General features: G+C 61.1%; 41 protein-coding genes (1 of these 41 running past the window's edge). 31 read left to right on the forward strand and 10 right to left on the reverse strand.

What is annotated here, in order from left to right; genetic code table 11:
* Window positions 1-79 precede the first annotated feature (79 nt).
* Window positions 80-1,186, reverse strand: a complete 1,107-nt coding sequence (locus AC3WRD_RS25965) for an alkene reductase (RefSeq protein ID WP_102622171.1) — start codon at window positions 1,184-1,186, stop codon at window positions 80-82.
* Between the two features lie 721 nt (window positions 1,187-1,907).
* Here AC3WRD_RS25965 and AC3WRD_RS25970 point away from each other — a divergent pair.
* The 18 genes from AC3WRD_RS25970 to AC3WRD_RS26055 all read left to right on the forward strand — a co-directional run bounded on the left by AC3WRD_RS25970 (window position 1,908) and on the right by AC3WRD_RS26055 (window position 23,366).
* Window positions 1,908-2,591: an SDR family NAD(P)-dependent oxidoreductase gene (locus AC3WRD_RS25970; protein ID WP_158243869.1), complete on the forward strand. Its 684-nt coding sequence runs from the start codon at window positions 1,908-1,910 to the stop codon at window positions 2,589-2,591.
* Between the two features lie 62 nt (window positions 2,592-2,653).
* Window positions 2,654-3,421, forward strand: a complete 768-nt coding sequence (locus AC3WRD_RS25975; RefSeq protein WP_141401781.1) for a diiron oxygenase — start codon at window positions 2,654-2,656, stop codon at window positions 3,419-3,421.
* 52 nt (window positions 3,422-3,473) lie between these two features.
* The gene (locus AC3WRD_RS25980) at window positions 3,474-3,707 is read left to right on the forward strand and encodes an acyl carrier protein (RefSeq protein ID WP_096820644.1); all 234 of its coding nucleotides are present in this window, start codon (window positions 3,474-3,476) and stop codon (window positions 3,705-3,707) included.
* A 139-nt stretch (window positions 3,708-3,846) separates the two neighbouring features.
* The gene (locus tag AC3WRD_RS25985) at window positions 3,847-4,710 is read left to right on the forward strand and encodes a hypothetical protein (protein ID WP_102622169.1); all 864 of its coding nucleotides are present in this window, start codon (window positions 3,847-3,849) and stop codon (window positions 4,708-4,710) included.
* Between the two features lie 34 nt (window positions 4,711-4,744).
* Window positions 4,745-5,437 carry a hypothetical protein gene (locus tag AC3WRD_RS25990; protein ID WP_146013101.1) on the forward strand — a complete coding sequence of 231 codons (693 nt, stop codon included), beginning with the start codon at window positions 4,745-4,747 and terminating at the stop codon, window positions 5,435-5,437.
* On the forward strand, window positions 5,434-6,612 hold the full coding sequence (locus AC3WRD_RS25995; protein ID WP_102622167.1) for a beta-ketoacyl synthase N-terminal-like domain-containing protein: 1,179 nt from the start codon (window positions 5,434-5,436) through the stop codon (window positions 6,610-6,612). Before AC3WRD_RS25990 ends, AC3WRD_RS25995 begins: the two co-directional genes overlap by 4 nt.
* A complete protein-coding gene (locus AC3WRD_RS26000) occupies window positions 6,609-8,360 on the forward strand; it encodes a carbamoyltransferase family protein (RefSeq protein WP_102622166.1) in 1,752 nt (583 codons plus the stop codon). The genes AC3WRD_RS25995 and AC3WRD_RS26000 overlap by 4 nt, the downstream gene beginning before the upstream one ends.
* Complete coding sequence (locus tag AC3WRD_RS26005) at window positions 8,348-8,605, forward strand: phosphopantetheine-binding protein (protein ID WP_096820639.1); 258 nt, start codon at window positions 8,348-8,350, stop codon at window positions 8,603-8,605. The genes AC3WRD_RS26000 and AC3WRD_RS26005 overlap by 13 nt, the downstream gene beginning before the upstream one ends.
* Window positions 8,606-8,610: 5 nt before the next feature.
* Complete coding sequence (locus tag AC3WRD_RS26010) at window positions 8,611-9,516, forward strand: class-II aminoacyl-tRNA synthetase family protein (protein ID WP_173861391.1); 906 nt, start codon at window positions 8,611-8,613, stop codon at window positions 9,514-9,516.
* Window positions 9,500-10,900: an MATE family efflux transporter gene (locus AC3WRD_RS26015; protein ID WP_102622165.1), complete on the forward strand. Its 1,401-nt coding sequence runs from the start codon at window positions 9,500-9,502 to the stop codon at window positions 10,898-10,900. The genes AC3WRD_RS26010 and AC3WRD_RS26015 overlap by 17 nt, the downstream gene beginning before the upstream one ends.
* Entirely contained in the window at window positions 10,897-11,880 is a 984-nt protein-coding gene (locus AC3WRD_RS26020; RefSeq protein WP_102622164.1) for a cysteine peptidase family C39 domain-containing protein, read from the forward strand. The genes AC3WRD_RS26015 and AC3WRD_RS26020 overlap by 4 nt, the downstream gene beginning before the upstream one ends.
* Before the next feature lie 89 nt (window positions 11,881-11,969).
* Window positions 11,970-13,169, forward strand: coding sequence for an ATP-grasp domain-containing protein (locus AC3WRD_RS26025; RefSeq protein WP_158243868.1), 1,200 nt, complete (start codon window positions 11,970-11,972; stop codon window positions 13,167-13,169).
* Window positions 13,166-19,312, forward strand: a complete 6,147-nt coding sequence (locus AC3WRD_RS26030; RefSeq protein WP_102622162.1) for a non-ribosomal peptide synthetase — start codon at window positions 13,166-13,168, stop codon at window positions 19,310-19,312. The genes AC3WRD_RS26025 and AC3WRD_RS26030 overlap by 4 nt, the downstream gene beginning before the upstream one ends.
* Window positions 19,309-19,959: a 4'-phosphopantetheinyl transferase family protein gene (locus AC3WRD_RS26035; protein WP_102622161.1), complete on the forward strand. Its 651-nt coding sequence runs from the start codon at window positions 19,309-19,311 to the stop codon at window positions 19,957-19,959. Before AC3WRD_RS26030 ends, AC3WRD_RS26035 begins: the two co-directional genes overlap by 4 nt.
* 100 nt (window positions 19,960-20,059) lie before the next feature.
* On the forward strand, window positions 20,060-20,824 hold the full coding sequence (locus tag AC3WRD_RS26040; protein ID WP_096820633.1) for a COG4705 family protein: 765 nt from the start codon (window positions 20,060-20,062) through the stop codon (window positions 20,822-20,824).
* A 28-nt stretch (window positions 20,825-20,852) separates the two neighbouring features.
* Window positions 20,853-21,290 (forward strand): hypothetical protein, encoded by a 438-nt coding sequence (locus AC3WRD_RS26045; RefSeq protein WP_102622160.1) that lies wholly within the window; start codon window positions 20,853-20,855, stop codon window positions 21,288-21,290.
* A gap of 85 nt (window positions 21,291-21,375) precedes the next feature.
* A complete protein-coding gene (locus tag AC3WRD_RS26050; RefSeq protein WP_096820631.1) occupies window positions 21,376-22,041 on the forward strand; it encodes a response regulator in 666 nt (221 codons plus the stop codon).
* Window positions 22,017-23,366 (forward strand): ATP-binding protein, encoded by a 1,350-nt coding sequence (locus tag AC3WRD_RS26055; protein ID WP_102622159.1) that lies wholly within the window; start codon window positions 22,017-22,019, stop codon window positions 23,364-23,366. Before AC3WRD_RS26050 ends, AC3WRD_RS26055 begins: the two co-directional genes overlap by 25 nt.
* A gap of 14 nt (window positions 23,367-23,380) precedes the next feature.
* Here the strand turns inward: AC3WRD_RS26055 and AC3WRD_RS26060 are convergent, their stop codons facing one another.
* Window positions 23,381-25,306: a potassium transporter Kup gene (locus AC3WRD_RS26060; RefSeq protein ID WP_371858328.1), complete on the reverse strand. Its 1,926-nt coding sequence runs from the start codon at window positions 25,304-25,306 to the stop codon at window positions 23,381-23,383.
* 216 nt (window positions 25,307-25,522) lie between these two features.
* On the opposite strand from AC3WRD_RS26060, the gene AC3WRD_RS26065 reads away from it, so the two are divergent.
* Window positions 25,523-26,416: a LysR family transcriptional regulator gene (locus AC3WRD_RS26065; protein WP_102622157.1), complete on the forward strand. Its 894-nt coding sequence runs from the start codon at window positions 25,523-25,525 to the stop codon at window positions 26,414-26,416.
* 6 nt (window positions 26,417-26,422) lie between these two features.
* Here the strand turns inward: AC3WRD_RS26065 and AC3WRD_RS26070 are convergent, their stop codons facing one another.
* Window positions 26,423-27,574, reverse strand: a complete 1,152-nt coding sequence (locus AC3WRD_RS26070) for a (R)-mandelonitrile lyase (RefSeq protein ID WP_102622156.1) — start codon at window positions 27,572-27,574, stop codon at window positions 26,423-26,425.
* A gap of 17 nt (window positions 27,575-27,591) precedes the next feature.
* Window positions 27,592-28,647: an alpha/beta hydrolase gene (locus AC3WRD_RS26075; protein ID WP_102622155.1), complete on the reverse strand. Its 1,056-nt coding sequence runs from the start codon at window positions 28,645-28,647 to the stop codon at window positions 27,592-27,594.
* Between the two features lie 242 nt (window positions 28,648-28,889).
* On the opposite strand from AC3WRD_RS26075, the gene AC3WRD_RS26080 reads away from it, so the two are divergent.
* From AC3WRD_RS26080 to AC3WRD_RS26120, 9 genes are all read left to right on the forward strand, one after another.
* Complete coding sequence (locus AC3WRD_RS26080; protein WP_255261917.1) at window positions 28,890-29,846, forward strand: fimbrial protein; 957 nt, start codon at window positions 28,890-28,892, stop codon at window positions 29,844-29,846.
* Window positions 29,847-29,900: 54 nt separating this feature from the next.
* Window positions 29,901-32,720, forward strand: coding sequence for an ATP-binding protein (locus tag AC3WRD_RS26085; RefSeq protein WP_102622175.1), 2,820 nt, complete (start codon window positions 29,901-29,903; stop codon window positions 32,718-32,720).
* Complete coding sequence (pvrR, locus tag AC3WRD_RS26090; protein ID WP_096820625.1) at window positions 32,707-33,894, forward strand: response regulator cyclic di-GMP phosphodiesterase PvrR; 1,188 nt, start codon at window positions 32,707-32,709, stop codon at window positions 33,892-33,894. Before AC3WRD_RS26085 ends, pvrR begins: the two co-directional genes overlap by 14 nt.
* Window positions 33,895-33,979: 85 nt before the next feature.
* A complete protein-coding gene (locus AC3WRD_RS26095) occupies window positions 33,980-37,198 on the forward strand; it encodes a hybrid sensor histidine kinase/response regulator (protein WP_102622154.1) in 3,219 nt (1,072 codons plus the stop codon).
* A 43-nt stretch (window positions 37,199-37,241) separates the two neighbouring features.
* On the forward strand, window positions 37,242-37,889 hold the full coding sequence (locus AC3WRD_RS26100; RefSeq protein WP_102622153.1) for a response regulator: 648 nt from the start codon (window positions 37,242-37,244) through the stop codon (window positions 37,887-37,889).
* Between the two features lie 134 nt (window positions 37,890-38,023).
* Window positions 38,024-38,614: a fimbrial protein gene (locus AC3WRD_RS26105; protein ID WP_096820622.1), complete on the forward strand. Its 591-nt coding sequence runs from the start codon at window positions 38,024-38,026 to the stop codon at window positions 38,612-38,614.
* A gap of 72 nt (window positions 38,615-38,686) precedes the next feature.
* Window positions 38,687-39,433, forward strand: a complete 747-nt coding sequence (locus AC3WRD_RS26110; RefSeq protein WP_102622174.1) for a fimbrial biogenesis chaperone — start codon at window positions 38,687-38,689, stop codon at window positions 39,431-39,433.
* A gap of 89 nt (window positions 39,434-39,522) precedes the next feature.
* On the forward strand, window positions 39,523-42,078 hold the full coding sequence (locus AC3WRD_RS26115) for a fimbria/pilus outer membrane usher protein (RefSeq protein WP_096820621.1): 2,556 nt from the start codon (window positions 39,523-39,525) through the stop codon (window positions 42,076-42,078).
* A gap of 127 nt (window positions 42,079-42,205) precedes the next feature.
* Entirely contained in the window at window positions 42,206-43,255 is a 1,050-nt protein-coding gene (locus AC3WRD_RS26120) for an NAD(P)-dependent alcohol dehydrogenase (protein ID WP_096820620.1), read from the forward strand.
* A gap of 113 nt (window positions 43,256-43,368) precedes the next feature.
* On the opposite strand, the gene AC3WRD_RS26125 is transcribed toward AC3WRD_RS26120, so the two are convergent.
* Window positions 43,369-43,632 carry a hypothetical protein gene (locus AC3WRD_RS26125; RefSeq protein WP_102622152.1) on the reverse strand — a complete coding sequence of 88 codons (264 nt, stop codon included), beginning with the start codon at window positions 43,630-43,632 and terminating at the stop codon, window positions 43,369-43,371.
* 437 nt (window positions 43,633-44,069) lie between these two features.
* Between AC3WRD_RS26125 and AC3WRD_RS26130 the strand changes: the two genes are divergently transcribed.
* Genes AC3WRD_RS26130 through AC3WRD_RS26140 form a run of 3 tightly spaced genes read left to right on the forward strand, consistent with a single transcriptional unit; the run spans window position 44,070 to window position 46,322 of the window.
* A complete protein-coding gene (locus tag AC3WRD_RS26130; RefSeq protein WP_102622151.1) occupies window positions 44,070-44,585 on the forward strand; it encodes a GNAT family N-acetyltransferase in 516 nt (171 codons plus the stop codon).
* A gap of 38 nt (window positions 44,586-44,623) precedes the next feature.
* Window positions 44,624-45,664 carry a GSCFA domain-containing protein gene (locus AC3WRD_RS26135; RefSeq protein ID WP_102622150.1) on the forward strand — a complete coding sequence of 347 codons (1,041 nt, stop codon included), beginning with the start codon at window positions 44,624-44,626 and terminating at the stop codon, window positions 45,662-45,664.
* Window positions 45,633-46,322, forward strand: a complete 690-nt coding sequence (locus tag AC3WRD_RS26140) for a hypothetical protein (protein WP_102622149.1) — start codon at window positions 45,633-45,635, stop codon at window positions 46,320-46,322. The genes AC3WRD_RS26135 and AC3WRD_RS26140 overlap by 32 nt, the downstream gene beginning before the upstream one ends.
* 43 nt (window positions 46,323-46,365) lie before the next feature.
* Here the strand turns inward: AC3WRD_RS26140 and AC3WRD_RS26145 are convergent, their stop codons facing one another.
* The 5 genes in view from AC3WRD_RS26145 to AC3WRD_RS26165 are tightly spaced (at most 15 nt apart) and all read right to left on the reverse strand, a layout consistent with a single transcriptional unit that may run on beyond the window.
* Entirely contained in the window at window positions 46,366-47,235 is an 870-nt protein-coding gene (locus tag AC3WRD_RS26145; protein ID WP_102622148.1) for a TauD/TfdA dioxygenase family protein, read from the reverse strand.
* Between the two features lie 15 nt (window positions 47,236-47,250).
* Window positions 47,251-47,466 carry an MbtH family protein gene (locus AC3WRD_RS26150; RefSeq protein WP_096820614.1) on the reverse strand — a complete coding sequence of 72 codons (216 nt, stop codon included), beginning with the start codon at window positions 47,464-47,466 and terminating at the stop codon, window positions 47,251-47,253.
* The gene (locus tag AC3WRD_RS26155; RefSeq protein ID WP_102622173.1) at window positions 47,459-48,127 is read right to left on the reverse strand and encodes a hypothetical protein; all 669 of its coding nucleotides are present in this window, start codon (window positions 48,125-48,127) and stop codon (window positions 47,459-47,461) included. Before AC3WRD_RS26155 ends, AC3WRD_RS26150 begins: the two co-directional genes overlap by 8 nt.
* 14 nt (window positions 48,128-48,141) lie before the next feature.
* Window positions 48,142-57,237, reverse strand: coding sequence for a non-ribosomal peptide synthetase (locus AC3WRD_RS26160; protein WP_102622147.1), 9,096 nt, complete (start codon window positions 57,235-57,237; stop codon window positions 48,142-48,144).
* Window positions 57,234-57,671: the end of a non-ribosomal peptide synthetase gene (locus AC3WRD_RS26165; protein ID WP_102622146.1), read on the reverse strand. The gene runs 3,675 nt beyond the window's last position; 438 of the gene's 4,113 nt are visible here — the last part of the coding sequence; its start codon lies beyond the right edge, outside the window — the gene reads right to left on this strand; it ends in the stop codon at window positions 57,234-57,236. Before AC3WRD_RS26165 ends, AC3WRD_RS26160 begins: the two co-directional genes overlap by 4 nt.

Consider the following 57,671-nt stretch of genomic DNA (forward strand, 5'->3'; position numbering starts at 1 on the left):
GGCCCACTCCCACAATCGCCTGTGGAAGCGGGCCTGCCCGCGATGGCGGTATTACCTTCAACGCAGAAGCTGAAACCGATCAGGCACTCTGCTGGTAAAACGGATAATCGGTAAACCCGACCGCACTGCCACCGTAGAAGGTGTCACGGTCGTAGGCATTGAGCGGCAGGTCATGACGGATGCGTTCCGGCAGATCCGGGTTGGCGATGAAGTCGCGACCGAACGCCACCAGGTCGGCATCCCCCGCTTGCAGAATCTGCTCGGCCGACGCGGCATTGAAACCGCCCGCCGCGATGATCACGCCGTCGTAATGCTGGCGGATCAACTGCGCCGCCACCGGGTTCTGATCCTTGCTTTCATCGATCGAATTGCCCAGCACGCGCGGTTCGATCAAGTGCAGATACGCCAGTTTCAGCTCGGCCAGTTGCTCGGCGACATACACAAACAGCGCTTCAGGATCGCTGTCCTTCATGTCGCCGAAATTGCCGCTCGGGCCCAGACGTACCGCCACGCGCTCATGACCCCAGACCGAAATCACCGCCCGGGTGATGTCCATCAGGAACCGCGCACGCCTGGCGATCGTGCCGCCGTAGGCATCGGTGCGACGGTTGCTGCCGTCCTGCAGAAACTGGTCGATCAGGTAACCGTTGGCGCCGTGGATTTCCACGCCATCAAATCCGGCTTCCAGGCCTCGCGCCGAGGCGCGGCGGAAATCCTCCACCAGCGCCACGACTTCCGGCTCGCTCAAGGCACGATGCGGTGTGCTCGGGACCCAGCCGCTGGCGGTGTAGGCCACGCCGTCGTACTCGACCGCCGAAGGCGCCACGGGTTGTGCGCCGTCAGGCTGCATGTCGCTGTGGGATTGGCGCCCGGCATGAAACAGTTGCAGGAAAATCCGCCCGCCCTTGGCGTGAACCGCATCGGTGATGGCTTTCCAGCCAGCAATTTGCGCGTCGTTGTACAGGCCCGGCGAACCGAGATAGCCATTGCCGGTGGTCGAGACCACAGTGGCTTCGGAAATGATCAGGCCGCCGGCGGTGGCACGCTGCGAATAGTATTCAGCCATCAACGCACCGGGCAGATCGCCCGGCTCGGAACGCATGCGCGTCAACGGCGCCATGACCACGCGGTGGGACAAGGCATGCGGGCCGATCTGGATCGAAGAAAACAGGGTTGGGTGATTCATGGTGACCTCCAATAAATATCTGGAGGCCACCTTAGGCCAGGCGTGTCGGGAGAAAAACGGGCCGACGATCCAGTCTCTCTGGACTGATTGCTCCGCAATCCTCTGCAGGACAGGCCTGTCGATCACCTGTCACCACGCACCTTGTGCTGTCCCGTCAGATGACTGAAAGACAACGATCTAACCGACTTTAAACAAAACCTCAATTTAATTATTAAATCCTGCTCAAAGGCCGGATGACTCCGCACGAAAGTTGAAGAACCCGAAGTTTTCAATCCTTGATCTTGTGCGCCCTTATCAATGCACTAATAAAGTGCAACAACAGCCGAATAGTGGCGCTCTGCCCTCATTTACTACTTTCAAAGAGTCGAATTATTTTTTCTATCGATAGAACTCATTTATGCATGCCATTCATGCACATATTTATTAAGACGTTGTTTTATATGAATTTATTAGCATTATATGATTTTTTTATTTTGCATTATGGGCTGATTTTTTTGGATCCAAGATCCTTGACAGCCCGTTTAAGCTTGCTGCATAGTCCCTCCGCCACACCAATTGTTACAACTCATTGCACTGTTGAAAGTGCAAGTACTGCCGACAAAAGCCACTCGACAGAACAGCAAGAAAATCATCAAACCGGATATTGATGAAGAGGTCCTGAAACTTAGGTTTCAGCAGTGCAAGGGTTGCCTTTTAATCCTCTGAATTTATGGCTTTATATATGCAAAACAAGAATCTTCTGGTAGTTGGCGGTTCCAGTGAAATAGGCGCGGCCATTGTCCGCGAGGCGGAAAACAACAACTATCAAGTCATCAGTACCAAGCGCTCGGCAGACACCAGCGGGCTGTTCATGGACGTCACGTCCGATGAAAGCGTCCGGTCGGCTGTCCAGCAGGTCATCGCGGATTTCGGGACGATCGACGCGGTTATCTATGCGCCTGCCCTGTCCAGCGACGGATTGATTCATACGCTCAATGATGACGCCTGGCAGGCTACATTCGATGTCAACGTCTTTGGCGCGGCTCGCGTAGCCCGCCACCTGCTCCCCCACTTCATCAAGGCACGCAAGGGCATTTTTCAGTTCATTTCCTCCACGGCAGCCGTACGTGGAGCAACTGGTGCAGCGCCTTACTCCTGCTCCAAGGCTGCATTGAATGCCCTGGCCCTGAACATTGCCCACGACTATGGCCGTTTCAACATTCGCGCCTACACCGTCATGCCAGGTTACGTCGACGGTGGAATGCTGGCCCATCTGCCGGAGGAGAAAAAAGCGCTGTTGGCCAGAGAGCCTTCGCTCAAGCGCTTGGCCACGCCCGCTGACGTCGCGCACTTCTGCATTGCCATGCTCGACTCCCCTTACCTGACCGGCACGGCACTGACGCTCGACGGTGGGTTGGCCAGCTGAAACCGGGCAACCCCACACCCAGGAAAACACTGACGCAAGGAAGGTAAAACGCAATGACGACCATGGAAACAACCTTGGCCGCAGCGCAGGGTATTGCGCCCGGCACCGCTCGGTCAGCGGCCAATCAGCTCTATCACGAACGAATTTCCTCGCGAGACGATCCTTCGACCCTGCCCTGGCTGAACCGGTTGCTCAAGCACGGCATCATGGATCTGGAACACATCGAAAATCCGATGTACCTGACGCTGCTGGACGGAAAGATGTCATCCCGTGCGTTCGAGTCGTTCCTGCAACCGTATTACTGGGGTTCAAGTCAGGGCTTCAACAAGAAGGTGCTGCCGGCAGCGTTGAAGGCTCATACAAACGAGAACTGGCGCGCCTACATCAAGAGCATCATTCGCGAAGAAAACACCCCCAGTTGCCACTCCACGATGTTCAGCAACTTTGTTCGCAGCCTGGGTTACGACGTCGGTGAAAGACCCGACACCGCGCAACGCTTCGTCGACAGACTGATCGCCGGGTACAGCGCAGACCTGGGCTTTGCGCTGGGTTACGCCTTGGGCGTCGAGACCGAGGCCGACTTCCAGATCGCCGTGATCCACAACGCCCTGATCCGGCAATTTCCGAACGTTATCGCCCGCGACGAGTTTTTCACCATCCACATGGATGAAAGCGGTGAAGAAGCCCACGCCAAGGCAACGTGCGAATCCATCGAACAATTGATCGCCGACGGTTCCATCGAAGCGAACCAGGTCGCGGAAGGGTTCAACGCCGCCATCCTCGATACACGGGAATTCGTCTGCGACATCCACGCCGCGCTTGCGTCCTGACACCTTCAGCGTTCCCCGCATTTGACTCATACAAAAACCAGAGAGCCAGACCATGCCTGTTGATAGCCGTTTTGTAGAAATCCTGAGAACTGTTGCCGAACTTGATGCCACCCATCCCATCGATGAGTCCCAAGAGTTGCAGGCGCTGGGCATCGATTCGTTGAAACTGATCGATGTCGTGATGTCGGTCGAACGCGAGTTCGGCACAGAGCTGGATGAGGATGCACTGGTTCGTGCGCGCACGGTTGGCGAGCTGTGGCGTGAAATCGAGGGCGCCAAGGCCTGACGCGTCAATCGGCGGTCCTGCAAAGCGTCCGCCGGCTCAACCCTGGACCCTCGGCGGCATCGCGCTCGGCCCATGGCCGGATTCGCGATGCCTCCGCCTCTATCGAAATGCGTTTGCGCATTTCCGCTCGGAGCATCCCATGAACCCAGCGACTCTCGAATTTTCGATCGAGCGTTACGCGCTGTATCCGCCTGCACCGTCGGCGTCTGGCGACGCTGAACTGCTGCCCGAAGACTTCAATGAATGGGTCGATGCCAAAGGCGATCGGTTCCGCGACACCTTCAGTCGAATCTGCTTCTACCTCGCCGCACGTTATATGACCCCGACGGACGCGACCCACAATGAAACCGTCATCGTGGGCACCGAGTACGGCAACCTGGAAGCCATGCTGCGCTTTCAGCGCCAGGCCAAAATCGATCACAAGGCACTGTCGGCTCAGCAGTTTCCCTATGCCACGACCAGCTCGGCCTCGACCTTCATCAACATCAGCCAGCACATCCGCGGTGGCAATGCGACCCTGAATGCCGGGGTACTCACACCGGCGCTGGCCATGCTTCACGGCCTGCTTCACCTGCAAGATCACGATCAGGCAAAAAGTCATGTGTTTGTCGGGGACACCTATTGCCCCGAAGCACTCGATGACATCGCCCGGCAGGCACCCTCTGCAACCCGGGTGTCTTCGGGAGTCAGCTACCTGGCCCTGAAGCAAGGCAATCAATTCAGCGCGGTTATCCGCTTTGAAAAGGACGTGCAACAGTCGCTCAAGACGTTACCCGGCGATGCGCGGCTGTTTCTCGACAGCGGCAGCCGGGCGCTGCTGGCCGCTCAGTGTCCGCCGGACGACAACGCCGACGACACCACGGCGAATGAGTACAACCGGGCATTTGTATTCGCGGCCTTCCTGGAGGGCGTACAGGTCTTGAAGCCCGGCCAGCATGCCGCTCTGCTGCTGGCCCAGACGGACAACGCCGCCAGCATCGTGATTTCGCGCCATCATGAATAGCACCCGAGCCGAAATCTTTGACCCAGGCCTTGACGTGTTCAAGGTGCACTTCGAAAACGATCCGATCGTGCCGGGCCTGATGTTGTTGCTCAGAGAACTGCAGCAACCGACTCGGCCCGCGCCCTCCTCCACGGTTGTCGAACGGCTGCTGTTCAAATCGTTCGTGCGCCCGGGGCAAGCTGTCACTTACGTGAACGAGGGGCCGCACACGCAGATCAATGGCGACGCCGGCCTTTGCTGTTCGTTTTCGACGCTCGCCGGCGATCTCATCGAGACACCGGCGTTCATGGATGAGGTATGTCGATCGACACAACCCGTCAGCCCTGCGCGTGAACCGCTGTACTGGTTTCTGCCGGAGCAGATCGATCTGAATGACGAGGGCACCCATGCCCAGACTGTCATCGACCTGCAGCAGGTCATTGCACGGCACCCCTACCTGGCGCAGATGGCCGATCCGGCGTTGCTGGTCCTGACCGAAGCGCTGGGCAATCTCGCCCTGGTGCTGCAGCAGCGTCGTGCGGGTGGCGCGGCGGCCAGCTACGTGTTTGCCCGGTTTGATGCACTGCAGATCGATCTGAATCGCGAGGTTGCCGCCTCCCCCCTGAATCTGAAAACACGCGTTCGGCACTTTGGCTCGTTCCTCGCTTGGGATGCCTGTGCCTGGGATGAACAGGGCATGAGGCTGGTGATTCACAACGCTATTTCCGTCAAGAGGAAAACCCCTTGAACACAATCTACGTTTCCGGACTCGGAGCGGTGACCCCCATTGGTCTCGATGTCGAACAGTTCTGGACCGCGCTGATCGACCGCCAGGCCAATTTCAGCGCCCAGGCGGCGGTCTATCCAGGGATGAAGCCGAACTTCATGGCCGGCCGTATCGATGCGGCACAAAAAGCCCTGCTCAAACAGCGCGCGCCTGAGGTCACCGGGCCGAACGTGCCCGACTCTTCGCTGTACGCGGTGGACGCGGCAATGCAGGCGATCGCGGACGCCGGCCTGGTTGCCGGATCCGCTGCGCTGCGCAATGCGCTGGTGTGCGTCGGCAACAACGAGGCCGAAGCCGACATCCTCGACCGGCATCTGGAAGACGATGACGAAGGCTGGCGCCAAAACACCTATTCCAGCCACGCGATTGCCCGCAATGTTGCGCGAGCCATCGGTTCGCAAGGCCCGGCGCTGTGCTTCCACAACACCTGTGCCTCAGCGAACGTGGCACTGGAGTTCGCACTGCGCATGCTGCGCAGCGGTGCGGTCGACACCGCCGTGGTGGGCGGTGGAGATGCCTTTTCAAAGAAAGTCTGGTCAGGGTTCTACACCCTGAACGCACTGGGCGAACAGCAATGCAAACCTTTCTCCCGTGACCGGCGCTACATCACCATCAGCGAAGGCGGCGCTTTCGTGGTGCTGCAGCGAGCCCGCGACGTCGTGTCCACGCCCTATGCCCAACTGCTGGCAGTCGCGAGCAACAATGATGCTGCGCATCCGACCAACCCGGATCTGGCCGGCGTGTCCGCCTGCCACCAGAAGGTGCTGCAACAGGCTGGCCTGCAAGCCGGGGACATCAGCGCAATCTATGCCCATGGCACCGGAACCCGCGCCAATGACCTCACGGAAAGCACGATCTTCGCCAACACCTACCCCACGGCGGCCGTGACCGCGATCAAAGGCACGGTTGGCCACATGATGGCCACCGCAGGAGCGATCGGAGCGGTGGCGAGTTGCCTGTCCCTGCGGCATCAATTGTTGCCGCCCACTCACATCGAGCCGGACAGCCTCGAATACGAGATCGACCTGGTCACCCAACCGGGTGGTCTGTCGCGCCCGCTACGGCATATCCAGAACAACTCCTTCGGGTTTGGCGGCAATAACGCCATCTCCATTTTCAAGGTCATCGAACCATGATCATTCTCGGAATCAGCGGATTACCCAACTCGCAGCGCGCCCATCGCACCGCTCACCCTCAAGCGCTGGAAATCGACGAGCGCATCTGTCAGGGCCTGGACAGTGCCGCCTGCCTGATCATTGATGGGAAGGTCATTGCGGCAGCGGCCGAAGAACGTTTCACCGGCGACAAAGGCACGGGTGAACTGCCCCTTCATGCGATTGACTACTGCCTGCGCACGGCACACCTGCAACCGGGTGATGTTCAAGTGATCGCCCACGGATTCGACTATGACCGCTACCGGCGTTTTTTCACCCAGTCGGCGGAATCCTTCGATGAAGTCCTGAGTGCAAAATCCGTCATCAAGGCTTTGGAGCAAGCCGGCTGGGAGGATGTCGCACCGCGTTTCAAAGCCGTGGATCACCACATTGCCCACGCGGCTTCGGCCTATTTCACCAGCGGTTACGAACGTGCGCTGTGCATCGTCTCCGACGGCATGGGTGAAGTCGAATCATTGACGGTGTTCCAGGCACAAGGCCGCACGCTCAAGAAACTGCATGGTCAACCCATCAAGAATTCCCTTGGCCTGCTCTACTCCATCTGCACCCGGTTCCTGGGGTTCGCCTTCAACAGCGACGAGTACAAAGTCATGGGGCTGGCAGCCTATGGCAACGGTACGGCGTACCTGGAAGCCTTCAATCAGCTTGCACAATTCGATGCGAAAACCGGCTCGATCAACATCCGCTGGCCTGCCCACGCACTCAGCCGGGCGGAGGAAGGTTATCCCGCGGCGATGGAGTTTCTGACGACGCTGTTCAACCTGGCACCTCGAACCAGCGACGAGGCACTCGGTGACCGGCACGCCGATTTTGCCGCGGCCTTGCAGACCGTGTTCACCTCGCTTCTGGAGTCACTCGTTGCTTTCTGGCTCGAGCGCACCGGTGAAACATCGCTGTGCCTGGCAGGCGGTTCATTCCTCAATTGCAAGGCAAACGAACGGCTGTGCAACTTGCCATCGGTGGAGCGGGCCTTCGTGCAACCGGCGTCAGGTGATGATGGAACCGCACTGGGTGCCGCGCTCTATCTGGCGGCGCAACAGGGTGAGCCGCTGGACAGCGGGTTTTCCCCGTACCTGGGCCCTGAATACAGTGTCGAACACATACGCCGGCAACTCGACGACGCCGCGGCGGATGGCAGCCTGAAATGGCGTTACGAAGGGCTGACGGATGAATACTTCGCCCGGGCTGCCCAAGACATCGCCGAGGACAAGATCATTGCCTGGTTTCACGGACGCATGGAGTTCGGCCCGAGGGCGCTGGGCAATCGTTCCATTCTGGGACGGGCCAACGGGCATGAAATCAAGGCCAGGATCAATGGCCTGGTGAAGTTCAGAGAGCCCTTCCGCCCTTTCGCGCCGGCGGTTCTGGATATCGATTGCGATCAGTTGTTCGAGTCGAAAAAACTGCAGCCGACCCGCTACATGCTCTGCACCGCACGGGTTCGGGAAGACGCCATGGCCGCCGTCAGCGGTGTGGCACATGCCGACGGCAGTGCGCGGATCCAGGTGGTCAGCCAGGACGTCAACGAGAACTTCTGGCGTCTGCTGACCCAGGTTCGCAAGGTGTGCGGCCATGGCTGCTCCATCAACACGTCGTTCAACGTCAAGGGCCAGCCTTTGATCATGTCGCCGGATGTCGCACTCGCGACGTTCCGTTCCATCGCCCTGGACACGCTTTACATGGAAGGATTCATCGTATGGAAACCCTGACTCACGTGGACCTGACCCGAGTGGTCGATGAAGTTCTGCACACGCTCGCCACTGCCAAGCAAGTCAGCCCGACATCGCCGCTGGACATGATCGTATTCGACTCCCTGGATCAGATGCGGCTGCTGGTCGCCATCGAAGACCGTCTGCAATTCGTCTTCGACGATGCCGCGTTGCAGCCATTTTGTCTGGACAGCCGCGAGGCGCTGGTCGACAGCGTGATCGCCATGATGAACCAAGCGGGATAATCGACATGTTCGCACTGCAGGATTTACAGGCTCGTCGCCTGCTCTCGGTCGTCGCTTCCGGCAATGGCCTGATCGGCTACCGTTTTTGCGACACCCTCCACCAGGCCTACGAGGCTCTGGACCGGGCACTGATCAACACCATGAGCCGCCATATCAGCGCCACGGCACACTCGTGCACGACGCTGATCGAGCGACAGGCGCTGGAGAAGATCGGTTTTTTCAACAAGCTGCCCTGCATCCCGATGACCGCCAGCCCGCATGCGTGCAGTGATCACTCTGAAAAGGATCACGAGGGCGACTGGGTATTGAGCCCCTCGACCTGCTATCACACATTCTCCCACCTGGCCGGCAGCACAGAGCGCTGGGACCTCAAGTGCTTCACGGCGCTGGGCCATTGCCACCGATACGAGCCCGTCCTCGACGAGCCGACACGCCTGGCCAGTTTCACCATGCGTGAGTTCGTACTGTTGGGCCAGCAGTCGCAAGTCGAACACATGTGTCAGGTGCTGTTCGACAGTGGCGTGGAACTGATCAGACGCCTGGTGCCATCGACCTTCGTGGAACGCGCCAGCGATGTCTTTTATGGCGAGTCGGCCCAGGTGACCCGCAAGGTTCAACTGGCGATGGGCGTCAAGCTTGAAGCGGTGATTCCCTGGCCGCAGCGCCAGGTCAGCGTCGGATCGCGCAACCTGCACCGCGACCTGTTCACGCAGGCATTCAAAATCGGCCCGCAAGCCCCTGAGCCCGCCATGCACTCAGCCTGCGTAGCCTTCGGCATGGAACGCCTGCTGCTGTCTTTGCTTGCCCGGATCGGCGACCCCGACCGCCTGCTTGCTCACTTGCACGAGCTACTCGATGATCAGCCTGCCGGCCAACGGACAAAGGAGTTCGAGCATGCAGCGCTGGTTTGACGCCGCGGTGGCCAAACGTATCGCCGTCGTCTCGTTTCCGTTGATGGGGACAATGGTCGGCAACCTGCTGATGATGCTCGTCGACCGGTTATGTCTGGCGCATTACTCACCGGATACGTTGGCGGCATCGGGGCCGGCGGTCTTTACCAGCATGGCGATCATCGCGTTCTTCTGCAGCACCGTCGGGGTTTCACGCTCGTTCGTTGCCCAGGCAAACGGTCGCTCGGGCATCGAAGAAGCCCGGGGTGAAGGGGCGCTGGGATTGTTCCTCGGACTGGCCTGCGGTGCGGTGCTGTTCATGGCCGCCCCGCTGATCGCGTTGATTCCGCAGTTGAGCTCGCGTCCCGCGCAAATCGTCAGCCTTGAGTCGCAGTACATGCTCTGGGCCGCGATTTTCGGTGGCGTGATGGCGATCAATACGGCGTTGTCATCCTTCTTCAACGGCGTGGGACGCACCCGTGAAACACTGATGGTCGGCATTGTCGGTCAGGTGGTCGACTCGATCTTTACCGTGGGCCTGGTGTTCGGAAAGTTCGGGCTGCCCGAAATGGGCATGGCCGGTGCGGCTATCGGGACCCTGATCGGTACGTTGTCCATGCTGGGCTGCTACGCGCTCATGCTGCCGCGCGAGGTCTGGCGCGAGCTGATGAATATCTTCATCGCCCGCAGTGAACACCTGTGGAGTCGCCTGGCTTTCCGGCTGCGCCGAGGCGTACCCAGCGGATTGTCGGCGGGGGTGGATCAACTCGGTAACACGGCGTTCATCTGGATCGTTGCGGTACTGGGCGCCAGTGCGCTGGCGGCCAACAACGTCAACTTGACGATCAACTACCTGGGCATCATCCCGATCATCGGGCTGGGCATCGGCTGCAGCATCCTGTGCGCCACGGCGGCAGGAAAACAACAATATGCCGAGCTGGCGACGATTGTGCGGGTGACCGTGGTCATTGAGTTGATCTACGTCCTGCTGGTGTCCACCGTCCAGGTGACGATGCCGCAAGTCTTGCTCAAGGCTTTTGGCGACCTGGGGCATAACCAGGAAATCATCGACCTGGCCATCGATACCCAGCGCGTCCTGTGGACGTTTTCCGGTGCCTTTGCTTTTTCGATGACCGGCGCCGCTGTTCTCGAAAGCATCGGGATGGCCCGGTTTTCCCTGATCGTGCGGCTGGTGCTGATGTGGTTCATGAGCATCCCGCTGATCTATTACGTCGCCATGGGCAATCGCGATGATCCCTCGTCGCTGGTGACCTGCTGGATCATCGGTTCGATATTCGAACTCGCCATCGGGCTCATTTACTTCTGGCGGATCGCCAAAGCCGTACGAGGTGCCGAAAACCGCCTGCAGGTCAATCATCATCCCGCCACGGAGGGCGCCCTGTGAACCTGAATGAAGTCGTGCGCTTCGCCCCCCTGGCCATCAATTGCTTCACCGGAAGCCTGGCGCAGTTGTCCGGCCGCAGCGGTGCCGCGCTCCACGAGGCGCAATTGCTGGAGGCCGGTGACGGTTACCTCCTGCGCGCCGGACTGGATGAATGGGGTATGCCGGAATACACGTTCGCCGTCGAGGACGTCGGTCTTCGCGCCTGCAAGGTGTTGGGTGCCCAGGTGACACGGGTGCCCATTGCTTCAGACTGGGTAGCGCAACTCCAGGCCCTGCTCGGCGAATACCCCGGAATCGTGGTGTGGGTCAATTCCGCGTATCTGGACTACGCCCCGGTCTACAGCAGTAAACCGGGTTATCTGCATGCGGTGCTGGTGATCGGCATGAACGACGCCGCCACCCATGTAAGGATCTTCGACTCACTGATCGTCGATCGCGAACCCCACGGCTGCGAAGCCTGGCTGCCGATCGAAGCGTTCGCGACGGCAATCACCGATCGGGTACGCACCGAAACCTACGACCACATGGGCCATTTTGTCGTGATGCAGCCTGCCGGGCGGCCCGTCGACTTCGATGTGCGAGCCAGTCTGTACCGTCAGGCCTGTTCATTTCTCACCAACGATACCTACCGCGGTGCCCTTCCGGCTTATCGAGCCCTGTGCATGTCGCGTTTTCGCGACGTGCCGGAAACCGGTGCAACGGCCGCACGCCGACTGTTCGATCACATTGTGGTGCTTTACGTGATTCCCGGGCTGACCTTGCTCGCGCAATCGCTGCAACGCGCGGACTGCCAGGGGTCGATAACGACCTTGACCCAGACGCTGATCAACCACTGGCGGGCGCTGTCGATGCTGGCACTGAAGTTCGAGGCAACCCACTCACCGTTGATCCTCGTGCGCCTGGAGGATCGTTTCGACGTGATCGAGTCCCTCACGCTGGAGCTGTGGCAAACGCTGCATGACTCGCTCCACAACACCTGAACGGAACAGGTGCGATTTCAACCGACCGGACCGGCGCGTCGAACGGCGCCGTCTCGCCCGATGACTTTGTATTCAGAGATGGAAAGATGATGCAGATTCTGGCCCTTGGCCGTGAAAGTGACCTTCAGGATTATGTTGCGTATTGCCGCGAACACGACAGAGATGTCGTCTGTTTCGTACCGCCCGCACTGCTGCAGAACGAAAAGAGCGCCTGGGAACAACAGTTGTCCGCGGCACTGGAGGCCGTCGGCGCCGGGCAACGGTTCGACCATGTCGTCTCATTCAACGACGGGTTCCAGGTTCAGGTGGATGTCCTCAAGCGCCTCTTCGGGCTGCCCGCGCGCGATCCGGACGCCATTTTCGCGCTGACGGACAAAGCGGCCTTCAAGTCGGTCCCCGCGACCGCCGATTTCATTTCACGTTATCTGTGCCTGCCCCAGGATGTCAGCGCACAGCAGGCATGGCAGCAGGTCGAGGCGTCGCTGAATCTGCCGGTCGTGCTCAAACCCTCCAACGGCTTCTACAGCGCCGGGGTGATCCGGGTCGATGACCAGGCCGCGTTCAACAAGGCGCTGACGCTGACCCGTCGGGTCTGCTCATTGATGACCAGCCAGCGTGGCGGCTCGCAGATCCTGATTGAAGAATACATAGACGGTGAAGAGTTCTCGGTGGATGGCTATGTGCTGGATGGCGAAATCACTCCCCTGCTGCTGCACCATAAATACCCACGTCTGGAAGGCCCGACATTCCACGAAAACGCCCAGATTTCCAGACCGTTCGACATGCAGGCGGGTGAGCCTTTCCTGGTTGCGCTGCGCCGGATCATTGCGGCCGTCGGGCTGGATCAGTCGCCCTTCCACGCCGAGTTTCGCATCACGCCCGACCAGCGGGTCTACATCCTGGAACTGGCCCCGAGAATTTCCGGTGGCGGCATCTCGTCCCGTTATCTGATGGACATCTGCCTCGGGCTGGATGTCTATGACGTCGACCTCAAACTGAATACGCCGCAACTGAAACTGGATCTGCCGCAGCGCCGCATCGGCCTGGAGTACGACTTCAGCGTCAAGAAAAGCGGCGTGCTGAAATCCATCGAAAAAACGGTCGCGCAATGCCGCGAAATGGGCGCCAGCACCATCATCCAGCACCGCAGCAACGGCGAGTTCGTCATGGCGCCTCCGGTGGCCCTGGAAACCGTGCTAACGGCCTTTTTCACCTGCGAATCCAAGGATCGCGCACTGCAGATTTTCGATTGGCTGGAAACCTGTGAAGTCGAGACACAAGCCTCATGAACCCGACCCTTCCCAACGACTGCTCATTGCCGCTGCTCGACATTCAGGTAGGTCTGTGGATCAGCGAACAGGTCAATCAGGCCGCCACCTCCCACAACATTCCGGTGCGTGTATCGATTGATGGCCCACTCGATATCCCCGCCTTGCAGCAAGCCATCGATTGGCTAGTACAGCGCCACGACAACCTGCGCGCGCGGTTTGTACTGGAGGGAGAAACTCCCCGCCAGATCATTTCCGGCACCTTCGACGCCACCCTCGAGCACGTGGTGATCGCCGACGGTGAGCGCGATACCCTTGCCGCGCGCATCGATGCGTTGCTGAAACGGCCGATGGATATCAGCCGCGGTCCGCTGTTGCGTTGTGTGCTGCTGCGAACCGGGCCCGAGCAACATGTGTTGCTGTTCGTCATCCATCATCTGGTTTTCGATGGCAGCTCGATCGAGATTCTGTGGCGCGATCTGTTGGCCCGTTACACGGCAATCACCGGCGGGACCGATACAGCGTCCCCTCTGCCGCTGTCCTACAGCGAGTACGTGAATCGCCAAAAGACCACCACCCCATCGGATTCGCTGGGTTACTGGCTCACGGAACTGGCGGATCGCCCTGCCCCCCAGCGTTTCCCTTGTGCCAGGCCTGCCAGCGGACAACGCGCGCGCAAGGCCCGCGACGTGGTCAACACACTGACACCGACAACCACCGGGCAATTGCGGGCGTTGACCGGTCCCGGCACGTTCACACCGTTCATGGTCCACATGGCCGTCTGCGCGCTGCTGCTTCATCGGCACACCGGCGCCGAAGACATGATCTTTGGCATGCCGCTGTCCACCCGTGACAACGCCGACCAGAAAGACCTGACCGGATTGTTCGTCAACGTGGTTCCGCTGCGGCTGCGCCTGACGCGCGGCCTGTCGTTTTCCGGGCTGTTGCAGCATGTTCGGGCGCGAGTGCTGCGCGCCATGATGCATCGCCATCTGGCGTTTCACGAACTGGTCGGCCACCTGCGTCTGGGCCAGGAAGCCGGCTCGGGCGGGCTGTTCCGGATCTTTCTCAACCATGCCTCCGTACAACGGCTGCCCGTGCGGGTCGGCGATTGCACGTTCGAGCTGCTACCCAGCACCAACATCACCGCCGCCTTCGAAATGAACCTGGCAATCGTCGAGACCGACAGTGGCTTTGACACCGTGTTCGAGTTCGACGACATGCTTTTCACCCCCTCCGATGTCGCGGCACTCGCCGAAGACTACCAACGGATTCTGTCCGCCTCCCTGAGTGATCCGGGCGCCGCCGTCAGTGACTTGCTCGCGCCTGTGAAGCTCGCGTGCGCCGGGGATGACATGCCACTTGCCCCTGGCCTGCCTGTACATCGCTGGTTTGAAGCACAGGTGCGCCGTGCTCCGGACGCTGTCGCACTGGTTTTCCAGGACACCCGTTTGAGCTACCGGGCACTCAATGTCCAGGCCAATCAGTTGGCCGGGCGATTGCGCGCTGCCGGTGTCAGCCGCAACGCACTGGTGGGCATCTGCATTGAGCGCAGCCCACAAATGGTCGTCGCCATTCTGGCGGTGCTCAAGGCCGGGGGTGCCTATCTGCCCATCGACCCGGACAATCCGGATGAGCGAATCCATTTCATCCTGCAAGACACGGCTGTTCGAACGGTACTGACCTCCCGTCATTTGCAGGATCGCTTCGAGGGTCAATCGGTGGAGTCGATCGCCGTGGAGGAGCCCGAACAATTCGCCGCGTTCGACTCGACGGACCCGCAATGGCCTGTGGCGATGGACGATCTGGCGTATTGCATCTACACCTCGGGTTCCACGGGACGTCCCAAGGGCGCACTCAACTATCACCGGGGGTTTGCCAACCTGGTGCAATGGTATGTCCGCGACGGTTTGCAGATGTCTGTCGACGACAGGGTGATGCTCGCCAGTTCGATCGGTTTCGACCTCACCCAGAAGAACATTCTGGGTCCTTTGTGCGCCGGTGCATGCCTCATGATTCCGGCCCATTCGCCTGCCAATGCCGGCGGTTTCCTGAAGGCCCTCACGGCCTATCGCCCGACCTGGCTCAACTGCGCGCCGTCCGCGTTCCGGGCCTTTGCCGCCTCGCCCCGAACCGCCAGCCTGCGCACGCTGGTACTGGGTGGCGAACCGGTCGACCGCTCGCTGATCGAGCAATTGCGAGGCAGGCCGCTGACCCTGGTCAACTCTTACGGGCCGACCGAGTGTTCGGACGTTGCGACCTGGTGCAAGCAAGACCTGCAATCGACCGCAGTCGCTGCAGAAATGCCATTGGGCCAGGCCATTCCTGGCGTTCAGGTGTATGTGCTGGACGAACAACTGCGTCTCGCTCCGAATGGCGTGGCCGGCGAAATCCATATCGCCGGGATCGGCGTCGGACAGGGTTACCTCAAACGTCCGGAGATGACTGAGCAAAAGTTCATCGCGAATCCCTTCGGCCCTGTCGGCAGCCGGATGTACAAGACCGGCGACCTGGGACGCCGCCGCGCCGACGGCACACTTGAGTTCATCGGCCGTATCGATTTCCAGGTGAAGATTCGCGGGCACCGCATCGAACTGGGGGAAATCGAGAATCAACTGCTGGCCTGCGACGGGATCCGCGAAGCGGTGGTCATCGCTCTGGACGTTTCCCCAGGCGAAAAACGGCTGGTGGCGTACCTCGTTTGCACCGACCAACACACGCTCGACCCCGAACGACTGAGCCGCACCCTGCGTCACGGCTTGCCCGACTACATGGTGCCCGACACCTGGATAGCGCTGCAGCGCCTGCCGCTGAATCTCAATGGCAAGGTCGACCGCAAGGCATTGCCGCCTCCGGACTGGCTGCAACGTGAAGAACCCGCCACGGCCCCCACCGAAACGTCGATCACCCGCCCGCCAGCGCCTCAGCGCTCATGGACCCTGGAGCTGCCTCGAACCGGTGTTTCGCCTTCCTCCCGGCCACGTCAGCGCGGCGTAGCCGCCTGGCGTATCGAGCCCTCAACGCTTGAGCCCATCGAACGCCTGGCCGCACACCATGGCACGACACTCGATATTGCGTTGATCGCGGCATTCAACACTTTGTTGTATCGCTACAGCCAACAGGACGAGATCTGCCTCGGTTACACCCCGATGCGTCGCCACCCTGGCAAAGCAGAAGGCGGTGTCGGCAACCTGGTCGATACACGGCTTCTGCGCACCCGCCTTCGCAGCGGACTCAGCCTTGCAGCGGTGGTGTCTCTGACAAGTGAAGCCCATGCACACGCCGAGCAGAATCCCGATGCGGATTTTGCAGGTGTGCTGGCAGAACTGGCCCGACAAGGTGATCACCCGATCGTTGAACACCTGCCCGTCATGTTCGAACGAGGAGAATCCGATTCGCCCCGGACTCAGAGCCTCGGCTGTGACCTGAAGCTGCTGGCATATTCAGCTCAGACAGCGCTCGAAGGCCGTCTGGAATACGACGCCAATCAATTCGACGTCGAGACGATGGCGCACCTGACGCGGCACTTCGAGGCCATCCTGAAAGCCCTCGCACACACTCCCGAGGCACCGATCGACACGTTGCCTCTGGCCCCGATGGACTGCCCTTCGCTATCGCTGACCCGAAATGCCACGGTACTCAGTGCCGCACAGCAATTGCCGGTGTTCCAGCGTTTTGAAGAACAGGTCCAACGAACCCCCGAGGCCACTGCGCTGATCTTTGAAGGGCAGGCATGGAGCTACGCGACCCTCAACCGTCAGGCCAACCAGTTGGCCTGGTACTTGCGCGCGCAAGGGGTGGGAGCGGAAACCGTCGTGGCGCTACTGGTTGAACGCGGCCCCCGGTTGATCAGCAGTCTGCTGGCCATTCTCAAGGCCGGAGGGGCTTATCTGCCGCTGGACTCGATGTATCCCGCGCAGCGGATCGCAACCATGCTGGATGACGCCGGAGTCGGGTTGATTCTCACCTGTGACGATCTGCGCGGACACTTGCCTGACAGTGCGCTGCCGACAATCTGCCTGGACCGGGATCGGGAGACCCTTCTCGGGCAGCCGTTGACCGATCCACAGATCGAGGTCGGTCAGCAACACCTGGCTTACTGCCTGTTCACCTCAGGTTCGACGGGGCGTCCCAAAGGCGTGCAGATCGAACACCGGGCCCTGAGCAATCTGCTTGCGGCCATGCAGGCCGCACCGGGGCTGACGGCTTCGGACGTCTGGCTGAGCGTGACCTCGGCCGCCTTCGATATCTTTGCGGTTGAGGTCTATCTCCCGCTGATCAGCGGAGCCCGGATCCTGCTCGCCAGCAAGCAAGACACCTCTGATCCGATGGCCCTGGCGCGACTGGCCAACGAATACGGCGCAACAGTCCTGCAGGCGACACCCGCCACGTGGCGCATGTTGATCGACAGCCAGGTCGAGCTGACTCTGGACACCGCCATGAGTGGCGGTGAAGCCATGGACGATGCGCTGGCTGACGGCATGCGTACCTTCGCCCGCCGTGTCTGGAACCTCTATGGACCCACCGAAACCACCATCTACTCCAGTCGCGCGCACATCGTTGCCGGCCAGTCCCCCACCCTCGGCGGCCCCGTGGAAAATACTCGCCTGTATGTACTGGATCGCTATCTGAATCCGGTTCCAGTGGGCTGCACAGGGGAAATCCACATCGCTGGCGATGGCCTGGCGCGGGGCTACATCAATCGTCCTGACCTCACCGCAGAACGGTTCCTGCCCGACCCGTTCGGCCCGCCGGACAGTCGCATGTACCGCACGGGAGATCTGGCGCGCCAATTGCCCGATGGCCGCCTGATCTACCTCGACCGTATCGATTTCCAAGTGAAAATCCGTGGTTTGCGGATCGAACTGGGCGAGATCGAGGCCGCCTTGAGACGTTGTCCTTGCGTAAGGCAGGCGATCGTCACCGCGCACGGGGACGATCCCGCCACCCGTAAACTGGTTGCCTACGTCGTCCCGCGCCCTGGACAGACGCTGCAGCGTGATGCCCTGAAACTGCAGTTGCAACGCGTCATGCCGGACTACATGGTGCCGAGCGCCTGGGTGTTTCTGGAGCAATTGCCACTGAACGTCAGCGGCAAGATCGATCGCAGCCGCCTGCCCCCACCCACCTCGGGCGAGACGGTCAGCGTCGCCACCCAAACCGCCACCCAACATCGACTGGCCGCCATCTGGGTCCAGGTCCTGCAGGTCGAACAGGTGTCTGTGCACGACAACTTTTTCGCACTGGGCGGGAATTCGATGTTGGCGATTCGTTGTCTGGTGCGTATCAACCGCGAATTCGACCGCCAACTGTCCTTGCGCACGTTCTTCGATCACCAGACCGTTGAGGCGCTGAGCCGCTTCCTGGATCAGCAGAGCACCGTGAGCGATTCCCGGGAGGTCAAAATCACACGCTGGTTCGAGCAACCGGGCTTGCCCGACGTCTATGGGTTCTCGGGCTGCGGGATGCATGGCATTGCCTATTTCCAGTTGGCCAGAGCACTGGCGTCAACGTGCAACTTCCATGCGCTGGAGCCCTTCGAGACCTACCGCGACGGCGAGCACCTGCTCGGCGTCCAGGAACTCGCCAATCGTTACGCGAACGCGATCCTCAACCGTGGGAGCGAGGAACCGATCACGCTGTTGGGACACTCCTTCGGGGGCACGATCGCTTTTGAGACGGCACGCTTGCTGGAACAGCAATCAAAAACCGTACGGCTGATCCTGCTGGATGCCACATTGATCGACCCGCGAGTACTGGAAGAGCAGGCAGGACTGTGCGCACAACCGGATACGCTTCCCGAATGGCTGGAATCCACCGAGGAAGATCCGGGCAGCCACGCATTGCAACATCAGTTGCGGACCGCCGCTCAAGAGCTCTACAAGCAGCATTGCCAGATTTTCGCCGGCTATGTACCCGACGGCAGGTTCAGTGGAAGGGCTGCCGTCTTTCTGGCGCAAGACGCCAGCCTGCGGCAAAAACTGCGAGTGGGATTTGTGCGTGTCTGCCAGCAACTCCTGCTCCAGGTACCCGAGTTGCAGGATGTCCCCGGCGACCACATGTCCATGCTCACGACCCCGCAAGTCGAAACGCTCGGTGCGTTGATAAAGGAGGAACTGCAACCATCGCCGGTTACACGGCCGGTTGAGCTGGACCGGGCATGACGGGCTTTACGACCTTGCTCGGGGAAGATTGCTGCATCGTCGAGGCCCGCGACCGCGCTATGTGGTCTGCGGGCCTGCTCGAAGCGGAACGCGGATTGACGGTCGGGATGAACCGGCAGCGCCTTCGCGAATACACTGCCGGGCGCAACTGCGCCCGCGCAGCGCTCGTGCACCTCGGATTCCCGGGCCTGCCAATCGGCAAGGGTTCCGGGGGCGAACCGCTGTTCCCGCCCGGTGTCTGCGGAAGCATCTCGCACACCGACAACTACTGCGCGGCGGCCCTCGCCCTCAAGCGACACATCGCAGCCCTGGGCATTGATGCCCAGAGCAACCGACCGTTGGAGGCGCCGTTATATCGACGGGTGCTGGGCCGTTCTCCGACAAAAGACTTCGCGACACAGGGTTTCTGCGAAGGCACATTGCAGTTCAGCATCAAGGAGGCGTTCTACAAAGCCATCTTCTCCTTCTGCCAACGCCACGTGCGTGCCGGTGACCTGATCGTGGAACTGTTGGCCGAACCAGGACACTGCGCAATCCACAGCCTGGCGCCCGATCTGGAATCCTGCCTCGCCCCCTTCACGGTGGATGTTCGATACACGTTTGATGAACAGCGTCTCTACAGCGCCGTCGCCTTGCGCGAGCGCTGAAACAAGACCGCAAGGTTCCGTCCTCAGGCTCAGCTAAGTTTCACTGGATACCTTCTCCCCCTGCGCACTTCCAGCGCTGCTCAGGAGAGGCATCCCACCCATGAAACCCGCCATAGCCGACTGGCTCAACAAAGTACCCGAAGTGACGCTGTCCTTCTGGGTGATCAAGATCCTGTCCACGACCGTGGGTGAAACCGGTGCCGACTTTCTGGCCGTGGATGCCGGATTCGGCGCAGGCCCGACCAGCCTCGGCATGGCCGCGCTGCTGGCCATTGCGCTGTTCGGTCAATTGCGTACCAAGGCCTACACCCCCTGGATCTACTGGCTGACCGTGGTGCTGGTGAGCATCGTCGGCACGCAGATTACCGACATCCTGACCGACATGCTGGACGTCAGCCTCTACACCAGCACCGCTGTGTTCTCCGTATTGCTGGTGGTGAATTTCCTGGTCTGGTACCGGACGGAACGCAGCCTGTCGATCCGCGAAATCGTCACCCCGCGTCGAGAACTGTTCTATTGGGCCACGGTGCTCTGCACCTTTGCCCTCGGCACGGCCGCCGGCGACCTGGCGACCGAAGCGCTGGGCCTGGGCTTCACTGTCGGCGCCGTCATCTTCGGCGCACTGATCGCCGCCACCTTCATTGCCTGGCGATTGGGCGGCAACACGGTGCTGACGTTCTGGATCGCCTACATCCTGACCCGCCCCTTCGGCGCATCCCTCGGCGACTTGCTGACTCAGGCCAAAACCTACGGTGGCCTCGGCATGGGCGCGACCTGGACCAGCGCGATTTTCCTCTGCGTCATCGTCCTGCTGGTGACGGCCGCGCAGATCAGTACCGGCAATCGCAAAGCAATCACTGAATAAACCTTCAACTGTTCATCAAGGAATCGTCATGCGCCAGATTCAAAACCTCATTCGTCACGTCGCCATCGTCTCGTCCATCTGCCTGCTGAGCATTGCTGCCGGCTGCTCGAAACCGGCAGACAAACCTGCTGCAAACGCCGCTGCAGGTGCAGTCAGCACACAAGGCCAGGCCGCTTCAAAACTGGGTGATCTGTCCGAGTTCCGCACGATTGCGGCCGATGTCGCCGCCCTCGTCGACAAAAACGACCTGCCCGGCGCCAAGACCCGCATCAAGGATCTGGAAACCGCCTGGGACTCGGCCGAAGCCGGGATCAAGCCGCGTGCCGCCGGGGACTGGCACATGCTGGACAAGGCTATCGACCGCTCGCTCGACACCTTGCGTGCCAGCGCCCCGCAGCAGAAAGACTGCAAGGCGCGGATGGACGAGTTGCTCAAAGCCTTTGACTCGCTGAAGGGCAACGCCTGATCCGGGCCGGACAAACCCTTGCACAGATGCTTCAATACAAGCGCGACGGCCCAGCCCGTCGCGCTATTTTTTTGGGGAGCGGGTCATGCGGATATTACTGGTCGAAGACGATCCGATGATCGGCGATGCCATCCAGGGTGCGCTGAACGACGCCAGTTACGCCACTGACTGGGTGAAAAACGGGCTCACCGCACTGGCCACGCTGGACACCCAGCACTACGACCTGGTGTTGCTGGACCTCGGCTTGCCCGGCAAGGACGGACTGGACGTGCTCGACAGCATTCGCGCTCGCAACAACCCGGTGCCGTTGCTGATCATCACCGCCCGGGACGGTCTCGACGACCGCTTGCGTGGCCTCGACGGCGGTGCTGACGATTACTTGCTCAAACCTTTCGACATGGCCGAACTGCTGGCGCGGATGCGTGCGGTGTTGCGGCGCAAGGGTGGCAGCGCCCTGTCGTTGCTCGACAATGGCGTGGTGTCGCTGGACCTGGTGTCCAAACAAGCCACCACTGCGGAAAACGCGGAGGTGCAATTGTCCAGCCGCGAGTTCGCCCTGTTGCAGGCCCTGTTGATCCGGCCGGGGGCGATCCTCTCGCGCAGTGAACTGGAAGACCGGCTCTATGGCTGGGGTAATGAAGTGGAAAGCAACGCGGTGGAGTTTCTGATTCACGCCCTGCGACGCAAACTCGGCAGTCACGTCATCAAGAACGTCAGGGGAATGGGATGGATGGTTTCAAAAGGCGCCTGAGGGATTCGGTGCAACTGCGGCTGTCGGTCACGCTGTCGCTGGCCATCCTGATCGTCGCGCTGCTGGCGGCGGTTTTCGCCTTCGTCTCGGCGCTGGACGAGGCCCACGAAATGCAGGACGAGTCCTTGCGCCAGGTGGCGGCCCTGTTCGACCGCCAGCAAATGACCCTGCACTACCCCGCCGCTCAGGCCGTGGACGACGACAACGAAGAATCCCGGGTGATCGTGCAATACCTGGCCGACGGCAGCCAAGCGGTCGGCAACGACGACGCCCTGCTGCCACTGCCCTTCCCCACGACCCTGTCCGATGGCCTGTCGACCTTGAAGGTGACCGATGAAGACTTCCGGGTGCTGGTCAAAACCACGGCCCGAGGCGAGCGCATCGTCGTCGCCCAGGAAACCGGCGTGCGCGACAAGGAGGCCCGCGAAAGCGCCTGGCGCAGTCTGCTGCCGTTTCTGATCCTGTTTCCGGTGCTGTTGCTGGTGGTCGGCGATCTGGTGCGCAAGATGTTCCGCCCCATCGCCATGCTCTCGGCCGATATCGACCAGCGTGACGAACAAGCCCTGCACCCGATTGACGAAAGCCATGTGCCGAGCGAGATCCGGCCGTTTGTGGTGGCCATCAACCGCCTGCTCGGCCGCGTCGCCCAGTCCGTGGACAACCAGCGGCGTTTCGTCGCCGATGCGGCCCACGAACTGCGCTCGCCCATGACCGCCCTGTCCCTGCAGGCCGAACGACTGGCCGCCACGGAAATGCCGGCAGCCGCCCGCGAACGCCTGTTGCCGTTGTCCCGGGGCATAGAGCGCAGCAGGAACCTGATCGATCAACTGCTGAGCCTGGCCGCCGCGCAGTCAAATTCCAGTACAGCGCCGACCACCGTTTCAGTCCTGCACATCTATCGGCGGATTCTGGAAGACCTGCTGCCGCTGGCGGACCGCAAGAATATCGATATCGGCGTCGAAAGCAGCGAGGACGTACAGGTCAGCATCAACGAAACCGACCTGCTGATCCTGATCCGCAACCTGGTGGACAACGCCATCCGCTACACCCCGCCCGGCGGGCGTATCGACCTCTCGGTCAAACGGGAGCAAGCGACGGTCGTCCTGCAAGTCAGCGATACCGGCCCGGGGATTGCCGTGGAAGAACAGGCGCGTGTCTTCGACCCGTTCTATCGCAGCCTGGGCACCGATGAGTCGGGCTCGGGGCTGGGTTTGTCCATCGTCAAGGCGATTGCCGATCGTACGGGGCTCAAGGTTGATCTGGGGTTTACCGACGTCAACGAAAACAGCGGACTGTGTGTCACCGTCAGCATCGATCAGCCCTGAGCCGTTTCCCGTCCTTACATTTCGACCTGCGTCCCCAACTCGATGACCCTGTTCAACGGCAACTTGAAGTACTTCAGGTTGCTGTTGGCATTCTTGAGCAGGAACGCGAACAGGTACTCGCGCCACTTGGCCATGCCGATGCGGTTGGTCGGAATGACCGTTTCACGACTCAGGAAATACGTGGTGCGCATCGGGCTGAAATCCAGTTCGGCCAAGTGACAAAGGCTCAGCGCCAGCGGCACATCCGGCTCTTCGGTAAAGCCGAAATGCAGGTTCACCCGGAAGAAGCCATCGCCATAGGACTCGACTTCGAAACGACGATCCACCGGCACGCGCGGGCTGTCTTCGGATACCACGGTCAACAGCACCACCTGCTCATGCAGCACCTGGTTATGCAACAGGTTGTGCAGCAGCGCGTGGGGAACCGCGTCGGCCCGCGCCGTCAGGAACACCGCCGTGCCCTGTACGCGATGAGGCGGTTGCGCACGAATGCTGCTGATGAACAACGGCAGCGGCAACGCGGTTTCATCCAGCCGCTCGACGATGATCTTGCGCCCGCGCTTCCAGGTGGTCATCAGGAAGAACAGACCAATACCGGCGATCACCGGGAACGCACCGCCCTGCAGGATCTTCGGCGCGTTGGCCGCGAAGTACAGGCTATCCACCAACAGAAAACCGAACAGCATCGGGATCGCCAGCCAGCGCGGCGTCTTCCACAGCAACAAGACGACGGCAGCGGACAGGAGGGTGGTGATCAACATGGTGCCCGTCACCGCCACGCCATAAGCGGCAGCCAGTGCGCTGGAAGATTCGAAACCGATCACCAGCAGCACAACGCCGACCATCAAGGCCCAGTTGACCGTGCCGATGTAAATCTGGCCCTGCTCCTGGCTTGAAGTGTGCTGGATGAACATGCGCGGGACGTAGCCCAGCTGGATGGCCTGGCGCGTCAGGGAGAACGCACCGGAAATCACCGCTTGCGAAGCAATGATCGTCGCCAGCGTGGAAAGCGCGACCATCGGCAGCAGCGCCCATTCCGGGGCCAGCAGATAGAACGGGTTACGCACCGCTTCCGGGTTGCCGAGGATCAAGGCGCCCTGGCCAAAGTAATTCAGGACCAGACCGGGCAGGACCAGCATGAACCAGGCACGGGCAATCGGTTTGCGACCGAAATGGCCCATGTCGGCGTACAAGGCTTCCGCACCGGTCAGCGACAGGACGACTGCGCCCAGAATCGCCACGCCCATGCCCGGATGGACCGTAAAGAAGCGCACCGCCCAGATCGGGTTCAGCGCCTGCAACACCTCGGGACGCTGCAAAATACCGTAGACCCCGAGTGCGCCCAGCACCACGAACCACAGCACCATGACTGGGCCGAACAGCGTGCCGATCCGCGCCGTGCCGTGTTTCTGGATCAGAAACAGCGCCACCAGCACCACCACCGACAGCGGCACCACCCAGTGCTCTATGCCGTCGAACGCCAGCTCCAGCCCTTCTACCGCCGAGAGTACCGAGATGGCCGGGGTGATCATGCTGTCGCCGTAGAACAGCGCCGCACCGAACAGTCCGAGCAACACCAGCACTTTGCTCATGTTCGGGTAAGGCGCCGACGCGCGACGGGCCAATGCCGTCAACGCCATGATGCCGCCCTCACCCTGGTTGTTGGCCCGCAGGATGAACAGCACGTACTTGATCGAGACCACCCAGATCAGCGACCAGAAAATCAGCGACAGAATGCCCAGCACACCGTCGTGATTGAGCTGCACGCCGTAGTGACCGGAAAAGACTTCTTTGAGGGTGTAGAGGGGGCTGGTGCCGATATCCCCGTAAACCACACCGACAGCGGCCACCAGCATGGCTGCGCCTGAGGATTTGGACGGGGAATTTTCGTTGTTTTTACTCAAGGGTCGCGGCTCTCGAACGGCGGGAAGAAGTGGCATGCCATCCTTGGGCAATACGCTGACCGGGGCCTTCAGGCATACAAGGCTGCGGTGCGGTCAAAAAAAACGCGGCCAGTATCGATGCGAACAAAATCCTCCACCGTAAAGAATGCGTAAAAAATCGATCTGCCCCGAACCGTCGCGCACGTTTTTAAGGTCAGCTGATTGTTATGGCTGATGGCATAATCGCCAGCAGTTCATATCAGGGGCGCATCAATGTCCGTTGAAAGCTACGACCTGCTCGCAATCTTTTCGGCGGTGGCGCAAGAACGCAGCTTCACCCGTGCGGCGGCAAAACTGGGCATGTCGCAACCGGCCTTGAGCCGGGCGATGCGTCAACTGGAGGAGCGTCTGGGCGTGCGTTTGCTCGCGCGTACCACGCGCAGCGTCCTGCCGACCCAAGCGGGTGAGCATCTGTTGCGAGTGATCGCGCCCCGCTTCGAGGAGATCGATCACGAGTTGGCCTTGCTCAGCGAGTTTCGCGACAAACCGGCCGGCAAGTTGCGCATCACCGCTGGCGAACATTCCGCAATCACGATCCTGCAACCCGTCCTCACACAGTTGATGCCTGACAACCCCGACCTGAATGTCGAGATCATCGTCGATTACGGCCTGACCGACATCGTCGCCGAAGGCTTCGACGCCGGCGTGCGGCTGGGCGAACAGGTGGCCAAGGACATGATCGCGATGCGCATCGGGCCGGACATGCGCATGGCAGTAGTCGGCTCCCCGGCGTACTTCGCCCGCCATCGCAAACCGCTGATTCCACCCGATCTCATGGAACACAACTGCATCACCCTGCGCATGCCGACCCATGGCAGCCTGCTGCTGTGGGAATTCGAGAAGGACGGGCAAGCCCTGAATGTGCGAGTCGAGGGGCAACTGGTGTTCAACAACATTGCCATGCGCCTGCAATCCGCGCTCCAGGGGCTGGGGCTGGCCTACATGCCGGAAGACCTGGTGCAGGAGCATGTCGCGCAGGGCCGGCTGATTCGGGTACTCGCCGACTGGTGCGAGCCGTTTTCCGGCTATCACCTCTACTACCCCAGCCGACGCCAGAGCTCACCCGCCTTCACCCTGCTGCGTGATGCGTTGCGCTACGGAAGCTGACGCTGCTCAGGGTAGGGCCAGGTGTTTTTCCAGTGCTTCGCTGGCGCGCCCCGCCGCTTCGACTTCTCCGTGTTGGGTCAGCACCTGCGTCAACTGACGCAATTGCGCGCTGCTCAAGCCCACCCGCAGGCTGGCCGCGATATGCGAGCGCAGCTGCGATTCGGCGCCGGGCGTAGCCGCCAGGGCTGAAACCGTGGCCAGTTCACGGCTTTGCCAGTCCAGGTTGTCGCGTTCGAAGATATCGCCGAACAGGTGCGTCTGCAGGAACTGGTTGATGACCGGCGCGAAGTCGAACAACGGCCCCTGAACCGGCGCCCCGGCGATACGGGTCTGATTGGCCTTGCCCACGGCCAGCAAGGCGTCGCCTGTCGCCACGGCGTGACCGGGTTCGCGCCCGGGCTCATCGTGGAGGCCGCGTTGCTTGCGCGCCTCGACCACTTTCATCAATTCACCCAGCGCATTGAGGCTGCGTGGAAAACCGGCGTAGGCATACAACTGCACCAGAATTTCCCTGACCTCGCTGATGGTCAGCCCGGCATCCAGTCCTTCGTTCAAAGCGGCGTTGAGACGCGGCATGTTGCTGCTGGCCATGGCCGCGCCAATCGGCACGATCGCCTGCTGCCTCGCGGAGAGCACTTCGGAGACCGCGACTTCTGTCGGTGCTGCCAGCGGCACCGGCCGGTCTTCGGCGACTTTCTCCAGCCACTCCACATTCTTGCCGTTCACGGAGCCGGTCACCGCCAGATGGGTCATGGTGCTGTCAGGCGCAGCGCCATGCCAATGCTTGACGCCCGGCGGGCAGACGATCACATCGCCCGGATGAATGTCCTGCACAGGCTTGCCCCACTCCTGGGTCTGCCCGACACCGGAAATCACCACCAATCGTTGACCGGCAGGATGGGTGTGCCAGGCCGAACGAGCGCCCGACTCAAAAGTCACGTAAGCGCCGGACGCATTGATTTCGCCCGTGTCGTTGAACAGTGGATCGACGCGCACCCGACCGGAGAAATAATCTTCAGGCCCCACGAATGAAGCCTGAGAACCTGCACGACGGATCTGCTGCGCGTTCAACGGCTCACTGCCGCCGCCCGCGACTTCAGCAGCGCTGGCAAAAGGTGTGGCCGCGCACATGGCGAGGCCCAACAAGGTTTTGTTCATGGATGGCTTCCTTCGAATCAGAGGGTTCGGGCGTAAAACGCCGTCAGCTGTTCCATGGCAACATCGACGTAGGCCGGCACCCAATAGGTTTCGATGTGCGTGGCACCCTCGATCTTGAACAGGGTCTTGTCCTGAGTCCCGGTGGCCTTGGCGAAGGCCTGTTCCGACAAATACAGGCTGTCGGCCTTGCTGCCGGCGATCATCAGCAATGGCTTGTCGATCAGCTCGATCTGGTCGGTGGCGTCAAAGCTCATCAGATCCAGCAGGCTGCTGAGGGTGTAACGAAAGGTCGAGTTGGGATGCGCGTGGGTCTTGCCGTAATACTCGAAGCCCTGGCGGTACAGGTCGAACGGCAATTTGGCGATCTGCTCATCGGTCAATTTGGCATCGCCGACGTATTGGATCTCCCCGCCGGCGGCTTCCTGGGCGCGGGCGGCCGAGGCTTGCTGCAAGCGTTGCTGGATCGTGTCGAGTTGCGAGTCCTGATAACCGTTGCGGCGCACCAGCCCGGAATTGAACATGCTCACCGTGGCAATCGAGCGGAAGCGTTTGTCGGTCTGCGCAGCCTTCAACGAGTAACCGCCACCGCCGCAGATGCCGAGCAAACCCAGATGAGCACTGTCGACGCCGGGGTAGCTGGCGATGAAGTCGGCCATGCCATGAATGTCTTCGACGCGGTTGGCCGGCTTGTCGATGTTGCGTGGTTCTCCCCCGCTCGCGCCTTGATAAGCGGCATCCGCCGTGATCGTGATGTAGCCCTGATCGGCCAGACGCTGAGCGTAAAGACCGGCAACCTGCTCTTTCACCCCACCATTGGGGTGCGCGACGACAACGGCGGGATAGTGCCGGGCCGGATCGTAGTTCGCGGGGGTGTAGACGTTGGCGGAAATGGCCAGGCCATTGAGCGAGTAGGTCACCGGATGAATGTTGACCTTGCCCGGCTCGTTGCGGGTGATCGCGCCACCGTAAGTCAAGGTGAACGGGTTCTGCCGGTAGTCCGCCGCCTCGACTTCAGCACCGGACATCCCGATCATCGCGGCCAGCACCCCGGCCTTCATCGTGGTTCGCATCATTTGCCTCTCCTTTCCATCAATACGGTATGGAGAGGCAAACTACCCTTCGACGATTGATTGATAAACGGCACTAATTGGATAGCACTGATATCAGAATCACATAAGTCCAGCAAATCAGCGTACCTGCCCCGGCAAACTAGGAATCGCCTGATGTCCGGCGCTGTCCACGGCCACTAGAGTGCGTGGCTCCTCTATCACCGTGTGGCGCCGTCAATATGGAACGACCCGACAAACAGCGACGAATGCGCGTTTTTTCAAACATTGCCTGCGTCATGGCGCTCGTCTGGGGTTCGGGCGCCATGGCCGCGAACTGTGCGTTTACCTATTCGGATAAACACAACACGACAGTGACCCTGAATTTCGGCGCCAACGTGGGGGCGGACAGTTTGACGGTCCCCCAGGACGCGCCCATTGGCACCATCATCTACCAGCAATCGCTCAATGCGGCGGAGCACATCTTTACCTGCACGGCGGCCACACGCTACGGATTCGCCGTGAACCCTGCTCTGGGAGCGCCCGTCGACGCGACCTATCCCCTGGGCAAGACCGGACTTTCATTTCGTGTCGGCACCCCCAACCCGAACATCACCTACATGCCTCCGCCGTTCAATATCGGCTCAGGCACTTACACCACCAATGGCGGGAACTACACGCTGGAGATCTTCAAATCCGGCGAACTGTCGCCGAAAAACGAGATTGCCGCCGGCTTTCTCGGCAACCTGCAAGTCAGTGATCTGGTGTTCATCAAGTTCAACCTGCTCAACCCGATTCACTTGAATACCGCCTCCTGCCAGACCCCGTCCGTGCCGGTGGCGATGGGTGACGACTACCGTCTGGAAGAGTTCGAAAAGAGCGGCGCGACACCGCGCGTGATCAAATACAACATTGCCTTGAACCAGTGCCAGCGCGGCATCAAGAAAGTGACCTATCAACTCAAGGCCACCACCACTGTCATCGACTCGAAGAAAGGCATCGTGGCGCTGAATGCCGAGTCCACAGCCAAAGGCATCGGCCTGCAGTTGATGAACGATGCGGGGCAACCTATCGCACTGGACACCAATTACCCGTTCAACGGCTTCAACACCACCGACACCGACTTCAGGATTCCCTTGTCCGCGTCCTACTACCGCCTCGCCGAAGGCACGTTGAAAGCGGGCACGGCGAACACCGCCGTGACCTTCATCATGAGTTATCTGTAGTCATTTAAGGATCGTCTTATATCGATCGAACTCATGCCTGCCTACAGTGCGGGCATGAGATTGAAGTCGTACCTGCATCAAATCAACCCGATCCTTTCCACCCCGAATGCGGCGCGGCGCTTGTTGCGCATTTTCGCGCTGGTGTTGCTGATCGGCATCCTCGGCGGGGTCTATAACTTTCTGTTATTCACCTTCACCAACGAACTGTCCCGGCGGCGCGGCTACATGAGCAGCGCCATCGCCGAAGCGCATACCTTTTTCACCACTCGCGAGGCGTTGCTCGAAAGCCTCAGCCTGTCGGCCACGCGCAAACCCGCCACCACACCACCGGCCTCCGATGAAGAGATTCATCTGCTGCTGGGCAACACGCCCGGCAAGCAGTGGCGTATCGGCCTGACCCAGCGCATGCGTGATTACCTGGAGGACAAACAGGTCAACCTCATCTACGTCAGCAGCGGCACCGATGCAAACGTCAAGCGTCTGTACACCGCAACACCGATGCCAAAGAACTTTCCTCAGGCCATGCTCAATCGCCTGGAGACGCTCAAGCGCGAGAACGCCCCCGCACTTGAAGAACTGTGGCTGACACATCAATCGGCCCGGCATTCACAGCTGTACATTTTCATTCGCCTCGACGAGCGCGACACGAGTTCCGGCTGGCTGGGACTGGAAATGGACGGCCGCAAAGTCTCCAACGCGCTGAACGATCAGAGCGCGGGTGAGTTCATGATGTTCAACGCCCAGGGCATGTTGCTGTTCACCAATAGCCAAAGCACACGCTTGAGCCAGAATCTTTTGCAGCTTCAGCGTGAAAACTTCTTTGGTCTGGTCGGCGAAGGCTGGTTGCCCGATCATCTGGTGATTCGCAAGCAACTCAAGTCATCGGACTGGCAACTGGTGTACTCCATCGAATTGCGGGCCTTGCTCTCTGCGCTGGCATCGCAACTGATCGGCGCCCTGCTGTTCTGCCTGCTGAGTATCAGCCTGGTATGGCTGTTGATCCGGCGCATGGAACATCGCTTCATCAAACCGACGATCCACCGCATCCAGGCCGTGGTCGAAAGCGAACTGTTCAGCCGCGACGTGATCCAGACAGCCCCGGTGGCACTGTGTGTTTTGCGCCGCACCGACGGCCAGGTGGTGCTGGAAAACACCCTGTCCCAACAATGGCTGGGCCAGGGCGATGAACGCGAGCAACTGTGTCCCGAATGGATTCGCAGAGCCTTCAATGGCGAAGCACCGCCCCTCACCGACTACTTCGAAACCGCCGATGGCCGCCATCTGTATCTGAGCTGCGTGCCCACCCGCTACAAGGGTGAGGACGTGTTGCTCTGCACCTTCAGTGACATCAGCGCGCGCACCCAGATCGAAGAAGCGTTGCAACAGGCACGCCAGCTCGCCGACGCCGCCAATGATGCGAAGACGTTGTTTCTGGCGACCATGAGCCACGAAATCCGCACACCCCTGTATGGCGTACTGGGGACTCTTGAATTGCTGGCGCGCACCACCCTGGATGTGCAGCAACGCGACTACCTGCGGGCGATCGAGGGTTCATCGGCGACGCTGTTGCAATTGATCTGCGATGTGCTGGACGTGTCGAAAATCGAAGCCGGGCAACTGGCGCTGGAACTGAGCGAGTTCTCCACCCTGCAACTGGTGCAAGAGGTGATCCAGGGTTATGCCGCCGCGGCACGGGGCAAAGGCTTGCAGTTGTATGCCTGCCTGGACCCGCAACTACCGGAACGGGTCATTGGTGACCCCACGAGAATCCGCCAGATCCTCAATAATCTGCTGAACAACGCCGTCAAATTCACCGACTCCGGGCGGGTGGTCCTGAGGGTCAGGCTGCTCTGTCGCGAAGGCGAGCGTGCCAGCCTGCAATGGCAGGTCTCGGACACCGGCAAAGGCGTCACCCAGGACGATCAGGCGCTGATCTTCAACCCCTTCTATCAGATCGACGGCAGCACCAATGTGGTGGCCGGTACGGGGCTTGGCCTGCCGATCTGTCAGCGCCTGACCCACTTGATGAATGGCAGCATCCGCATGGTCAGCGAGTTGGGACTGGGCAGCAGTTTTTCCCTGGACCTGCCACTGGAAGAACCCTCGGGCAGCGCAGTACAAACGAATCTGAAAGGATTGCTGCAGGAGATCGTCTACGTGGTGTCGCCAATCCGCGAGCTGGCCGAAGTCATCAGCGGCTGGCTAAGACGCTGGGGCGCACGCCCGCAGATCGGCCACCCTCCGCGTCAGGGTTCGTCCTCCCAGAGCATCCTGATCGAGTTGCACCCGGGCGCGTTCGAGCAACGCCTTGAATCCGAATGGACCGGCCCGCTGGTGCTCGCCACTGGTGACGGCAGCCACGAGCCGCAGATCATGTCCGGTGGCTGGAAGGTCAATCTCAACGACCTGCACGCCATTCACCAGGCGGTCAGCCTGGCACAGGGATTGTGGGTGGCAAAACCTGCAACACATGCCGATCCACAGGAGCTGAAACGGCTGAACCTGCACATTCTGGTAGCCGAAGACAACGTCATCAATCAATTGATCCTGCGTGATCAACTGGAGGAACTCGGCTGCACCGTGGTGCTGGCCGCCGATGGCGAGGAGGCGCTGTCGCTGTGGCGCGACGGACCGTTCGACATCATCCTCAGCGACGTCAACATGCCGCGCCTCAATGGCTACGAACTGGCCCGGGAGCTACGTCGCCTGGGCTGCACCCTTCCCATCATCGGCGCCACCGCCAACGCCTTGCGCGGAGAAGCGGCCCAATGCCTGGCCGCCGGCATGAACCACTGTCTGGTCAAGCCGTTCACGCTGCAAGCCCTGTTCAATTACCTGGTGCCTTATGAAAGAGCTGCCCATGAAGCGCTGTAGCATCCTGATTGTCGAAGACCATCCCTTCCAGCATTTGTACTTGCAGCACCTGTTCAGCGAACTGGGTGATTTTCATCTCGAAGCGGCACGCGATGGCGCAGAAGCGCTCGCCCGTCTGCAACGACGTGAATTCGATCTGGTACTGACCGACCTGCTCATGCCCGGCATGGATGGCGTGCAGTTCATCCAGGGGCTGGCCGCCCTGCACGCCCGACCGGCCCTGGCAATCATGAGTGCGACCTCCCGGCGCATGTTGATGGGGGCCAGCCTGGTGGCGCGCAATTCGGGGGTCAAGGTCATCGGACTGATTTCCAAACCGGTGAAATCCACGGCCCTGCGCGACCTGACCGACCAGCTCATGGGTTTGCGCCAGGCCACTCAGCCACTGCCCGTTCCGGGCATTGAGCGCCAGGCCATTCTTGACGCCCTGGGCAATGGTCAACTGCAAGCCTGGTTTCAACCCAAGAAAGCCCTCGCCAACGGGCGCATCGTCGCCGCCGAAGCCCTGGTGCGATGGATGCACCCGGAACACGGCTTGATGCTGCCGGGCCTGTTTCTACCGGCGCTCAAAGCCTTCAATCTGGAGGAACACCTGCTGTGGCACGTATTGGGTCAGGCGATCGAGGCGCAGGCCCGATGGCGCGATCAGGGGTACGACATTCCAGTGTCGATCAACCTGCCCACGCACCTGCTCAACAGCCATGACCTGACCGACCGGATTCTCGAGTTCGTGCACGCCCATCATGGGGTACCGGGAAAAATCTGCTTTGAACTGATGGAGTGTTCGGTGCCACAGGACATCAGCAACTTCTACGCCGGTGCCTGCCGGTTGCGGATCATGGGATTCGGCCTGTCTCAGGATGATTTCGGCAAGGGTTACAGCTCCTACATGAACCTGGTGTCGACGCCTTTTACCGAGCTGAAGATTGACCGGGCGCTGGTTCAGGGCTGCAACGAGAACGAGGAACTGGCCCAGGCACTGACCAGCATTGTCGCCCTCGGACGGCAGTTGGGCCTGACCGTGGTCGCCGAAGGTGTGGAAACCGCGCAAGAGCTTGCTCTGTTGCGTAAAATCGACTGCACTCAGGTTCAGGGTTTCCTGATCTCCCATGCCGTGTCCCCGGATCAGTTCCAGCAGTTGTTGACCCATGACGGTCCGGCTAGCACCTATTGACCCTCAGACACGTGCGTTCCAGCGTCTCTTGCTTCGAGGTCTCAGTGCTCAACCGCTTTGCGCTCATCGGTCGCGTGGCCGTGCGATGAATCATCCCAACGCCATTTTCGACAAACTGGCCAACAGTTCGCTGCGCCTGAACAAAGGCCTGACCGTACTGTGCGCAACCGTCATGCTGCTGATCGGAATCAGCTATTGGGGCGTGCAGCGCACGCTCGAAGAGCAGCACGACACGGTGCGATTCCACTTTGCGCGGTTGCTGGAGAATCTGCACGAACAGGAAGCCTTTCTCGAAACGCTGTCTGCGCACAGCGCCGAGGGCGGCATGTTGACCTCGACGGTTATCCCTATGTCGCTGCAACAGGCAATGCCTGACGAGGGGCCTGATATCTACCGGGGCCAACAGCATTCCTTTTCCCTGCCCTTCAGTGTGAAGGTCGATCCGCACAAGATCGCCCCCAGTCAGCACCTGAAAGTCTTCAACCTCGGTGCGCACCTGGCCGATCACTACAGCGCCTTCTGGTCGGCCTCGCATTTTCAGTCACCGCAAGTTGTCCTGTTCAACGTCCCGGACAACTTCGACATCGCCGTGCCCGCCGCCGGGCGTCTGCGCGGTGAGGGCCAGATACAGGGCGGGGAGTTTGTCGGGGTAATGAAGCAGTTGCTGCAACGACTGCACGATGCCAACCCAAAGCCCTTGGATAACCGGGTTCACTGGGTGCAATACAATGCGGCGGAGGGTGACAGCGCCAAGGCGTCCGTGCTCGGTTACGTCAACATCGACTTGTCTTCGGCCCCGATGCATATCGAGGGCGCCAGCTCCTGGGTGGTGGTCGCTTCACTGTTGAACCTGGCTCAGGTCAACAACATCGAACGCATCATGCAATGGTCGATCTACGACCACTTCACCCTCATCGCCCCCTCCGGTGAAGCGCTGATCGGTGCGATAAAACCTGATCTGAAGATTGATGAAGGACTGAACTTCAACCGTGACGGGCTGGTGTTCAAAGTCTCCAGCCCGGGCGAACGGCACTGGTCGGGGATTTACGTCATCAGCCTGAAAAGCTTCCTCAACTACGCCCTGTGGCCGTTGCTGGCGTTGTTCGCGTTGCTGTTGGCGGGGATTGGCGGTGGCCGGGCGTTCAATCGCTGGTACAAGCGCCGCGTGGTGCTGCCTGCCCACCGGGCCCACGAAAGCATCGCCGAAAGCGAAGCGTTCAGCCGCACAGTCATTGATACGGCACCGGCCGGCCTGTGCGTCATCCGCCGCAGAGACCATGCCGTGTTACTGGAAAATCGCCGCGCCCAGCAATGGCAGGACAGCACCAAACTGATCACGGTACTCAATCGTCAGCACGATCTCATCCGTTCCGGGCAGACCGACCTTGAGATCGATGGCCGTCACCTGCATGTCGACTTCACCTCCACCCGTTATCAGGGACAGGATGCCTGGCTGTGCGCAATCCATGACGTCACCCGCCTGGTCGAAGATGCCGCCGCACTGGAAGACGCACGCAAAGCCGCCGATTCGGCCAACGCGGCCAAAACCCGGTTTCTGGCGACGATGAGCCATGAAATCCGTACGCCGTTATACGGTGTGCTGGGCACCCTCGAACTGTTGGGGCTGACCCCGCTGGAACCGCGTCAGCAGCAGTACCTCAATACCATCCAGCGGTCTTCCGCCACCTTGTTCCAGTTGATCAGTGATGTGCTGGACGTGTCGAAGATCGAGTCCGGGCAAATGACGCTGGAAGACCAGGATTTCTGCCCGCTGGAACTGACCGAAGACACTTTGCGCACCTACAGTGCCTTCGCCGAAGCCAAGGGGCTGCAACTCTACGCCTGCATGGATGCCAGCCTTCCGGACCGGGTTCGCGGTGATCCGCTGCGCATTCGGCAAATCCTCAATAATCTGTTGAGCAATGCCATCAAGTTCACCGACAACGGTCGGGTCGTTCTGCGGGTCCGGGTGCTGGAGCGCAGCGCCGGTGACGTGAGCCTGCAGTGGCAGGTCAGCGATACGGGCATCGGTATTTCCCAGGCCCAGCAAGTGCAGTTGTTTGATCCGTTCTATCAGGTCCGCGATGCCTCCAGTGAAGCGGGTGCGGGGCTGGGCCTGGCGATCTGCCGGTGGCTGTGCGACCTGATGGCGGGCCAGCTCAAAGTGGTCAGCGAGCCTGGGCTGGGCAGCAGTTTTTCCCTGCAACTGACACTGGAGTGTCTGCCGGGAGAACTGGCCGATTGCCCCGAATTCACGCCGGGAACTCCACCGGTTTATGTCCGTGCACAGGCTCAGGAACTGGCGCAGCACCTCTGCGCCTGGCTCAACCGCCTGGGTGCGGACGCCCGGGTCGTGGGTGGCGACAGTCAACCCGCCACGGCGTCGGCGCTGTTGGTGGATATGCTGCCGATTGGCAATGAAGCCCCCTGGCCCGGCCCACGGATCATCGCCACCGCAGGCGCCCGCAAAGCGCCGTCGGGCACCACGCAGGATCGGGAAGTCGACGCCAACGATGTCCGCGCGATCGCCCGGGCCGTGAGCCGTGCGCTGCACGGTGCGGATGTTCACCAGCCACTTTTACTGCCCGAAACATCGGCCGATCTGAATCTGCGGATCCTGGTGGCCGAAGACAACCCGATCAATCAGGCGATCATCAAGGAACAACTGGAAGCCCTGGGCTGTTCGGTAACAGCGGCCGACAACGGAGAACAGGCACTGGCCCAATGGCTGCCCGGGCTGTTCGACCTGGTGCTGACTGACGTCAACATGCCGATCATCAACGGCTATGAACTGGCCACAGCCTTGCGCCAACGCGGCGCGGACCTGCCCATTATCGGTGTCACCGCCAATGCCCTGCGCGAGGAAGGCGAACGTTGTGCCGCCGTGGGCATGAACGCCTGGCTGGTCAAACCTCTGAACCTGCAAACATTGCGAACGCAGTTGATCAAACACTGCAAGAAGCCCGTGGCCGCGCATGCCGACAGCGCTCCGATAGTCGAGGCCCCCTCCTCGACTGAAGCGCCTGTGCAATTGTCAGCGAAAATGCAGGAGCTCTTTATCCGCACCCTGCAACAGGACATGCAGGACATCCGCACAGCGCTGAACCAGGAAGAGGCTGACCGCACGGCACAAAAACTCCACAGCGTCGCCGGCTCACTGGGGGTCATTCAGGCCAGCGCCCTCGCCCAGACCTGCGCCCTGCTGGAATGCCGACTGACCGGGCACAAACTCACCCCGGCCCTGGCGCTGGACGTTCACCAGGTTCTTGAAGACCTGAACGCGTTGTTGGCGACATTCAAGTAACCTCCCCCTTATTTACCCAACGACACCTTACGGACACCTGGTCATGGAAAAACTCAACGTTGTCATCGCGGATGATCACCCCATCGTGTTGCTGGGAGTGCGCGAACTCGTCGAACGGGACGAGCATTTCAGCGTCGTGGGCGAAGCCATCAGTTCGGACGGGCTGATCAAGCTGCTCGAAAGCCAGCCTGTCGACCTGGTCATCACCGACTTCAACATGCCTGCGGACTCCCCCTATGGTGATGGTCTCAAACTGGTGGAGTACCTGAAGCGGCACTTTCCCCATGTGCAGATCCTGGTGCTGACCATGATCTCCAATCCGCTGATCCTGACCCGCCTGCATGAGCTGGGCGTCCTCGGGGTCATCCAGAAACATCAGTTGCACAACGAAATCGAAGTCGCACTCAAGGCTGTCGCCAGTGGCAGGCCCTTCCGCAGTGCGACCCCAGAGCCGGTTTCGGTGATCGAGTCCACCGCCGACCTGGACGAACGCTTTGCCCGACTATCACCCAAGGAGCATGAAATCCTGCGCCTGTTTGTTGCAGGCCAAAGTGTCAGCGACATTGCCCGTGGCCAGAACAGAAGTGCCAAGACCATCAGTACGCAAAAGATCGCCGCAATGCGCAAACTTGAAGTCAGCAGTGATCAGGATTTGTTGGCTTACTGCATCGAGCGCAAACTTTTCAACTAACGAACCGTCATCAGCGACTGTTGATTCATGGGCATTTCGTGAATCTAAGGATCGTCTGATTTTTTCATCTGAACAGCTTTCGTATCGTGGCAGCGCACTTTAACGCTGCACTTCAAACACATACGGAAATCAGAATGAAAAAGTTCACCCTGGCATTTTTGACCCTGTCGATCCTGAGCGCCACCGGCAATGCATTTGCCGCCGACCCGGTCGTTCCAACCAAGGCCGGCTCCGGCACCATCAACTTCTCCGGCATCATCAACAACGACGCCTGCTCGGTTCAGAGCTCGGACTTGAACAAGACCATTTCCGTGCCGATGGGTGAAGTGTCGATCAAGGACATGGGCACCGCAGCCGCACCGATCGGCAGCGGTAAGCTCAGCGCCGAAAACTTCGACATGAAGATCACCTGCAACAAGGGCACCAAGGTGTCGATGATCTTCCAACCGAAAAAAGGCGCCGGCTCGGGCCTCGTCGAAGGCACCAAGGTGTTGAAACTGATCGACGGACTGGGCGCGGCGAAGAACATCGGTATCGCCCTGCTCGACGCCAACGGCGCGCTGATCGATCTCTCTTCGGACGCCACCGCCCACATCGAGAACACCCTGCAGGATGGCGGCACCACCCTGAAGTTCTCGGCTGCCTACGTCACCACCGGCCCGCTGGACACCGTTGTCGCCGGTCGCGGTGACGCCACCCTGCCGTTCGTTCTGCAATACGAATAACTCCGCGCAGACGTTGACCCCGGAGCGGGGCCCGGTGCCCCGCCTCTCTTTGGCAATCAATCGGTAATGATCATGTTGGTTCGTCCCCTTTCCTTTTGCCTGGGCCTCCTGGGCTTGCTCGTGGCTGCCCAGGCCAGCGCCGGTATCTCTTTGAGCGCCACCCGCCTGGTGTTCGACGGCAAGCACAAAGAGGCCGGCATCACCGTGCGCAATAACGGTGAAGACGTACTTATCCAGTCCTGGGTCGACCGCGACGGGTCCGAGACGGCCTCGGTGCCCTTCGCCGTGACCCCGCCGCTGGCCCGGGTGACCGGTAACGAACAGCAATTGCTGCGGGTGATCTACGAGGGCACCGGCATGCCGTCCGACAGAGAGTCGGTGGTCTGGCTCAATGTCCAGGAGATCCCCCAGGCTGCCAAAACACAAAACACGCTGCAGCTCGCCGTGCGCCAGCGCATCAAAGTGTTCTTCCGCCCGGCCGGGTTGAACGCCAACGCTTATCTGGCACCGACCGAACTGCAATGGGCGCTTGTGGAACGGGCAGGAAAAACAGCCCTGAGCATCAAAAACCCCGGTCTCTACCACGTGTCCATGGTGGATATAAAACTGCAGTCAGGAACATCAGCTGAAAAAGTAGTTGATTCATTGATGATCGCCCCGGGCGAGCAGAAAGAGTTCGCCATCCAACAACTGACAAACATCAAAACCGCCCACTTGTCGTTCACCAGCATCAACGACTACGGCGCGCAAGAGCGTTACGCCACAGCACTGGCCGGAAGTTCGACAGCGAAAGCCAGCCTGGCCAAAGAATCGCCTTAACGCGTCTGTTTAATTATCAGTCGTACATCAACCGTACTTCACTTCGCTCCGCTCAGTCATGCGTACCGGGGGTGATATAGGTCAATTGCATGTTTTTACTCACTCGCGACAGACAAGATCGTGGCGTAAACCACAGCTGGCAACTGGCAATTCCCTTATCACGCTTGAGCCCAACGCTGGCCATCATCATTGCGTCCTGCCTGCCCATCGCTGCGACCGCCGCCGAGCCTGAGCAAGAACCGCTCGACCAATTCAACACCGCGTTTCTTCAGGGCGCCCAGTCGTCCGTGGACCTGCAACTGTTGCTGTCGGCCAACAGCGTGCTGCCGGGCAATTACCGGGTAGATCTCTACAGCAACGAGGTGTTGGTGGGGCGTCGTGATATCGATTTTCGGCGCAATGCGAAGAACGGCAAGGTCCAGGCCTGTCTGACCCTGGACATGCTCCAGCAACTGGGCATCGACATGAAAAAACTCGAAGCGACCGGCAAGCTTGACCCCCTAGATCCGCACGCGTGTCATGACCTTCCCGAGCTGATCGACAAAGCCACTGTGCGCTACGACGTCAGTCGGCTGCGCCTGATGGTCAGCGTGCCGCAAATCGCCATGCAGCGCGGCATGCGCGGGTATGTCGACCCGGCGCTGTGGGATCAGGGTGTTTCGGCAGCCTTTATCAACTATCAGTTGAGCAGCAACCGCAACAGCTCCGATCACAGCACCACACTTTCCAATAACCTGGGATTGCGTAACGGGATCAACCTGGGCGGCTGGCGGCTGCGTAACGAGTCGAACTTCAGCAGCACCACCGGGCAACCGAGCACCTTCAAGAGCAACCGCAGCTTCGTGCAGCATGATGTGACGGCACTGAAGGGGCAATTCAGTGCGGGCGACATTTTCTCCGACACAGACCTGTTCGACAGCGTGCGTTATCGCGGCCTGAAACTGGCCTCCGATGAAGGCATGCGCGCGGACAGCGAACGCGGCTACGCGCCGATCATCCGTGGTGTGGCGGAAACCAGCGCCACGGTGGAGATCCGTCAGAACAACTACATCCTCTACACCGCCAACGTGCCGCCGGGCCCGTTCGAGATCAGCGATATCTATCCCAGCGGCTCCAACGGCGACCTGGAAGTGACCATCATCGAAGCCGATGGCCGTCGCCGAGTCACGCTGCAGGCGTTTTCCAGCCTGCCGATCATGGTGCGTGAAGGTCAGGCGAAGTACAGCGTCTCGGCGGGCAAGTACAACAGCAACAGCGAGGGGCTGACGTCGCCGCAGTTTGTCAGCAGCACGCTGGCTTACGGTATCAGCAGCAACCTGACCGGGATCGTCGGTGTCCAGGCCTCGGACAATTTCCAGGCGCTGGCGCTTGGTGCCGGGCGCAACACCCGTATCGGCGCTGTTTCGATCGACCTTACCCACTCGGCCAGCCGTACCCCCGGACAATCCACCCAGGGCAACAGCCTGCGGGCGTTGTATGCAAAAACGTTCACCGGGACCGACACCAGCTTCACCCTCGCCGCCTATCGATACTCCACCGAGGGCTATCGGACGCTCACCCAGCATGTCGAAGAACTCGGCACCGACAGCTCAAGACGCAGCGCCAACTCGAAAACCCGTACCGACCTGACCGTCAACCAGAGCCTGGGCCGTCAACAGCAATTTGGCAGTGTCTATCTCAACGCCAGCGATCAGCGCTACTGGAATCGCGGGGGCTCCCAGAGCCTCTCGGCCGGCTACAGCAACGTCTGGGGCGAGATGACGTACAACGTCGGCGCCACCTACACCAAGGATGTCGGTGATTTCGGTCCTTCGAACAACGACACTCTGGTCAATCTGTCCCTGTCATTCCCGCTGGGCTCCAGACCTCGGGCGCCTCGTGCCTTCGTCTCGGCCAGCACGCAGAAGGACAGCGACAGCACGCAGGTGGGCATCAACGGTTATCTGTCGGAAGACAGCGACACCTATTACTCGCTGCAAGGCGGCAACAGCAGCAACGGTGGCAACTCGGCCTCGGCCAACCTCAGCACCCGCACGTCCGTGGCCAACGTCAGCGCCGGCTACAGCCAGGGGCGTGGCTACACCTCGCAGAACCTCAACCTTGCCGGTGCCGTCGTGGCCCACGGAGGCGGGATCAATCTTGGGCAAACGGTGGGTGAAACCTTCGCGCTGGCTGAAGTGCCAGGCGTCGCCGGTGTCAAGATCGGCAGCTACAGCGGTGCCGAAACCGGGCGCAACGGCTTTGCCGTCGTGCCCAATGCGCAACCTTATCGGGTGAACTGGATCAGCCTCGATACGCGGGACCTGGGCGCCGACATCGAGATCGACAACGCGACCCGACAAGTCGTGCCAAGGCGCGGCGCCGTGGTGCTGGCCCGATACGCCAGCACCAGCGGCAGACGCGTGCAATTCGAGCTGTTCGATGCTCGACACAAACCCCTCCCGTTCGGCGCTGCGCTGGAAGACCGCGCCGGCAAACAGATTGCGATTTCAGACCCCGGCGGCAAAGCGCTGGCGCTGGTGGAAGAAGATGCAGCCACGCTCTTGATCAAATGGAATGGTCAGCAATGCACGGCCGCCTATTCGTTGCCGGAGCGCGACAAGTCCGTGAACTACGAGCGTGTGAGTCTGGTGTGCCAGCCGTGAACGGGCGAGGCTCATCGTTCGACGACTATCGGGCAGGATCAGGCAAGGAATCGATAGAAATGCACTAACGTGCCTTCGGGGCAGAACGGGAAGATGGCCCTTCGACCACCCCATCGAGGACGTTCCCATGCTAGTTCAAGCCTACGGTGCCCATGCGGGCGACAAACCCCTTGAGCCTATCCAGATCAATCGCCGCGCCCCTGCGGCCCATGACGTCCAGATCGACATCGCTTTCTGCGGCATCTGCCATTCCGACCTGCACCAGGTGCGCTCCGAGTGGGCCGGCACACAATTCCCTTGCGTACCGGGACACGAAATCGTCGGCCGCGTTTCGGCGGTCGGTGCCCATGTTTCCGAATACAAGGTCGGCGATCTGGTTGGCGTCGGTTGCATCGTCGACAGCTGCAAACACTGTGAAGACTGCGAAACCGGCCTGGAAAACTACTGCGACAGCATGATCGGCACCTACAACTTCCCGACCCCGGACGCCCCCGGCTGGACGCTCGGCGGCTACTCGCAAAACATCGTGGTGCATGAGCGTTACGTGCTGCGCATCCGACACCCCGAAGCACAACTGGCCGCCGTCGCACCGCTGCTGTGCGCGGGCATCACCACTTACTCGCCGCTGCGTCAGTGGAACGCCGGGCCGGGCAAGAAGATCGGCGTAGTCGGCATCGGCGGCCTGGGCCATATGGGCATCAAACTGGCCCACGCGATGGGTGCGCACGTCGTGGCGTTCACCACCTCCGAATCCAAGCGTGAGGCAGCCAAAGCACTGGGCGCCGATGAAGTGGTGGTGTCGCGCAATCCGGAAGAAATGGCTGCGCACACCAAGAGCTTCGACTTCATCCTCAACACCGTCGCCGCCCCTCACGATCTCGATGCGTTCCTGGTGCTGCTCAAGCGTGACGGCGCCCTGACACTGGTCGGCGCCCCCGCCTCACCGCATCCATCGCCGAACGTGTTCAACCTGATCATGAAACGGCGCACCATCGCCGGCTCGATGATCGGCGGCATTCCCGAGACCCAGGAGATGCTGGATTTCTGCGCCGAGCACGGCATCGTGTCCGACATCGAACTGATTCGCGCGGATCAGATCAATGAGTCCTATGAGCGGATGCTCAAGGGCGATGTGAAGTATCGGTTTGTGATTGATAACGCGACGTTGGCAGGCTGAGCGTCGGGCTCGACGAACGCGTTAATGTAACGACGAAAATCCCGGGCGCTTCAATGCCCCGGGATGACCGTTTGCCCAAAAACCGACTGTTGCCGAGATCGCTTCGCGACCGTTCATTTACCCAGATTCTGATTCATCAGATTGTCCAGTACCGGTTGTTGACTGGCGGCTTGCCAGTCGCGCCAATGCTTGCATCCCTCGACGTTGACTTCCGCTGCATGACTGCGCGCATCGCAGATCATTGCCCACTTTTGCCTCAAGGTCGGATATTTAATGAAGTCCGCCCGGGTGGGTGGCTCACAGCCGGATAACGTGGCGACCGACAGAATGGTGGCCGCGAGTTTCCAGGCGAGTGGATAGCTGCTGGCTGGCGTCATGACAATGAATCCCCCTTCCGGGAGACCCTCCTGAAGTAATGAAAAAACCTGCTGTTTTCATAGGCTGCAGAAGAATCTTAGGGATTGATTGGCCCCTCCACGAGATCCACTTTCAGGTTATTTCATGGAACCATTTCCACGCACGAGTGGCGCCTTCGAGGCCTGGCCGTAGTGGCGGATAAGGCACGCCATCTGGCCCAGCGCGCACAAGACACCGTCAGCGAAACCCGGGATGGCTTTCCAAAATCACTCCATTTGAAGTAGCCTTTTGATATCAAAAAGATATCAAACGTCTTCGAAGGTCGTCAGACCCGAGTTTTTGCGGAAAGGAATTCCATGAACAACGTCATTACGTAAACGCCTGCTTTTGCATTGATCTTTCCCCCCACACCCAGTAAAAAACCCTCTCCCTTTTCCATCCTCGCAAGGAGCAGCGGATGCTCGAGCTATCCACGGATCGACTGGACCTGCGCACGATGGTCGAGTCCGACTGGCTTCTGTTCCTCAGGCTGCATTCCGAGCCGCAGACCATGCAGTACGTGTTCGGCGAAATTGCCGAGGAGCAGGTTCGCAAAGGTTTCGAACATCGGCTCCCGGCGTGGGGGCCGCAATCGGAGCACTGGTTGTGCTTGGTGGTGGCCGACAGGGCCAGCGGCCAGGAGTTGGGCGTGACCGGGCTGCGCATTCTCTCGCCCGGGCATGCCGAGGTGGGTTGCCTGCTGTTGCCGGAACATCAGGGCAAAGGCTTTGGTACCGAGTCGCGGCAGGCAATCATCGACCATGCCGCATCCATCGGGCTGGACTCGTTGGAGTCGACCGTGACCGACGGTAATATCGCGTCCTGCAAGGTGCTGGAGAAATGCGGCTTTGTGTTCGCACGTCGTGTGCCGCAGGCCTACCAGATCGGTGATCGGTGGTTCGACGATCTGATCTATCACTATCAAATCCGCTGAGCCTTACGCTCAACGACTCGCCAAGGAGGCCTTTCGTCGTGAATCCCTATCAATGCCTGCCCCCACGTTCCTTCTGGCGTACGGCCGTGGCCGACAAGTCCGCGCTGGACATCGGTGAGCTGTGGACACCGCAATTCGAGATCGGCAACAAGGACGCCATCGTCACCGCCGGTTCCTGTTTTGCCCAGCACATCGGCCGCGCGCTGGTTGCGCGCGGCATGAACTGGCTGGATGCGGAACCCGCCCCGGACGCGTTGCCTGAGGCGGACTGGAAGGCCCACAACTACGGAGTGTTTTCGTTCCGCACCGGCAATCTGTATACCCCTGCGATGTTGTGCCAATGGCTCGAATGGGCGCTGGGCGTGAGCGCTCCGCCGGATGAGGTCTGGGTGCATGACGGGCGTTTCTTCGATCCGTTCCGCCCCGCCGTGGAGCCTGACGGATTTGCCAGCGAGCAGGCGTTGTTCGAGTCGCGTGAGGCCACCCTCGACGCCATCCGCGAAGCGTTACGCCGCGCCAAAGTGTTCGTCTTCACCCTCGGGCTGACCGAAGCCTGGCAACATCGCGAGACCGGTCTGGTGTATCCCGTGTGTCCCGGCACCGTGCGTGGCACTTTCGATCCGTTGCTCCACCGGTTCTGCAACTTCGGTTTCATGGACACTTATGGCGACATGGTCAGGGCGCTGGAGTTGATGCGTTCGATCAACCCGCAACTGCGCCTGTTGCTCACCGTGTCACCGGTGCCGTTGACGGCAACCGCTACCGGGCAACATGTGCTGAGCTCGACGACCTACTCCAAGTCGGTGCTGCGCGCCGTCGCCGGGCAGTTGTGTGAAGACCTGCCCGACGTCGACTATTTCCCGTCCTACGAAATCATCACCGGCACGCCGTTCAAGGGCGCGTTCTACCAGCCCAACCAACGGGAAGTCACACCAGAAGGTGTGGCGTTCGTGATGCAGCAATTCTTTGCAGGGCTCGACGCGGTTCAATCTGTGCAGGCGCCGACCACCTCCCCCTCCACCCGCGTGTCCAGCGAGGATCTTGTCTGTGAAGACGCCGTACTCGATTACTACGCCTAGGTTTCTGCTGCTGGGCGACTCCCATGCCGGCGTCATCGGCAAGGCAGCGCAGGCCCGTGAACTGCCTTTCGGCGGCGGCCCGTTGGGAACCGGTCGGGACTTCGCCGTCGACTTCTTCAGCCTGGCGCGCAATGACGTGGTCTTTCGGGATGGGGAAATGGATCGGCTGTATCGCCAGGCTCTCGATACGCTGAAAGTGCCGCAACTGGCGAAGGTCAGCGTGCCGCTGGTGAGCACTATAGGCCTGAGCCTGCACTACCTCGCCACCGCGCCGAACTGGACCTGCTACCAGAATGCGCACGGCGAGCTCGACGACGGTTTTCTCGCCGGGCCGTTGTTCGAGGCGGTCATCGACACCCTGTCCCGCCCTGCGCTGGCTTTCTATGAACAGGCCCTGGCGCTGAACCTCAAGGTGTTCGCCGTATTGCCGCCGCAACGGGTGCCGGAGCTCTCCGACACGCGCGTGTTCATGGCCGCACAGTCATTGCTGATCGAACGCCTGAAAGGGCTTGGCGTCGAGCTGATCGACGTGCGAGAGGCGGCGAACGATGAGCAGGGTTTTCAGCGTGAGGCGTTCTGCGAAGTGGATGACCCGCTGCACGGCAATCTGGCATTCGGTGAGTTGATCGTCGAGCAACTGATCCGTCGCGGCGTCTAGCACCTGTGGGAGCAAGTGGCTCCCACAGGTTTTTTCAGCACCATCAAGCCTTGGGCTGCGTCCCGAGGATCGTCACCCGCTCGCCATAACGCGAGTGCGGGAAATAATCCCAGATCGCGTGGTGCTGGGTGCAGCGGTTGTCCCAGAACACCAGCGTGTTCGGCGCCCAGCGTACGCGACAGCTGAGAGACGGTTCCCGAGCCACCAGGTCGAACAGCATGTTCAACAGCACCTGACTTTCGCCACCGGACAACTGCACGATGTGCGATGTGAAACCGGAATTGACGAACAGCGATTTGCGCCCGGTTTCCGGGTGACGAACCACCACCGGGTGTTCGGTTTTTGGCAGGTTGGCCGGCGCCTCATAGCCCTTCCACGGAATTGCGCCGTCGTGAATCGCGGTCAATTCGCCGAGAAACTGCTGCATCGTCGGCGAGAGCATTTCGATCGCCAGGTGCATGTTGGCGAACAACGTATCGCCGCCCGTGCCGATGGCCGGGGTTTCCTTGACGTACAACATCGAACCCATGGACGGCGCCAGGTCGGCCGTGCCGTCGGTGTGCCAGGTTTCGCCGGCCACGTAGCGCGATTGCGCATTGGCGCGGATCACCACCAGTTCCGGGTCATCGCCGTCGATGTCTTCCACCGGCAAGGCCCGCAGTTCGCCGAACAGCCGGCCAAACGCCTTGTGTTCCTCGACCGTCAGATGCTGATCGCGGAACACCAGCACGTGGTTCTCCAGAAAGGCCCGGCGGATTTCCGCGAGTTGATCGTCGCTCAGCGGTTGCGAAAGATCGACGCCGCCGATTTCGGCACCGATGATCGGCGTGATCCGGTCGACCGTGATGCGCTGATACGGTGCGCGCTTTTCTGCCGCGATGCGCTCGATTGCCTTGAGTGCCAACTGATCCATGTTCCCTCACCTTTTTTATTGGAACGACGCCGACGACGGCGACAGGGTCTCGCGCAGCGACCGTGGTCGCATGTCGATCCAGTGTTGATTGATGTAATCCAGGCAGACCTGGCGTTCGCCACGCATCCCGGCTGCACTCCAGCCGCTGGCCATCGGCTTGCCCGCCGGCCACAGGGAATACTGACCTTGGGCATTGATCACCACATCGAATTGCAGCTGTGCGTCATTCATGTCGCTCTCCTGTTGAACGGGATTGAAGCGGGGCCAGGTGCCGGACCAGCCCTTCTGCGAGGTGGCTGAACAGCACACGCCGCTGCTCGTCGGTCTGCGCACAGGCCCAGACGTACACCCGCGCCGACGCCGCGCACACCTGTGCGTACGCGTCAGCATCGTCAGTCGCGAATGCTTTGGCCGAAACTTCCACATTGGCACTCGCATGGGCCTGGGCAAACGCGGTGGCACTGGCTTCGGTATTCAGTTGCGCGTAATACACCGCGAACGCCTCGGCATCGCCGAAGTGCTCGGCGATCATGGCGGTGTTGCTCGGCGCGAGACCGTATGTCATCGCACTGGCATGGGCCTGGGCGTACGCCGCGTCGTAGGCGTAGGCCCGTCGATACAGCGCCAGCAACACCGGTTTGAGCATGGCCCGCCATTCGCCCTGACGTCCGGACAAGCCGAGCGCCGCCCGTTGATGCAAGCTTTGCAAGGCGAGCAGCGCTGGCCGATGTTCCGGCAAGGCCTCGCAGAGCATCGGCAGCACCATGTCGGCTTGCCAACCATGAACTGGCCGAAGCGACTGCGGTTCATCGACCCTGTAAATCCTTTGAAGCAAGACATCGGGCTGCTCTTCGCACAGCACCTGCGCCAAGGTCGGCAACCACCGAGGCATTGAAATCGGCTCATTCATATCGACGGCCCCTCCGTGCCAATCACCTCGGCCAGCATCCGCGCCCAGCGACCCGCCATGATGCCGTAGTGATCGGTGTCCAGCCGTTGCCAACTGCGCAATTGCGGCAGCAAGGCCTGCCAGTTGCGTTGCAGGTCATCCATGCTCCAGGCGTCGCCCAGCCCATAAGGGTTGGCGTGCCCGGCGATGAACATCCGCACCGGTGTGGCGGCCAACGCGGGTGGCTGGAAGTCGACCATGCTGCTCATATTGTTGCGACAGCACACTGTCAGCCGTTGCAGATAAGCCTGACGCTCCTCGGACATCGCCTGCCCTTCAACGTCAGGCCAGCGCTGGGCGAACTCACGCTGGAACACCTGCTCGATGGTCCGCTCGTCGATGCCGGCCAGTTCCGCACCGGCATCCGGCGCGGGTGGATCGATCAGGTACAGCAGCGGTTGCCTGAAGCCGTCAGCCTGGGCTTGCTGACACAGTGCCTGCGCCACCCAGGCACCGAACGACCAACCCGCCAGGCGCCAGGCACAGCCGGCCGGGAGGTGGGCCTTGATTGCCTCCAGATACAACCGGGCGCGTTCGACGATGCTGATGTTCGGTAGCGCCGGCAGACGCAACGCAGGGTCCGCAATCACGCACACCCCAAGATCCGCAGGCAGCGCCGAAACCAGTTCCCGGTAGGCCTGAACATCACCGCCCACCGGGTGAATCAGATACAGCCACTCGCGCCCGGCGCCGGCATGCCACTGATCGATCCGCACCGCGCCGCTCCAACTGCCCTGCGTGGCAGTTGGTGCCTCGACCGAGCAGGCTGTCACCAGACCCAACACCTCGCTCAGGCTGACCTTGTGACTGAACTGCGACAGCTGGAACACCTCACCGGTGGCCGCTTGCAGTTCGTCGATCAGGTCCAGCAAGGTCAGCGAATCCGCGCCCAGGTCGTACAGCGAATCGTCGTCCTCCAGATTCGTCACGCCGAGCCATTTGCAAAGGCACTCACGCAAGCGCACGGAAAGATCCACGCCTTTCGGCACTGCAACCGCCGCGGCAACGGCGCCGTGGCGAACCGGATAGAAGCGCCGCGCCGTGTCGATGCCGGTGGTGGAAACCAGCAGCTGTGGCAACTGCGCCGCCATCGCCAGATCGAATACCCGACAACCCTCTTCGGCCGACAAGCCGACCGTCAGATGTTCCTGATGCGCAACGTCACCGCCATTGCTAGTCGTGGCCATGCCGATGTCACGCCAGATGTCCCAGTTGATCCCCAGGCGCAGGCAAGTACTGGCCGAATCCGCCCGGTAATGAGTGAAGCCGTCGAGCACACCGCTGGCCGCTGAATAGTCCAGGTGCCCCGCGCCGCCGAACAATGCCGACATCGACGAGCAGTACAGGACGAAGCCCGGCGAAAGCTGTTCGATCAGGCTTTCGACCGCCAGCATGCCGCGGGTCTTGGCGGCCATCGCCTCGGCCATCTGCCGGGTATCGCGATGGCGAATCAGACTGCCCGCGCCGACACCTGCCGCATGAATCACCCCGCTCAGACGACCGTAACGCCCGGCCAGTTGATCGAGTACCTGCGGCCAACGCGACAGATCGGCGATGTCCGCCTGAACGCAGTCGATTCTCGGCGCATAAGTCGCGAGATTTGCAGGCAACTGTCCCTGACGCGAGAGCAACACCACACGCCGCCCTGGCGCTTGCAGCAGGTGTTCACACAGGGTCCGACCGATCCCGCCCGTGCCGCCCAGCACCAGAAACGTGCCGTCGTCCGGCAACAGGCTGGAGGTGGTCGCCAGGCTCGGCAATGGCTGGGATATCAGTCGTGGCTGCCACAGGTAACCGTCACGCACCGCCATTCGCCGAGGCAACGCGGCCGGATCGACAAGCAACGCCGCCAACTCCCCGGCCTGCGTATCAAGGTGCGGCGACGGCCAGTCCAGCCAGTGGCAACGCACCGGGTATTCCTGCGGCACCACTTCGGTGATCCCGGCCAGTGCCGCCAATTCGGGACGCCGAACCTCGCCGTCCACCGGGCACGCCTGCCACGACATCAACCACAACCGCAGACGTGTCGTGCGTGCAGTTTGCCCCCAGGCCTGCATCAGTGCGCTGACCGTGTCCAGACAGGCCCACTGCGCCAGATCCAGAGACTGCTCGTTGACTGCGCCTGACACCGCCAGCGGCAAGGTGTGCAGCCAGTCGAGTTCGCCGAGTTCAGGCTCTACGACCTCGGTGAGCAAGCGGCCCAATGCTTCGGAATCCAGCGGATCAAGCTCGAAGCGATCAGCGCCCAGTTGCTTGAAGCCATTTCCGGCGCGCACTTGAACAACGCGTCGATAAACAGCCCGCAGGTGCTCCAGCAAAGTCGAGTTGGGCGCGTCATGGCTGCAAAGGATCACCGTTTCTCGTGCGCCGTCCATTGCCTTTGTGTTCAGGCGTTGGACACGCACCCACTGCCGCTGATGGAACCACTGCGCCAGCGGTTGCCGCTCGATGCCTGCCGAAACGGGGGCAACGAATTCGGCAGCGGGTTGAAACCGATAAGTCTGAAGATCGAACGACGCTGGCGGCAAATCCCACGGCGGTGGCGCCGAGCGCTGCGGCCACTGGATAGTTGCGCCTTCGTACCACGCCTCCAGCAATGCCTGCGCTGAATGATCACGGGCGATCAGCTGTACACCCGACGCGGTGATTTCCTTGATCGTTGTCGGCAGCAAAGGAATTTCGTCACCCGGCCGGCAGACCATCGCAAAGCGCCAGCGCAGTTGCCTGCGACCTGACTGCAAGTGCCGCAGCAACGCGATGTGCTGCTCCGGATGCGCTTGCAGGTGTTCACGGATCACCGCGATATCGCGCAGCAATTCCGCTCGACTGTGGGCCGAGATCATCAGGAGTGGCGAGTTTTCTTCGGTCACTTCCTGCGCCTTGGGTGCGGCGCCGACAATCGCATGGGCGTTGGTGCCACCGATCCCGAAACTGCTGACACCGGCCAGACGCCGCCCTTCCGGCCATGGCCGGGACGTGGTGGGTACGTAGAACGGCGAATGCTCCAGATCGATCTGCGGATTGATCCGGCCGAACCCGAGATTCGGCGGCAGCACGCCATGGAACACCGCGAGGCTTGCGCGAATCAGACCGACCACCCCCGCCGCCGCCCCCAGATGTCCGATCTGGCTCTTCACCGAGGCCAACGCGCATTGACCGGCCGGCGCATCGCCGAAGGCCTTGGTCAACGCCGCGACTTCGATCGGATCGCCCAGCAAGGTGCCGGTACCGTGGGCTTCGATGTAGCCGATGTCGGCACCGGTCAATCCGGCGCGACTCAAGGCGTCGCTGATGACCGCACTCTGCCCGGCCACCGACGGCGCGGTGTAACTCATCTTGGCCCGGCCATCGTTGTTCAATGCAGAGCCTTCGAGCAACGCGTAGATCCGGTCGCCATCCGCCCGCGCCCTGGCCAATGGCTTGAGCACCACCACGCCATAACCACTGGCGCCGATGGTCCCGCTGGCGTCGTCGCTGAATGGACGGCACAGGCCATCGGCGGAGAAGATGTGCTGCGAGCGATGACGGTAACCATCGCTCAGGGTCGGGTCGATCAACACCCCGGCCGCCAGCATCACGTCACTGTCGCCCTGGCGCAGCATCGAACTGGCCAGGTGCACGGCGATCAGCGAACTGCCGCACGCCGCCTGCACGCTCAGGGCCGGGCCGTTGAGGTCCAGGTGATACGCGGCTTTGGTCGCCAGAAAGTCCTTGTCATGATGCAGCGCCATCTGGAAGCCGTCCGGAAGATCGCCTTCAGCGGTGTCGCGCAGCAGCTGCTGGAAGTACGTGGTTTCGCCGCAACTGGCGATCAGGCCGATGCGCGGGCCGTCCGCCGACGGAACGATGGCCGCGTGTTGCAGAGCCTGCACACAGCCCATCAGCAGGTGCCGCTGTTGCGGGTCCATCAGCCGTGCTTCCTGGCGGCTGATGCCGAAGTACTCGGGATCGAAATCGAGCATGCCGGCCAGTTGGCTGCGGGCGCCGACCAGGCCTTCTTCAGCGGCAAAGTGTTCGATGCCCAGCTCGTTACCCTGCACCATCGCCCAGAACTCGGACAGGTTCTGCGCCCCGGCCACATTGACCGACATGCCGATGATCGCCATCGGTTGATGGCTTGCATCGGCTTGTCGTACTCGCTCTACCGGCGCCACTGGAGCGGTCGACAGATGCGCCGCCAGACGTCGAATCGTGACGTGTTCGAACAGGTCGGCCATCGTCACCTTGTGCGGCAGTTCCTGGGTGTAACGCGCATGCAGACGCATCAGGCCGAGGCTGGTGGCGCCGGCCTCGAAGAAGGTTTGCTCCGGCTCGATGTCCCGCCCGATGACTGTCTGGAACAGCTCGCTCAGTTGCCGTTCCAGCGAGGTCAATTGAACAACCGGCTGTGGCGTGCTGCGACGCTCAAGCGCTTCGCCCAGAGCCGGCAAAGCCTTGCGGTCAATCTTGCCGCTGGGGGTGCGTGGCCAGACGTCGATCCGCCGATATTCATCGATTCGCACATGGGATGGCAGTCGGTGCGCCACCTGACGATCCAGCTGTTGAGACGTCGCGGGCTCGCCATCGAGTTGCAGCCACGCGGTCAGGCGTGGTGGATCGGTCTGAACCGCCACCACCGCGTTGACCACGTCCGGCACCTGCATCAGCGCCGCCTCGATCTGCCCCAGTTCCAGACGATGGCCGCTGAGTTTGATCTGCTGATCGTCGCGTCCGAGATAATGTAAGCAGCCCTGAGCGTCGGCCCATGCCAGATCGCCGGTGCGGTAGAACAAGCAGCCCTCTGCCAACTCGACGAACCGCGCGGCGTTCAGCGCAGGATCGGCCAGATAACAACGGGCAACCATCGGCCCGGCCACCAACAGATAACCGCGACTTCCGTTGGGCACCGGGCGATCATGCTCATCGACCAGCAGCAAACGGGCATTCCCAACGGCATGGCCAATCGGCGCCCGCAGCGGCCAGTCCCGCGCCACGGCTGGCAAACGCAACGCGCTGACCACGTGGGTTTCGGTCGGGCCATAGTGATTGAACAACGAAGCTTGCGGCATGCCGCCGAACCAGTTGCGCAGCGCGTCCGTGCAGAGCAGTTGCTCGCCAGCCGTGATCACCTCACGCAACGCCGACGGATAGATGCCCCGGGCCACGGCGGTTTGCGCCAGATGCTGCAAGGCCACGTAAGGCAGGAACAACCGTTCGATCCGCGCCTCGACCATGTAACCCAGCAACGCCTCGGCATCCTGACGCCAGCGCGGCGTGATCAGGTGATAGCAGCCGCCCCCGCACAGGGTGCTGAAAATTTCCTGAAACGACACATCGAACGACAGCATGGAGAACTGCAAGGTCACCGCTTTCGCCGGCAACTGCCCTTCCGTGCGCTGCCATTGCAGCAGGTTGCACAGGGTGCTTTCCGACACTTGCACACCTTTCGGTGTGCCGGTCGAGCCGGAGGTGAACAGCGTGTAAAGCGGTCGTTCACCGGCATGACGTGGACGCTCGAACGATCCGGCATCGGAGCGCATATCGACCCGGTGAACGGCGAACCGTCCCGCGTTCAGCTCATCCAGCGCCGCTTCGGTCGCGTCGCTGAACAACAGACAATGCGGCTGCGCCTGCTCCAGCACCTGACGCTGGATCGCCACCGGGTAAGCTGGATCAAGCGGCACGGCGGTCAGGTTGAGTTTGGCCAGAGCCAGCAAGGCGACGATGTGCTCCACCGACGCGTCGAGAAACAGCACGACATGCAACGGAGCATTCCCGGCCGGCAACGGATGACGCTCGACCAAGTCAGCAGCCAGAACGTCGGCCAGTCCATTCAGCTCGCCATAGGTGAGGCGGCGCTGACCTTTAACCAATGCAACCGCATCCGGCGTGCAATGCACCTGATGCTCGAACCAGTCCGCAAGGGTGTTGAACGGCAGCTCGCCCTTCGGCCCTTCACTGGCCGGGGCCAGACCGTGTCGATAAGGACCCAGCAGACTGTCGAGCGTTACCGCCGGGCTTTCCAGCAACAGGTCCAGACCACGGCGGAACAATGCGTTCAGCGTGCTCACCTGTTCTGCATCGAAATAGCTACACTGATATTCCCACCAGCACTCCAGCTGCGAGCCGCTGCCCACCATCAACAAGGTCAGCGGGCACTTGGCGTGCAGGTGTTCGTTGAACTCAAGGGTGGCGCGCAGGTTTGAGTCGGCCAATGCGGCGTAATCGGTGTTTTCCAGCACGAACATAAAATCGAACAGTGCGGTATTCGATGAAAGCCGCAGGTCTTCCACCAGATCCGCCAGCGCCACGTCCTGCAATGCCAGCACCTCACGCACGCTAGCGGTCTGCTGGCGCAACTGCTCGCCCAAGGTCAGTGCGTGGTTTACGGCGGTGGGGATCAGCACGGTGTTGGCGAACATGCCGACGCTGTCTTCGAACTCCGCCAGTGGCCGGTTGGACACCGGGCTGGCGATCCGTGGCCGCTCGCACCCGGTCAAGGCGTACAGGCTCCAGACGAAGACACTGAACAGCACTTCGAAACGGGTCAGTCGTTGTTGCGTGCAAAAGCGTTCCAGAGCGGCGCTGCGTACGGCACCCAAGGGTTCTCGATGCAACCGGGCATCCGGGCTGATTTCGCGCATTGGCATCAGTGCGGGCGACGGTTCTTCCTGCCGACGATGCAACTCGGCCAATGCGCGACGCTGGTCGCGGTAATGCGGATCGACGCCCCACTGGCGCTGCCACTGGCCAAACTCCAGCGTCGTCAGACGTGCTGACGGCTCAGGGCTTTCGCAACCCTGCACAGCATCGTTGTAGAGCTGCGTCAGGTCGTCGAACAACAGGTTCACCGACCAGCCATCGACGATGATGTGATGCAGGTTCAGCAACAGCCGGCAGCGGCCATCGGCAAACGGCAACAGCCACGCCTGAAACAGGTTCGGAGTGGTCAGGTCGAACGGTGTGCTGAACACCAGTTCCGCGAACGCCTGCCAGTTGTCTTCGGTGAAATGCCCGACGGCGAAGGTTCGGCAGGCCGGGCCTTGCTCGGCGATCACCTGATCAAGCCCATCGGCACCTGCCACAAACGTCGTGCGCAATCCGGGATGGCGCAGCACTAGACGTCCCACAGCCTCGGCCAGCGCTGATAGATCGACACCTGACGCCAGATGCAGAATCAGTGGCACGCTGTAAGCGGTCGAGTTCGGCGTACGTTGCTGCAACAGCCACAAGCGGCGCTGTTCGGCGGTAGCCGGCAAGCGTCGGGCCGTGGTGATCGGTGGCGCGGACGGATAGATCGAAGGCCACGTCAGCTCAGCGGTCAGTTGTTCGGCCAGTGCCGAGAACGGTTCATTGAGCAACGTGTCGATGGTGATCTCGCTCTGCCAACGGTTACGAATCGCCGAGCGCAAGCGCATGGCCTTGAGCGAATCGCCGCCACTGCCCAGCCAGTCATCCTGTGCGCTCAGGCTCGGTTGGCCGAGCAGCGAACGCGCCTGACCCAGCAACCAGTCCAGCGCCGGTGAAGCGTTGTCGTTTTCCATGACCGCCAAGGCTGAGTGCCACGGATTCAGCGCCTCGCCCAGCAAACCGTCACGATCGATCTTGCCATTGGCCGTCAGCGGCAGGCGCTCCAGCAGGAACAACTGATGCGGTCGCATATACGGCGCCAGTTGCGCTCGCAAGTGGGTTTCGAAGGCGTGATAGTCCAGATCCCCGCGCGGCACGATAAACGCCAGCATCTGATGATCTTCAGCCGCCTGACGCCGAGTGCAGACATACACCTGCGCCACGCCCGGATGCTCCAGCAACCGCTGCTCCACCTCCCCCGGTTCGATCCGGAAGCCGCGAATTTTCACCTGACGGTCGACCCGTCCCAGACACTCAATCAAACCTTCGGCATTGCACCGCACCAGATCGCCAGTGCGGTAATGGACGTGTGCACCACCGTCGAGGTCGGGCAAACGGACGAACTGACGGGCCGTTTCTTCAGGGCGATTGCGGTAGCCACGGGCGACGCCGCTGCCACTCAAATACAGTTCGCCCACCTCTCCCGCCGGCACCGGCCGTTGCTGCTCATCCAGCACCTGCACGCCGGTGTCCGGCAGCGGTCGGCCAATGGGCGCCGAGTCGCCGGTAAAGTCACGGCTGATCGGCCAGCACAGGGCAAACGTGGTGCATTCGGTGGGGCCATAGACGTTGTGAATCCGGCACTGGCTCTCAGGGTTGGCGCGGTACCACGCACGCACGGCAGCGGCGCTGATCTGCTCGCCGCCAATCAGCACCTGCCGCACGCTGGAAAAACACGACGGCCACTCGGCGATCAAGGTGTTGAACAGCGACACCGTCATGAACAGGTTGTCGACCCGCGTCCGCTCCAGCACCTCGGCCAGCCGTCGCGCATCCAGCACGTCCTCGTCGGCGATCATCACGCAGCAGCCACCGTTGAGCAGCGGTGCCCACAGTTCGAAACTGCAAGCGTCGAATGCCGGGTTGGACAGACAGGCGAAGCGGTCCGTCGGACGAATCTCGATATAGCCGTCGGTGTGCGCCAGGCGCAGCAAGCCGCGTTCACCGACCTCAACCGCTTTCGGCGTGCCGGTGGTGCCCGAGGTGTAGAACAGGAACATCACCTCGGCAAAGTCTTCAGCCAGCGCTTGCGGTGGAACGTCCGGTTGATCGAGCAAAGCCTCGACGCTGGTTTGCCACAATGAAGGCGACCACAGCGATTCATCATCCTGGGTAATCAGGCCGACACACGCTGCATCCGCCAGCATCAACTCACGGCGTTTGAGCGGACTGGCACGGTCCAGCGGCACGACCACCGCGCCAACCTTCAATGCGCCAAGGATCGCCGCCAGCCATTGCCAGCAACGCGGCATGCACAGCGCCAGCGACTGGCCGGGCTCGACGCCACGCGCCAGCAACCCTCGGGCGATGCGCTCGCTGGCGCTGGCCAGTTCGGCGTAGGTCAGGGTTACCGACCCATCGATGACGGCTGGGGCTTGCGGATGTTGCCGTACCTGTTCGTCAAAGCGTGCAAGCAAAGTCAGGTCATTGGACGCGTTCATCATTTCGCCTCCTGCGCGTCGAAGCGTTGCAGCTCCTGACGGATGATCTGCGAGACCCGATGGATTTCCGCACTTTCGAGCATGTCCCAGTGCCCGCCACTGACCAGTTTCGCCAGATAGCCGTGGCCGGCGCGGCGACGCCAGAATCCGCGCAGTTCATGCAACTGATGGCGGCTGAAATCTTCTCGGGCCTGAATCAGCACCACACGCCGGGCTTGCGGCGCACATTCATAGGCGGCCATCGCCATTCGGTTGTGGTTGTAAATGTGGAAATAGCGCTCGACTTGCGCGTCTTCGATGCCGGGGTACATGCCGTTGAAGCGCACCAGTTTGTCGCGGAACTCGGCCATGTCCACGGTGCCGATCTGCTCGCGGAAACCCGGATCGTCGCTGCCCTGGGTATCGAGCAGCACCACGGTCACCTGACGATGCCCCGC

It is taken from the genome of Pseudomonas sp. FW215-R2 (genome assembly GCF_058789255.1).

Excerpts from the sequence above, each read along its gene's own strand:
- AC3WRD_RS25965 (WP_102622171.1), bottom strand. The coding sequence starts at position 1,186 with ATGAATCACCCAACCCTGTTTTCTTCGATCCAGATCGGCCCGCATGCC.
- AC3WRD_RS25970 (WP_158243869.1), top strand. The coding sequence starts at position 1,908 with ATGCAAAACAAGAATCTTCTGGTAGTTGGCGGTTCCAGTGAAATAGGC.
- AC3WRD_RS25975 (WP_141401781.1), top strand. The coding sequence starts at position 2,654 with ATGGAAACAACCTTGGCCGCAGCGCAGGGTATTGCGCCCGGCACCGCT.
- AC3WRD_RS25980 (WP_096820644.1), top strand. The coding sequence starts at position 3,474 with ATGCCTGTTGATAGCCGTTTTGTAGAAATCCTGAGAACTGTTGCCGAA.
- AC3WRD_RS25985 (WP_102622169.1), top strand. The coding sequence starts at position 3,847 with ATGAACCCAGCGACTCTCGAATTTTCGATCGAGCGTTACGCGCTGTAT.
- AC3WRD_RS26000 (WP_102622166.1), top strand. The coding sequence starts at position 6,609 with ATGATCATTCTCGGAATCAGCGGATTACCCAACTCGCAGCGCGCCCAT.
- AC3WRD_RS26005 (WP_096820639.1), top strand. The coding sequence starts at position 8,348 with ATGGAAACCCTGACTCACGTGGACCTGACCCGAGTGGTCGATGAAGTT.
- AC3WRD_RS26010 (WP_173861391.1), top strand. The coding sequence starts at position 8,611 with ATGTTCGCACTGCAGGATTTACAGGCTCGTCGCCTGCTCTCGGTCGTC.
- AC3WRD_RS26015 (WP_102622165.1), top strand. The coding sequence starts at position 9,500 with ATGCAGCGCTGGTTTGACGCCGCGGTGGCCAAACGTATCGCCGTCGTC.
- AC3WRD_RS26025 (WP_158243868.1), top strand. The coding sequence starts at position 11,970 with ATGCAGATTCTGGCCCTTGGCCGTGAAAGTGACCTTCAGGATTATGTT.
- AC3WRD_RS26030 (WP_102622162.1), top strand. The coding sequence starts at position 13,166 with ATGAACCCGACCCTTCCCAACGACTGCTCATTGCCGCTGCTCGACATT.
- AC3WRD_RS26035 (WP_102622161.1), top strand. The coding sequence starts at position 19,309 with ATGACGGGCTTTACGACCTTGCTCGGGGAAGATTGCTGCATCGTCGAG.
- AC3WRD_RS26040 (WP_096820633.1), top strand. The coding sequence starts at position 20,060 with ATGAAACCCGCCATAGCCGACTGGCTCAACAAAGTACCCGAAGTGACG.
- AC3WRD_RS26045 (WP_102622160.1), top strand. The coding sequence starts at position 20,853 with ATGCGCCAGATTCAAAACCTCATTCGTCACGTCGCCATCGTCTCGTCC.
- AC3WRD_RS26050 (WP_096820631.1), top strand. The coding sequence starts at position 21,376 with ATGCGGATATTACTGGTCGAAGACGATCCGATGATCGGCGATGCCATC.
- AC3WRD_RS26055 (WP_102622159.1), top strand. The coding sequence starts at position 22,017 with ATGGATGGTTTCAAAAGGCGCCTGAGGGATTCGGTGCAACTGCGGCTG.
- AC3WRD_RS26060 (WP_371858328.1), bottom strand. The coding sequence starts at position 25,306 with ATGCCACTTCTTCCCGCCGTTCGAGAGCCGCGACCCTTGAGTAAAAAC.
- AC3WRD_RS26065 (WP_102622157.1), top strand. The coding sequence starts at position 25,523 with ATGTCCGTTGAAAGCTACGACCTGCTCGCAATCTTTTCGGCGGTGGCG.
- AC3WRD_RS26070 (WP_102622156.1), bottom strand. The coding sequence starts at position 27,574 with ATGAACAAAACCTTGTTGGGCCTCGCCATGTGCGCGGCCACACCTTTT.
- AC3WRD_RS26075 (WP_102622155.1), bottom strand. The coding sequence starts at position 28,647 with ATGATGCGAACCACGATGAAGGCCGGGGTGCTGGCCGCGATGATCGGG.
- AC3WRD_RS26080 (WP_255261917.1), top strand. The coding sequence starts at position 28,890 with ATGCGCGTTTTTTCAAACATTGCCTGCGTCATGGCGCTCGTCTGGGGT.
- AC3WRD_RS26085 (WP_102622175.1), top strand. The coding sequence starts at position 29,901 with ATGAGATTGAAGTCGTACCTGCATCAAATCAACCCGATCCTTTCCACC.
- pvrR (WP_096820625.1), top strand. The coding sequence starts at position 32,707 with ATGAAGCGCTGTAGCATCCTGATTGTCGAAGACCATCCCTTCCAGCAT.
- AC3WRD_RS26095 (WP_102622154.1), top strand. The coding sequence starts at position 33,980 with ATGAATCATCCCAACGCCATTTTCGACAAACTGGCCAACAGTTCGCTG.
- AC3WRD_RS26100 (WP_102622153.1), top strand. The coding sequence starts at position 37,242 with ATGGAAAAACTCAACGTTGTCATCGCGGATGATCACCCCATCGTGTTG.
- AC3WRD_RS26105 (WP_096820622.1), top strand. The coding sequence starts at position 38,024 with ATGAAAAAGTTCACCCTGGCATTTTTGACCCTGTCGATCCTGAGCGCC.
- AC3WRD_RS26110 (WP_102622174.1), top strand. The coding sequence starts at position 38,687 with ATGTTGGTTCGTCCCCTTTCCTTTTGCCTGGGCCTCCTGGGCTTGCTC.
- AC3WRD_RS26115 (WP_096820621.1), top strand. The coding sequence starts at position 39,523 with ATGTTTTTACTCACTCGCGACAGACAAGATCGTGGCGTAAACCACAGC.
- AC3WRD_RS26120 (WP_096820620.1), top strand. The coding sequence starts at position 42,206 with ATGCTAGTTCAAGCCTACGGTGCCCATGCGGGCGACAAACCCCTTGAG.
- AC3WRD_RS26125 (WP_102622152.1), bottom strand. The coding sequence starts at position 43,632 with ATGACGCCAGCCAGCAGCTATCCACTCGCCTGGAAACTCGCGGCCACC.
- AC3WRD_RS26130 (WP_102622151.1), top strand. The coding sequence starts at position 44,070 with ATGCTCGAGCTATCCACGGATCGACTGGACCTGCGCACGATGGTCGAG.
- AC3WRD_RS26145 (WP_102622148.1), bottom strand. The coding sequence starts at position 47,235 with ATGGATCAGTTGGCACTCAAGGCAATCGAGCGCATCGCGGCAGAAAAG.
- AC3WRD_RS26150 (WP_096820614.1), bottom strand. The coding sequence starts at position 47,466 with ATGAATGACGCACAGCTGCAATTCGATGTGGTGATCAATGCCCAAGGT.
- AC3WRD_RS26155 (WP_102622173.1), bottom strand. The coding sequence starts at position 48,127 with ATGCCTCGGTGGTTGCCGACCTTGGCGCAGGTGCTGTGCGAAGAGCAG.
- AC3WRD_RS26160 (WP_102622147.1), bottom strand. The coding sequence starts at position 57,237 with ATGATGAACGCGTCCAATGACCTGACTTTGCTTGCACGCTTTGACGAA.